This window comes from Halomonas sp. AOP13-D3-9, from assembly GCF_052379125.1.
Classification (GTDB): domain Bacteria; phylum Pseudomonadota; class Gammaproteobacteria; order Pseudomonadales; family Halomonadaceae; genus Vreelandella.
This window is the reverse complement of record NZ_JBQSYH010000025.1, coordinates 1-55,457: the sequence shown is the minus strand read 5'-3', so window position 1 is coordinate 55,457 and position 55,457 is coordinate 1. Positions and strand designations below refer to the sequence as shown.

Sequence of the window (55,457 nt, the reverse complement as noted above, 5' to 3'; positions counted from 1 at the left end):
ATTCTCTACGTTGGTTCAACAGAAGTGGAAGCTGGTAAGCACCGTGAGTATCAGGTGGTGGGGCAAGTATTCTTCGCTTCTTCTGAGCGCTTTACGGCCGCTTTCGATCTAAAGGAAAGCATTGATCAAGTGACGATTGATCTTTCCCGTGCACACTTTTGGGATGTTACTGCCGTACAGGCCCTTGATCGGATCGTGATTAAATTCCGCCGTGAAGGTACCGAAGTAGAGATGGTGGGCTTGAGTGAAGCCAGCGCGACGGTAGTGGATCGCTATGCGGTACACAACGACCCCGAAGCGGTTGAAAAGCTGATGGGCGGCCACTAACCAACGCAAGGAGTGCAACATGACAGATCAAGTCTTAGCCGCTATTGACGGCTCCCAGTTTTCTGAAGGCGTCTGCGATTATGCTGCCTGGGCAAGCTTGGCTATGGATGCACCGTTAACCTTTGTGCATGTGGTCGACAATCACTCTGAAGTGCCCGAAGAGCAAAATCTTTCCGGCAACCTGCGTTTCGGTGCCCGCGAACGGCTAATGAAAGAGCTTTCGGAACTCGACGGGCAGCGCGCTAAGGTGAATCGCGAGCAGGGTAAGTTGATGCTGGAAGCGGCCAAAGCGCGAGCTTTGGAAGATGGAGTAAGCGCCCCCATTACCCGTCAGCTCAACGGTACCCTGGTTGAAACGCTAGCAGGGCTTGAAAAAGATATGCGTTTGCTGGTGGTGGGCAAGCGCGGAGAAACTGCTTATCAGGCCAGTGGCCATCTCGGCTCTAACCTTGAGCGGGTGGTGCGTGAACTGCACCGTCCTATCCTGATGGTGCCAAAGACCTTCAAGCGGCCTGAAAAGATCTTGATGGCCTTTGACGGCAGCAAAACCGCCCGGAAAGGGGTTGAGATGCTGGCCCGTTCACCGCTCTTTGCAGGCGCCGAGTGCCATGTGCTGATCGTGGGAGCGGAAACGGCTGAACGCCGCTCTGAGCTTGAGTGGGCGTTGAGCACATTGCGTGAAGCGGGCCATCAAGCCGAAGGTGCTATTCGTGCAGGCGAGGTTGATGAAGCCCTACAAGCCTACGAAAAAGAGCACAGCATTGACCTGCTGGTAATGGGCGCCTACGGGCACTCGCGTATTCGCCACTTATTGGTAGGTAGCACGACAACAACAATGCTTCGCGGTAGCCGCATACCGGTACTGATTCTGCGCTAAGGCTCAATAAGCGGTAACGCATAACCGTCTAGCTCGCATTGCGATTTATTTCCCGCAGCCGGCCCTCGTTTCTTGAGCGCGCCGGCTTTTTATTGCCTTAAGGGGCTAAAAAATTATTTATCAAATAATGCTAATATTGCAATGCGCTTCTATGCTGATAGATAGGTTGTGACCTATTCACTCACTGGAATAGCGAGAGGAGCCTGTTGTGAACATGCCCATGTTGGAAAAATCGCCTCTTGGCTTCGATGAAGCCTCCCCCTCCCACCGTTTTGTCGCCGAACTGCTGGCCCAAGCCGATATCAGGCTTGATGGTCATCGCTCTTGGGATATTCAGTTGAATGCGCCAGGCGTTATTGATAGCGCCCTTGCGCGAGGCAATCTGGGGTTTGGCGAAAGCTACATGAAAGGGGAGTGGGATGCTGAACGGCTGGACGAACTGTTTTACCGCTTAATGCGTGCTCGGCTAGGGCAGCGTATCAAGCCCACTCAATTAGCCTATCACTCGCTGCGTTCGCGCCTGCTGAATCGTCAGACGGCCAAGCGCGCCTGGGAAGTGGGCGAAAAGCATTACGATCTAGGTAATGACTTCTATGCGGCGATGCTTGATCAGCGTATGACCTACACCTGCGGCTACTGGAAAAATGCCCAAACCCTTGATCAAGCCCAGGAGGCAAAACTCGATCTGGTCTGCCGCAAATTGCAATTAAAGCCTGGCATGCGGGTGCTGGATATTGGCTGCGGCTGGGGCAGTTTTATGGCCTATGCCGCTGAGCATTATGGGGTGGAGTGCGTGGGCCTGACGATCTCCAAAGAGCAAGCGGAGTTTGGACAGCGGCTGATCAAAAAAGGGCTGCCGGTTGAATTCCGGTTAAAGGATTACCGTGATGAAACCGAGCAGTTTGACCGCATTGTCAGCATCGGCATGTTTGAGCATGTTGGCCATAAAAACTACCGCGAATATATGAATGTCGCCAACCGCTGCTTAAAGGATGACGGGCTTTTTTTGCTGCATACCATTGGCAAAAACATCGCCAATACGGTGACTGACCCGTGGATTGATAAGTATATTTTCCCCAACGGCGAGCTACCCGCCTTGGGGCAAATAACAGATGCCGCTGAAACGCTGTTTGTGATCGAGGATCTGCATAATTTTGGCGCCGATTACGACCGTACCCTAATGGCGTGGCACGACAACTTTGAGACGCACTGGCCGACCTTTGAAAGCCAATATGGCGAGCGTTTTTATCGCATGTGGCGCTACTACTTGCTGAGCTGCGCCGGTGCCTTTCGGGCCAGGGAAATCCATCTTTGGCAACTGGTGATGAGTAAGCAGGGAGTGCTGGGAGGATACACCCGGGTTAGTTAAGTTTTTGCTCTGGTATTAGCTTACTAGGCACCCAACGTAAGAACGCCACCATGCCAAATAGCTCTACCAGTGATTGAAAAACCACGACCACCACGGCTGCCTGCCAGGCGCTAGGTAGCGTCAAGGCGATGGGGAGCATCACAAAAGAGTTACGCGTGCCAAAGCTAAACGCTAGCGTTCTAGCGCTTTCGGTTGGCAGTTGAAATAACTTGCCCAACCCCTTACCCAGCAGTGCCGCGAAGATTAAAAAAACAATAAAAATCAACACCACCTGAACCAACACCTGGCTAAGGCCAAACACTGTGTTGACCTGGGACGCGGCAATCATAAATACCACCAAGGCCAGTAGGGGAACCGGCAGTAATCCCAGGTAATGCACGCTTCGCTTTACCGCTTTGTGGCGCTGGGCGGCGTACTCGGTCAGCCAGGCGAGCGCTAAAGGGGTCAGAATAAGCCCTGCAAAAGCACTCAGCAGCTCGCTGGAGAGAGTCAGCCCAAACCACTCACTGCCCAAGAACAGCCACAAATAAACCGGTAGCGCGATCATCTGCACCAGCAGCAGGAGCGGGGTGGCGGCAATCGCTTGAGCGGTATCCCCCTTACCTAAATGCGTAAAAGTGATAAACCAATCAGTACAGGGCACCAGCAGTACCATTAACACACCTGCCAGCACGGCAGGGGAAAGCGGTAGCCACACAACGATAAGGATTAAAAAGGCCGGAATGGCAATAAAGTTACCGACCATAAGGGCTGCCATAAAGCGCGTGTCTTTAAAGCTACTGGCAATACGCAGTAGGGGGATCTGGGTGAAGGTGGCGTACAGTAACAGGCCGAGCAGCGGCCATAGCAGTTGTTCCAGCGGCTCTGACAGCGCTGGCAGCCATACACCCAGCCCTAGCCCCAGGCAGATAAATGCCAGATAGATCCAAGACTGTTGCTGTTCTAACCGATCGCGCATGAACGATCCTGTATTGGGTGGTTAGGATGGTTGATGAGCAAGCGCGATACGCTCGCCGACGATGGCTGCCAACAGCCATAGCGGCAAGCTGACGATGATATATGTCAGCGCCATGCCTATCTGGCCTTGCTCTAGAAAGTGCATGGTTTCTAAGCTAAACAGCGAAAAGGTGGTAAAGCCGCCGCAAAGCCCGGCCACCCAGAAGGGCTGCCAACGAGCCATGTGGCTGTGAGGGCTACGGCTAATCTTTGCCGCCAGCCAGCCAATCAAGCAAGAGCCCAGCACGTTAACGGCCAGCGTTCCCCAGGGGAAGGCTCCCCCAAGCGTTGCGAACGCGCCAAGCGAAACGCCGTAACGCAATACGCTGCCAAGTCCACTGCCCAGTCCTACGGCTAAATAGGCTTTCCAGGCGTTCATAGAGAACCCCCAGCGACGAGCCAGCCCAGTACGACCATGGCTAAACCGAGTAGTAGAGTGGCACCCATATTGAGCGCCGCCCGCAGCGCTTGGCCGCTTTGCCATAGCTCAATGGTTTGCAGACTAAAGGAAGAAACCGTGGTGTAACCCCCCAGCAGCCCGGCCACCATAAATAGCCAAAAAAGCGAGGGTTGCTCGCTGGGTATGCCCTGACTGCCCAATAAACAGCCTGCGATAAAAGCACCGCTGGCGTTAACCGCCAGTGTTCCCCAGGGAAAGGCTTTACCCAGCCAGCGCGCCATCAGGTTAGAAATTCCAAATCGACCCATGCCACCCAGTGCGCCGCCCAGCGCCACTAGCAGTACGCTTACTAAGCCATGCCCCATGCCCGCCTCCTCCTTGGGTCACTTAATAATAGGTCACTCAATGAATAGGCTGCTAAGTGTAGCACGCACGTTTTATAGCGTCAGAACAGCATGAAAGAACGTTTTAGGGTGTTGCAGGTCAATGAGTTCGTGTAGAAAAGGAACAGAATAACAATAAGGTTGATGCACCCGCTCAAGGAGAAGTAACCCATGTCAGATCGCGTGTTGGCAGCTATCGATAGTTCTCAGTTTTCAGAAGGTGTGTGTGATTACGCAGCATGGGCTGCCAAAGCACTGCATGCCCCGCTCAGTTTTATACATACCGTGGATAACCATGCCCAGATAGCCGAACCCGATTTAACCGGTAATCTAGGCCTGGGTACCCGCGAACACCTGCTGGAAAAACTCTCAGGGATTGAAGAGCAGCATGCCAAAGTTTCCCGTGAGCGCGGTCGATTGCTATTAGACGCCGCCAAGGAACGCGCGACCAACGCCGGTATTGCCGACCCGCAGTGTTTGCAGCGCAACGGCACTCTGGTGGAAACCCTGGTCGAGAACGAAAAAGACGTAAGGCTTTTAGTGGTGGGCAAGCGTGGTGAGACAGCGCACCAAGCCAGCGGTCATTTAGGCTCCAACCTTGAGCGCGTGGTGCGGGAAATGCACCGGCCGATTCTTATGGTGCCGAAACAGTTTACTCAGCCGCATAATGTGATGATGGCGTTCGACGGCAGTAACACTGCGCGTAAAGGCGTTGAAATGCTGGCCAAAAGCCCCCTGTTTGAGGGCGCCACCTGTCACGTGGTAATTGTCGGTGCGGAAACCGCTGAAAACCGTTCGCAGCTAACCTGGGCGCTGGAAACCCTGCGTGAAGCGGGGCACACCGCGGAAGGAGCGATACGCGCGGGCGAGGTGGAAGAGACGCTGAGGACCTATAAGCAAGAGCATGATATAGACATGCTGGTGATGGGCGCCTATGGCCACTCGCGCATTCGCCACCTGTTAGTTGGCAGTACCACCACCACGATGTTGCGTAAAGCGCAGTTGCCGGTCTTGATTCTGCGCTGATAGTGAATGCCGCCATTTCACCCCATGCTTAGCGACACGGCGCCACTAAGCATGGGTACGTTATAGCGTTCGTTAGAGTGCCAGTGCAGCAGCTTGGGATTGAGTTTCTTGACCGGTTGTCTTAGCCGCGAGATTGATACCCGACAGCAGGGCTTTCAGCGATGCACTTACGGTGTCGCTGTCCTCGGCCACTGCGCAGAGCCGCTGGCCATCGATATTGAGCTGCACAAAGGCGATGGCATTGGCTTCACTGCTGGCACCCAGGGAGTGCTCGCTGTAATCGATAATCCCCACGCTGCTTCCAGAGTGGCGCTGCCACGCATCGGTGAACGCGGACATGGCGCCGTTACCTTTACCTGAAAGACGCAGCGTTTCATCGCCCTGTTGCAGCGTGACCTCAATGCCTTCCTGCTGACCTTTGGAGAGTTGGTAATCGATAAGCGTTAGCGGCGCTTCCTGGGTGAAATTATCGAACATCACCTGGCGAATCATTCCGCTGGAGAGTTCGCTGGCGCGTTTTTCGCTCTCTTGCTGCACGTAAGGCGCCAAGGCCAGCATCATCCAGCGCGGCAGGTTTATACCGTAATCCCGCTCAAGCAGGAAGGCCATGCCGCCTTTGCCGGACTGGCTATTGACCCGAATCACCGCCTGGTAGTCGCGGCCGATATCGTGGGGGTCGATAGGCAGATAAGCCACCTGCCACGGCTCGTCGGGCTGTTGATGCTTGAGGGATTTGCGAATCGCGTCCTGGTGGCTGCCTGAGAAAGCGGTATAGACCATCTCGCCCACCCAGGGATGGCGCGGATGCATGGCGATACCGGTGCACTCATTGACCACTTGAATAATTTCATCCGGGTTGGAGAGATCCAACTGCGGATCGATGCCCTGGCTGTAGAGATTCATTGCCAGGGTGACGATATCCATATTGCCGGTGCGCTCGCCGTTGCCCAGCAGGGTGCCTTCCACCCGCTCGGCGCCGGCCAGCAGGGCGAGCTCCGCAGAGGCCACCGCGCCACCGCGGTCGTTATGGGTATGCACCGAGATAATCACGCTGTCGCGACGGCTGATGTGCTGGCAGAAGTACTCAATCTGGTCGGCGTGATGGTGCGGCCCAGCCACTTCCACCGTGGTGGGCAGGTTGAGAATGCACTTGTTATCCGGCGTTGGCTGCCAGACATCCATCACCGCTTCGCAGATTTCCAGTGAGAAATCGATCTCGGTGCTGGAGAAACTTTCCGGGGTGTACTCGAAACACCACTCAATATCGGGGTATTGGTCGGCATAGGTTTTGACCCAGGTGGCGCCCTGCACCGCGATATCGATAATACCAGCGCGATCCATCTCAAACACCCGCTCGCGCTGAATGGTCGAGGTAGAGTTATACAGGTGAACAATGGCGCGCTTGGCGCCGACCAGTGAGGCAAAGGTCTTTTCGATCAGATGTTCGCGGCACTGCACCAGTACCGCAATGGTGACATCCTCGGGGATCTGATCCTCTTCGATCAGCCAGCGCACAAAGTCGTAATCGGGCTGGCTGGCCGAAGGGAAACCCACCATGACTTCTTTAATGCCCACTTTAACGATCTGCTGCCAGAAGCGCTGCTTCTGCTCAACGGTCATCGGCTCAAGCAGCGCCTGATTGCCGTCGCGTAGGTCTTCGCTCACCCAGATCGGGGCGTGATCCAGATCACGATCCGGCCATTGGCGATTGAAGGCAGGCACGCGGGGCGCAGGACGATATTTGCGATGATCGAAAGCAGGCATGGCGGTGTTCCTAAAGTAGTGGTCGTCACAGTGTTATCGATAGCGGCTGCTTGTGGCGGCCATGCTAAGTGATTCGCTGCTTTTGGCAACTTGTATAGTGTAAAGGGTTTGCAGCGCTAGGTTCTTGCGAAGATAGGGGATGTTAGATGATAATTGGCAGGAAGTTTCTTTAATATTTTATTTTCTGGCAGGAGCTGCCTTTTATGTCGGTGTCGCCACTGGTGTTGGATCGTTTTGATCGCCATATCCTGGATATTGTCCAGCAGGAAGGACGTATCAGTAACCAGGAGTTAGCCGATCGCATAGGGCTTTCGCCTTCGCCCTGTTTGCGCCGGGTGCGTGCCCTGGAAGAGCACGGCCTAATACTGGGCTACCGTGCGGAGGTCGATTCCCGCCAACTGGGCTATCAGTTAATGGCGCTACTGCATATTTCCATGGATCAGCATACGCCGGAGCGCTTCGATAATTTTGAGCGCCATATTCGTGAGATACCTAATGTCATCGAGTGTCTGATCATTACCGGTCAGGCGGCGGATTTTCAGCTTAAGATCCTGGTTCGCGATATGGATGACTATCAGCATCTGCTACTGCATGTGATTAATCGCATCGAGGGGGTAACGGGCGCGCATACCAGCTTTGTACTGCGGCGGGTGTTTGAACACCGCCCGGTGCCGACTGATCGGCTTTGATACAGAAGGCATGGTCAAGGGTAGGCCAGGCGGTTTAGACTGCTTTTTTTCAATCTGTTAGGAGTTTTCCCTATGACCATTCAGCGTCACGATACAAAAGCTCGCATGAGCCGTGCGGTGACTCACCAGGGGGTGGCCTATCTGTGCGGTCAGGTGACTGGCCCCGAGGCCCGCGAGGGCGATATCACCGCCCAAACGGAAAGCATGCTGGCGCGGGTGGATGCGCTACTGAAAGAGATTGGTTCAAGCCGTGAGCAGCTGCTTAGCGCGACTATTTACCTGAAAGAGGGCAGCGACTTTGCCGCCATGAACGAGGTGTGGGATGCCTGGGTACCCGCAGGCTACGCACCGGCGCGCACCTGCGTCTGCGCACCGCTGCCTGCCGATGAACTCAAAGTGGAAATTACCGTGACCGCCGCGGTGAGCTAACGGCTTTCTATGCACTCCTCACCATTTACCATTCACCCCTCACGATTTCCCATTCACTTAACGGGCTTTTCCACCGGAAAGCGGGTATCGCGCAGGCTGTCTTTGATTTTCTTGAGGTGGGGTAAGAAGTCTTCGCCGCGCCTCAAGGTCACCCCGGTAGCCAGCGCATCAATCAGCGTTAACTGAATCACTCGCGAGGTCATCGGCATGTAGTGGTCGGTATCTTCGGGGGTGGCGACATCCAGCGTGGCGGTGCACTCGTTGGCCACCGGCGAGTTGGGCGCGGTGATACCGAGTACCACTGCCCCGGCTTCTCGCGCCAGGCGGGCGATATCCACCAACTCACGGGTGCGTCCGGTGTAGGAGATAATCACCACCACATCCCCTGTGTGACAAGCGGCGGCGACCATGCGCTGCATCAGCACATCAATATAGGCCATCACGGGTAGGTTGAAGCGGAAGAACTTGTGCTGGGCATCCTGGGCCACCGCGCCCGAGGCGCCCAAGCCAAAAATGTGGATCTGCTTGGCCTGGGTGAGGTAGTCGACCATGCGTTCGACGGCGCCCATATCGATTTCGCGCTGGGCTTGATCGAGGGCGGCGATGGTGGCGCCAAAAATTTTGTGGGTGTACTGAGTGGCAGAGTCGCCGGGCTCCACCGCGCGGGTCACGTAGGGCGTACCACCGGCTAAGCTCTGGGCCAGTTTGATCTTGAAATCAGGGTAGCCTTTGGCGCCAAAGTTGCGGCAGAAACGGTTAACCGTGGGTTCGCTGACGCTTGCCGCCTGGGCCAGGCTAGCGATGCTTAGACTGGTGGCGACCGTTGGGTCTTCAAGAATTACATTGGCGACTTTACGCTCAGAGCGGTTGAGTTCTTCTAAACGTTCGCGTAAGCGGTCAAGTAAGTCATGAGCCATTAACGGTCTCCGTATGGGAAATTAGAGGTGTGGAGCAAAGCGGTTGCCATTCGCTACACCACGTCACAAATGCTTCGGCAGGCAGCGGGCGGGCGTAGAAGTACCCTTGCGCGGCTTCACAGCCGATAGAGCTTAAATAGGCTGCCTGGCCAGAGGTCTCGATGCCTTCCGCCACCACATCGCAGCCCACGCTATGGGCAAGCTGGGTAATGGTATGTGCCAGTTGACGGTCAATCGCGCTGGTTTCCAAGTCCATCACAAAGGCACGATCTATCTTAAGCGTCGAGAAGGGCAGCGTTTTAATATACGCCAGCGACGATTGGCCGGTGCCAAAGTCGTCAATGGCCACGGCGATATTCATGTCGGCCAATTGGGCGAGCTGCTGACGAGCGTGATTCATATCGCTCATCAGCCCCGATTCAGTCACTTCAAGGGCCAGGAAGCGCTCGGGGATTTGCCGCTGTTCAAGCCGAGCAAGCAGCTGTTGGGCAAAGTCTTTGCGGGACAGCTGGCGAGCGGCCACATTCACCGCAATATGAAAATCGTCATTGAGCACTCCTTGTGCCCGCCAGGTGCTGATATAGCGCATGGCTTCATCCAGCACCCAGTCGCCTATGCAGAGAATATCACCACTGGCCTCTGCCAGCGGAATAAATTCACCTGGAGAGATGAGGCCGAACTCCGGGTGCTGCCAACGTAGCAGCGCTTCCGCGCCGAGAATCTTATGGTCAGCCAGGGAGAGCTTGGGCTGAAAGGCGAGCGACATCTCGCCACGCTCGGTGGCGCCGCGGATCGCCTGCTGAAGTTGCAGCCGATGCCGCTGCTTGGTCTCAAGCGCCGGTGTGTAGTACTGAACCTTGAGCGATTCCTGAGGTGGCAGTGCTAGGGCCGCCATATGTACCAAGCGTTCTGTCTCAAAGTCGCCTGCTTCGGCGCTAATGCCGATACGGGCACTAAGGGGAAGCAGCAACTCCTCCAGCGCCTGATCCTGTTCGAAGCACTCGAGCAGTTGCTCGGCCAAGTGCAGCAACTTGGTTGGGGTTGCCGTAGGGGTAATGACCAGCAGCTCGCTCCCTCCCCATATCCCGAGCAGGCACTCAGCGTCGAGCTGTTGGCGCAGCCGTTGGCTAATCAAACACAGCAGTTGATCGGCAACCCGGTAGCCGTGCAAGCGCACCACATCATCGAGTTTATCAATCGCGATAAACAGTAGCCCCGTGCCGGAAGCTTTAAGGGCCGCCTTACGCAACGCCTGGTCTAATCCACGCCGGTTAGGCAACTGGGTAATAGGGTCGGTGCGTGACTGGCGATCTAACTCTTGGGTGCGTTTGGCGACCATCTGTTCGAGGGTATCGGCCTGCTTATCGCGCACCTGGTAGCGGTGTTCAATGTTTAAGGTATTGCGTATGCGTTGCAATACTTCATCTTGCTTAAACGGTTTGGTGATGAAATCGCGTACGCCCATACTCAGAGCCCGATGGCGGGTCACGTCATCAATTTGCGCCGTCAGCACGATAATCGGCGGCATCTGCTCGGCAAAATGTGCACTGAGCTCTTCAATCACTGCGTAGCCGTCTAGGTGCGGCATACGTATATCCAGCAGCAGTAGATCAGGCAACTGCTGTTGGCAGTGAGCAAGCACCTGTCGCGGGTCGTTGATGCCGTGAACGTTCTCGAAACCATACTCATCAAGAAGATCGAACATGAGCTCGATGTTAACCGTGCTGTCATCCACAATTAGCAGGTGTTTTTCAGTTAGGCTCATGCTTCCTTCCCTGACGCAGTCTGAATAAACTGGGTAATGGTGGCTTCTAGTTTATCAAGTTCAAGCGGTTTGGTGAGGTAGGCGTTGAAGCCTGCTTCCAAACCGCGCTTGATGTCGCCCGGCAGAGCGTTGGCCGATAGGGCCACCACTGGTAAGGCTTGCAGCTGTGGATCGCGGCGCATCGCTTCCAATGCCTGATAGCCGTTCATACCCGGTAGGTGGACATCCATTAGCACCAGAGCAGGCGAGCAGTGGCGCATAATTTCCAGGCCAATTTCAGCGCTGGGCGCAATTTGCAGCGTTATTTCGTCCAAATCTTCAATGATGTCTTCCATCAAGCGCTGATTGGCAGGGTTGTCTTCAATATAGAGCAGCGTAAAGGCGTTGCTGGGCTGGGCATGAACCGCACTGGGCGTTGGGGAATCTTCGGCAATCGCGTCTGCGTCAGTAGTGGGTAACGTAAACCAGAAGGTGGCGCCCTGACCGGGTTGGCTGTCTACCCCCATTTCGCCCTCCATACGTTCCACCAGCTCGCGGGTAATTGCCAGGCCAATACCGGAGCCTTCGATGCTGCCACCTTCTGCATCAAGGCGGTTAAAGGGTTCGAATAGCTCGTGTTGGCGTTCAGGGGCAATGCCAGGGCCGGTGTCGGTTACGCTGATGCGCACATAGTCGACTAAATGCGCCACGGTAATATTGATCGATCCGTTGACACTGTTGTACTTGATTGCATTGGAGAGCAGGTTTAACAGTATCTGTTTGGTGCGTGTGTAGTCGGCATTGACCTGCCAACGATCATTCGGTGGGGTATAGCGGAACTGAATGCCCGCCGCCTCGGCGGTGGATTCCAGGGTAGAGCAGGCGTCATTAAACACATTGGCGAGAATAATCGGCTCGATGGAGAGCGTCATATGACCCGCTTCGATCTTGGCCAAATCCAGTACTTCGTTAATCAGACTGAGCAGGTGCTGGCCACTCCGTTCGATTTGAGAAACCTGGCGGTGCTGCTTTTCGCCCAGCGGTTCGCGGCGGCTATTAGCCAAAATCTGGGAGAAACCAATAATCGCATTGAGCGGGGTGCGTAGCTCGTGGCTCATCGATGAGAGAAATTCACTTTTTGCCCGGCTGGCGGTTTCCGCCTGGTCGCGGGCTGCGGCCAGATCCCCCATGACCTGTTCGCGTTCGGCCATTTGGCTGTAAAGATTGATCAATAGCGAGCAGGTATCGGTAAACGGCTGTAGCCAATCCAGCAGCGCCTGATTGAGCGACTGCGTGCTGTTGGCAATGGCGTACATACCAATTAGCTGCTCGCCGCTGAAGATGGGCACACCCAAATAGTTATGCAACGGCGGATGCCCAGGAGGAAAACCACCGCGTTTTACATGGCTATCAAAATCGTTCGTCAGGATGACCTCGCCAAACGCGAACACACGACCCAACAGTGATTTGGGATTGGTTAGGGTCATGTCGCCGCTACGCAGTTGCTCCATCAGATAACGAGACTCCTCGCTCCAGGACAAATCAGTAATGGCATGAATTTTGAGCGCGTTGGTGGTGTTGGTAGGCAGCACTTCGCCAATCAGCGCGTAGTCGCTATCGGTCAGATCGCGCAGCGCCTCCATGAGAAATATCCACAGCCGCTTTCCCGACATCAGCGCTTGATAGTCGGTAATACCTTGATGAAGTACTTTGAGCAGTTGCTGCTCTTTTTGCATCCTGCTAGCGGTCTGGGTGAGTTCCAGCTGCAGCTTGTGTTGGCGAAGCAGCTCTTCAACCTGACTCGCTAAACTGCCGAGGAGCTTTAAATCCCGCTCGCTGAACTGGCGCGGTTGGTGGTCAATAATGCACAGGGTGCCGACTGCCATGCCTTGTAGGGGCCGTATGGGAAAGCCCGCATAAAACCTGATGCGCGGCGAATCTGTGACCAGTGGGTTGTCTGCAAAGCGCTCGTCCTTATGGGTGTCTTCAACCACAAGCGGTGCGTCATGGGCGATGGCGTGGGCACAGAATGAGACCGCACGCTCGGTCTCACACACCTCTAGTCCTTGGTGCGATTTAAACCACTGGCGCTCTTGATCAATTAATGACACCAAGGCGATAGGCACATCGAACAGATCGCGGGCCAGTTGCGTCAAGCTCTCAAAAGCCGAGTCGTGAGGCGTATCGAGCACCTCTAGAGCATGCAAGGCCGCCAGGCGCTGTGTTTCATTATGAGGAGTGTCTGGGGCGTGCATGGCCATTCCAAAGCTGAGAATTAATAAAACATTCTATAAGGTCGTTAGACTAATAGGTAATTACATATCGGACATTAATCTACAAGCTTTAGCCAAGACCTATAAGTTTTATTAGCCAGCGTCGGTAAGGTGGATACAGCATGCGGCTAGCCGAGCGTTTAGCTTGATAGAAGATGCCACGCAAATGGCTAAAACGTTCAAAGCCATGACGGCCATGGTAGGCACCTATGCCGCTTTCGCCGACGCCGCCAAAGGGCAATGAAGGCACTGCGTGGTGGAGCAGCGTAGCATTAAATACCAGCGCGCCAGAGCGAGTCGTTTGCAGCAACTGCTGCTGTAAGCCCTTTTCATGTGTGAAGGCATACAGCGCTAGGGGGTGGGGACGGGCATTCACATAGCGTATTGCCGCCGCCATATCGCTAACGCCAATGACCGGTAGGCAGCGGCCAAAAATCTCTTCCCGCATCATCTGAAGCCCCTGGTGGGGGTCGATAATCAGCGCCGGGGCATGAGGGCCGTGATCGATGATTCTACAGCCGTGGTCTTGGGCTTCTTGTAACATGGCATCGAGCCGCTGCTGGTGAGCAGCATTAATCGCATGGGTAGCCGCATGATCATTGGGGCGCTGCTGTTGAATAGCCTCGCTCAACGCTTTCACCAGGGTGCTAAGATGGCGGCTCTCAACCAGCACGTAGTCGGGGGCGATGCAGGTTTGCCCGCCGTTCATGCCTTTGCCAAAAATAATATCCGCAGCCGCTTTATCAATATCCGCACCGCCCGCCACAATAGCGGGTGACTTACCGCCTAGCTCCAGTGTCACCGGGGTTAAATTTATCGCCGCCGCCTGGGCTATCTGGCGGCCCACCGCCGTCGAACCAGTGAATACCAAGTGGTCGAACGGCAGCTCGCTAAAACGACGTGCCACGTCTATACCGCCTTCCACTACCGTGAACTCTTCGGAGGTGAAGTATTGCGGTACCAGCCGTTGCAGTAGGGCGCTGGTGGCGGGAGAGTGCTCGCTAGGTTTGAGCATTACCACATTGCCCGCTGCAAAGGCATCCACGACCGGCATTAGCGCCAGGCTCCAGGGATAATTCCACGGTGACAACACCCCGACAACGCCCAGCGGCTGTGGCGCGATGCGAGCACGGGCAGGCATCAAACGCCAAGGCATACTGACCGACCAAGGGCGCATCCAGCGCCATAGATGCAGCCTGGCGTGGCGAATAGCATGGAGCAGCGCGCTGATTTCAGCCATGCGTATTTCCACGTCGCTGCGCTGACCAAAATCCGTTTGAATCGCGCGGATAATCTCAAGCTGATGATGCTTGGTCATACGTGCTAGGCGGGCCAGTCGGTCACGACGCACCGTTAGCGTCGGGTAGGGCATTTGATCGGCCGCTTGGCGCTGCGTTTGAAAGTCACTCGTTAGATCGCGCGTCATGGCCTCTCCTTATGTGCCGTTCCCGGCGTGGCATTAACGTTAAGTACGGCAGTTCAATCGCCGCATCTGCTTTCGTTGGCAGAGCCCTTGATTTAGCCCGTTGATCTAGTCAGTGGGTATAGATGATGAGTGTAAACGGTTTATATAAACAGTTAGTGTAAAGTGGTCTTTTAGCCTCTATACGCTCGGGAAGGTGCTATGCCGTTATCCCCACCAACGATCACCATTCTACCCACCATTGAGGCCGTTACGGCAAGCCAGTGGGATTCACTGGTAGATGACGATCAGCCATTTTTGCGTCACGCGTTTTTACACGCCCTGGAGGCCAGCGGTTCGGTCAGCGAGGCTACGGGCTGGGAGCCCTGCCACCTGAGTGTATGGCAAGACGAGCAGTTGGTCGCGGCCTTGCCCATGTACCGCAAGCATCACTCTTACGGTGAGTATGTATTCGATTGGGGCTGGGCGGAAGCGCTGGAGCGCGCCGGGGGACGCTACTACCCAAAAGCCCTCAGCGCAGTGCCGTTCACGCCGGTGCCAGGCGCGCGCACGTTAATCGCCAAGCACGCCGATGCCAGTGCCGTCCGTACGTTGCTGGCCGAGGCATGGCGCGAGCAGTGTGAAAGCCTTGAACTCTCAAGCTGGCACCTGCTGTTTGCCGACGAGGCAGATGTCACTGCCTGGCAGGCACAGTGCCCGGAGTTGATCAGCCGCGAAGGTGTACAGTTTCAGTGGCGTGATCGCGGCTTCGGTGACTTTGAGGGCTTTTTAGCTAGCTTAACCTCGAAACGGCGCAAAATGATCAAGCGCGAGCGACGTTTGGTCGCCGAGCAAGGCTTGAAGGTTGCCTTTGTAGAGGGCGACGCGATTACGCCAGCGGATGTGGCGCATTTCTATCGCTGCTATGCGATTACCTACCATGAGCGTGGTCGTCCACCTTATTTAAACCATGACTTTTTTGAACGCCTGCGCCAAACCATGCCCGAGGCGCTGGTGTTGGTGCAGGCCTATGTGGAAGATCGCCCGGTGGCGGCGGCGCTCTATTTTCGGGGCACTAAGTCACTTTACGGACGTTACTGGGGAAGCGAAGTGGTGGCTGATTGCCTGCATTTTGAGGCGTGTTACTACCAGGGCATTGAGTACTGCTTACAGCGTGGCTTAACGCTATTTGATCCAGGCACCCAGGGCGAGCACAAGCTGGTACGCGGCTTTGCGCCCCAGCGGGTGCGTTCGCTGCACTATATTAGCCACCCTGGGCTTGCCGCCGGTGTCGCCCAGTTTTGTCATCAAGAGGGGCAGCATGTCAGCGCCTACCGTGAGGCGGCCCATCAAGCGTTGCCCTTTAAATAGTCATTTAAGCTGCCATTTAAATGAGGCACGGCTCGCTGGTGTTGCGCCTTGATGGCATAATGCGCGCCAATCAGCGTGTCTGTTTGATAAAACTGCTGTGTTAAAACGTGATTTTTACCTGCAGCCTAATCGAGAGTGGGTAAGAGATAGGTTGTAATAGATAGGTTATCGGAGAGCAGCGATGCGCAAATGGTTAGTGATAACGTTGCTCGCGGTGCTAGCGCTGTTTCAGTATCAATTATGGCTAGGCAACGGCGGCTGGCGCGATTTACAGCACGTGGAGCAACGGGTGGCAGTGCAAGAGGCGGCCAATGTGCCCATGCGCGAGCGCAATGCGCGGCTGGCGGCCGAAGTGACGGATTTAAAAACCGGTTTAGACGCGATTGAAGAGCGAGCGCGTAGCGATATGGGCATGGTACGCACCGACGAACAGTTTTTCTGGGTGCCGGGGGTAGCGATCCAAAATGAGCTCATTGGTATTAATGCCGGTCTGGTCGCTCCCCAGGAGCCGCCGCAGTGAGTCAAACCTGGTTGATTGTGCCTGCGGCGGGTCAAGGCCGCCGTATGAAGGCCGACAAGCCCAAGCAGTACTTGATCTTGTCCGACGAGCAGCCGGTGTTGGCGCATACCTTGGCACGCCTTCATAGCGCCTTTCCAACTGCTCGCTTGGTGCTCTGTTTAGACGCCGCTGACCACTGGTTTTCACCGCACTGGGTGCCGTTCGCCCAGTGGCAGCGGGTGCCGGGGGGCAGTGAACGAATGGACAGCGTATTAAATGCCCTGCACGCCATGGCGGCTGAAGATGATGACGTAGTGATGGTCCACGATGTGGCCCGCCCCTGTATTACCGTGGATGACCTTCAGGCGCTTTATCACGCTGTGGCGACACACCCTGCGGGCGCGCTCTTGGCGATGCCGGTAGCCGATACCATGAAGCGTGCCGATGACCAATACCTGAGCGTGCGAACCGAACCCCGGGATGGCTTGTGGCACGCGCTAACGCCCCAAGGCTTTCGCTATGCGCTGCTGCGACGAGCCTTGGAAACCGCTCGCCAGCAGCAAACGCTGGTGACCGATGAAGCCTCGGCGGTTGAAGCCTTGGGTGAGTCTCCTCAGCTGGTAAGCGGGCGTCGCGACAACCTGAAAATTACCCACCCGGACGACTTGGCGCTGGCAGCTGCCATTATGGCGGCGCAAGCCGCTAACACGCCTGACGGGTTTTAATCATTAGGAGCTCTTAGTAATGCGTATCGGCCACGGATTCGATGTACACCGCTTCGGCCCCGGCGATCATTTAATGATTGGTGGCGTTAAGCTGCCGTTTGAACACGGCTTTGTCGCCCACTCCGACGGCGATGTGCTGCTCCACGCGATTAGCGATGCGCTGTTGGGTGCCTGTGCGCTGGGCGATATTGGCCGCCACTTTCCCGATACCGACCCAGCGTGGGCAGGGGTCGACAGCCGTGAACTACTGCGCCATGTGGTTACGCTTGTGCAACAACAGGGCTATGGGGTGGTCAATATCGACACCACTTTGATGGCCCAAGCGCCTAAAATGGCGCCGCACATCGAGGCTATGCGGGAAGTCATTGCCGCCGACCTAGGCGTTACGCTGGGTCAAGTCAACGTTAAAGCCACCACCACCGAACGGCTAGGTTTCACCGGGCGCGGTGAAGGCATCGCTGCTGAGGCGGTGGTGCTTCTTAACCGTGCTGAGGCGCTTAATGATTAATATGCCTGAGTGGCAGCGCTGCTTGGATGCTCAGTTCGGCCCGCCTAAACCGGGCCAGTATCGTGCCCAGCCGGAAGATTTTTGGGTCGACGAGCAGCTTGATTTCACCCCCGAAGCACACGGGGAGCATCTGTGGCTGCGAGTTGAAAAGCGTAATCAAACCACGTTAGATGTGGTTAAGACTTTAAGTCGGCTTTGCGGTGTGACGCCCCGTGATATTGGTTACTCTGGCATGAAAGACCGTATAGCTGTCACGCGTCAGTGGCTGAGCGTGCATTTGCCCGGCCGTGACGCACCGCCTGAACTTGAGCAGTCGCTTACTGCACTGGGCATCACAGTGGTTGAACAGGCGCGCCACCCGCGTAAGCTCAAACGTGGCGTTCACCGTACGAATCGGTTTGTTTTACGCTTGAGCGGAGAGGCCATTGAGGGCGACGATTTTATCGCCCGCTGGGAGACACTTTGCCAGCAGGGCGTGCCCAACTATTTTGGCCCCCAGCGCTTTGGCCCGGAGGGGCGTAATCTTCAGCGTGCCGAGGCATTACTTAACCGAGGTTGGCGCAAACGCGACGATCGCCAGGGTATGATGCTCTCTACGGCACGCAGTTTTTTGTTTAACGAACTGCTTAGCGCGCGAATCGCGGATGGCACCTGGGCGCAGCCGCTGGCAGGCGATACGTTGATGCTGGACGGCACGCAAAGCGTGTTTCGTATCGACGCCACCGATCCGACGCTTCAGGGCCGCGCCGCTGAGCTGGATGTTCACCCCACCGGGGTGCTTTGGGGCGTTGGCGAGTCCGAGCAAGGCGACGCTGCTGGCTACACAGCACGTTTGTTGCAGCACTACCCCGAGCTATGCAGCGGTTTAGAGCGCAGCGGGGTAAAGCAGGCGCGCCGTGCACTGCGTATGCGGCTGCTGGAACCTCAGCTTGCTTGGGAACCTGGCGCCGTTCGGCTTGCGTTTGCGCTGCCGCGGGGGAGTTTTGCCACCGCCGTGCTGGGTGAGCTGTTATTCGCGCGCTGATGTTAGTGAACCGGCAGCGGTGGGCTGACTCAGCCGTCAGTGCCTGGATAACTAATCAGGCTTAGTGGTTAGTAAAAGTGATGGATATGAGTCGTCACGTTACGCGCTTATGATCAAGGAGACCCGCCATGCGGCGACTACTGCTTTCCAATGATGATGGTGTGCACGCGCCAGGACTGCGTGCGCTGCACGATGCGTTGTTGGCTCATGCCAATATTCGCGTAGTGGCGCCTGACCGAGACCGTAGCGGTGCCAGCAACTCGCTCACTCTGTCACGGCCGCTCTCGCTGACAGCGTTGGATAACGGCTTTTATAGCGTCGATGGCACGCCCGCAGACTGCGTTTATTTGGGTGTGCACGGGGTGTGGGATGAAAAGCCCGATTTAGTCATCTCAGGTATCAATCATGGCAGTAACCTGGGGGACGATGTGCTCTATTCAGGCACCGTCGCAGCGGCAATGGAGGGGCGCAATTTGGGCATGACCGCGATTGCCATGTCGCTATGCGGTGAGCGCCATTTCGCCACCGCCGCCAGGGTGGCCGCCACCTTGATCGGCGCCGCGGATCAGCTCTCGCTACCGCCGCGAACGCTGCTGAATGTCAATGTGCCCGACGTACCCTGGGAGGAGATTAAAGGCGTTAAAGTGACGCGCTTAGGCTATCGAGGACCGGCAGAGAAACCGTTAGCGGTTAAAGACCCGCGGGGGCGTACGCGCTACTGGATTGCACCGGTGGCGGCCAATGCTGATGACGGCGATGATACCGATTTTGCTGCTGTCGAGGCGGGCTATGTGTCGATTACTCCCCTACAAACAGACCTGACGCGGCACCCCGCGCTTAACGATGTGCAGGAATGGTTGGATGTTTTTGCCTGATATCTCTCCAGGAGAGCTGCGTGGTCGCGGTATGACCTCCCAGCGCACCCGTGACCGTATGGTCGAACGCCTCATGCAACAGGGTATTAGCGACGCCCGGGTGCTGGAGGTGATGACCAGCGAACCGCGTCATCTGTTTGTGGATGAAGCGCTGGCTCATCGTGCTTATGAAGATACCGCGCTACCGATTGGCTTTAGCCAAACGCTGTCGCAGCCGTTCATTGTGGCGCGGATGACGGAGCTTGTGCTGCGTGCTGAGCCGCGAAGAGTTCTGGAGCTGGGCACAGGGTCCGGCTATCAGACATTGATACTGTCGCGGTTGGTAGAAGAGCTCTACTCCATTGAGCGCATTGGTGCGTTACACGAGCGTGCGGCGCAGCGCTTAAGACGGTTAGCAGCGCCCGCCACGCTGGCGGTGGCGGACGGCGGCTATGGTTGGCCTGAGGTCGCGCCGTTTGACGTTATTTTACTCACCGCCTGTGCTCAGACATTGCCCACAGCGCTACTTGAGCAGTTGAGCCACGACGGGGTGCTGATCGCCCCGTTGGAAGAGCCCGACGGCAGCCAGTGGCTTACCCAGGTAAAGCGCATCGGCGGTGCTTATGAAAAACGTCGGCTTGAACCCGTGCGTTTTGTACCCTTACTACAAGGAGTAGTGGATTGAAGCGGCAACCCTTAGGACTTTTTTTACGCGGCGCAGGGATGGGCGCCGCCGACGCGGTGCCTGGCGTGTCGGGAGGAACGATTGCGTTTATTAGCGGTATTTATGAAGAGCTGATTAACACCATCAAACAGTTTGGCCCCAGTGCCATTGGCGTATGGCGCCGCGGTGGCTGGCGGGCCTTAAGCAAGCATTTAAATCTCGCCTTTCTAGTGCCGCTATTGGCGGGGGTCGCGGTTAGTCTGTTTAGCGTGGCACACTTGGCGCTCTGGTTGATGGAAGCGCATCCACTGCTGCTGGATGGGTTCTTTTTTGGCCTGGTAGCTGCCTCTGCCCTGGTGGTGGGGCAGGCGAGTAACGGCTGGAAACTATGGTATTTATTGCCGCTACTGGTGGGGGTAATGCTGGCCCAGGCGTTGCCCGGCATGATGCCGCTGGTGTTATTAATGGGTAATGAAGCACTGGTAATAATGGTGGCAGGCTGTATTGCCATTAGCGCCATGCTGCTACCGGGCGTGTCAGGCAGCTTTCTATTGCTGACCATGGGACTCTACGGCACCATCATGGGGGCAATTCGCAGTTTGGATCTGGGCATCATTGTGCTGTTTGGCATGGGCTGCATAGTCGGCTTAGCGCTGTTCTCACGGCTGTTGTCCTGGCTGTTACGGCGTCACCACACCTCAACCATGCAACTGCTACTGGGGTTTATTGTCGGTTCGCTACCGGTTCTCTGGCCATGGCGCGAACTGTTACGCTACCAAATCGGGCCAGAAGGGCAAATGATTCCTCTGGAGCACCGCTATTTATTGCCCGCTGACTATGCCGTATTGACCGGTGCTTCGGCACAAGTGGCCGGTGTTGTCGCGCTAATGGCCGTGGGCGCTCTGATTGTCGTGTTGCTCAACCGACACGCGGATCGTCGGCCAATCGATACCCAGCTTGGCGCTGAAAAGGAGTAGGTTTGTATGTGTAAAGGTTATCTTCCTAAAGTATTGATGATGTCGGCGCTGGCACTCTCAATCGCTGGCTGTGCCAGTCAGCAGGGCAGCCCCCAGGTGCGCGATTTAAGTCAGGCTCGCCAGGCGGTGGAAAACTCGCCCCAATATACGGTCAAAGCCGGCGATACCCTGTATGGCATTGCGTGGCAGCACAATTTGGATTATCGCCAATTGGCGGCAATCAATAACATTGAGCCGCCTTACCAAATTCGACCAGGGCAAACCATTGCTCTGCGCGAAGGCGCCTCGTCGGCGTCAACTGCCAGTAACCAGCCCGCGAAGAATACCTCAAGCGGCGCCGTAGCGACCGGGTTGAGCCCCCAGACGGCTTCAGTGGCAAGTGACGACCAGGAGTTGGATTGGCTACTGCCCGATGAGTCGGCAATTGAGCGTAATCGGCGCCTCACTGCTGAACGCAATGCGGCAGAGCAGGCGGCTGATGAGCCCTCTTCAACACCTGAACCTGAAGTGGTTGCGGCGGCTGATCCAGCGCCTGAGCCCGCTCAGCAGCCGGCACCTCAGCCGTCATCAGAGCCCGAACAGGCGCCCGAGCCGGAACCTGAACCCCAGCCTGAACCTGAACCCCAGCCCGAAGCTGCACCTGCCACGCAAAGTGCCAGTGTGGATCGCTCTTCGCGGACCTATACGCCCGCTGAAACCATTGCCTGGCAGTGGCCTGCCGATGGTAACGTCGTTGGCGCCTTTGGTCAGGGCGATAGCATCACCGCCGGGATTGATATCGCCGGGGAAAAGGGGCAACCTGTTAAAGCGGCAGGCCCCGGCATCGTGGTATATGCGGGCAGTGGCGTAAGGGGCTACGGCAACCTCATCCTGCTTAAGCACAACGATCAATTCCTGAGTGCGTATGCCCATAACGACAGCTTACGGGTCAGTGAAAATGATGTGGTCGAGGCCGGAGAGGTGATAGCCACAATGGGGGATAGCGATGCAGAAAACGTCAGATTACACTTTGAGGTTCGCCGTGATGGGCAACCGCAAGATCCCATTGACTTTCTGCCTTCCCGCTAATGCACTCAGCAAAAGAGTGAGCCGTCAGCGTATAACCTGGACGTTGCCCGAATCGCTGTATTCGAGCGTCATATAACAATCCATAACAATATGGTGTGCGTCCTGAACGCACCCCTTTGATTTTTAAATGGCGGGTAGGCGACAAACGAGGGGTAAGGCCATGAGTATGTTGGAGAAAGATCTACAGGAGGTTGACCTGGATGCTGCTGAGGAGGCGCTTGATGATACCGATGACGAGGTCACGGTAGAAGAAGACGCTTTCGAGAAAGCACTAGGGCGTGAGGATCGTCAATCGACCCAAAGCTTGGATGCGACGCAAATCTACCTCAACGAAATCGGCTTTTCGCCACTGTTAACGCCAGAAGAGGAAGTTTATTACGGCCGCCTGGCACGTAAGGGCGACCCTTTGGGCCGCTCGAGAATGATTGAATCCAACTTGCGGCTGGTGGTAAAGATTGCCCGCCGCTACCTAAACCGCGGCTTAACGCTGCTGGATTTGATCGAAGAGGGCAATTTGGGCTTGATCCGCGCGGTAGAGAAGTTTGACCCCGAGCGGGGCTTCCGTTTCTCGACCTATGCCACTTGGTGGATTCGTCAGACCATCGAACGGGCGCTGATGAACCAAACACGAACGATCCGGCTGCCCATTCATGTGGTCAAAGAGCTTAATATTTATCTGCGTGCGGCGCGGGAATTAACCCAGAAGTTTGACCACGAAGCCACCGCCGAAGAGATTGCCGATCATCTCGACAAACCGGTCGAAGTGGTCAAGAAAATGCTCGGCCTTAATGAGCGTGTGTCGTCGGTCGACTACCCCATGGGGGGCGAGAGCGATAAGCCGCTGATCGATACCCTGGCGGACGATGAAGTGCAGGGCCCTGAAGCGCGCCTGGTGGATGGTGACGTCAAACAGCATGTGGATCTTTGGCTGGACGAGCTGAGCGAAAAGCAGCGCGAAGTGGTGGTGCGCCGCTTTGGCTTGCGTGGCCATGAATCGGCTACTCTTGAAGAAGTGGGCGCCGAAATCGGTTTAACCCGCGAGCGGGTGCGCCAGATCCAAGTCGAAGCGCTCAAGAAACTACGCCGTTCGCTGGAAAAGCAGGGCCTGTCTCTGGAAGCTCTGTTTGAGACCTAATACATAAGCGAGACCACGCATGCGCCCCCTTGTGGCCGATATTGATCTGGACGCGCTGCGTCACAACTATCAATTGGCGTGCAGCTGCGCGCCCCAAAGCCGCTCAGTGGCGGTGATTAAAGCCGATGGGTATGGGCATGGTGCGCTGGCTTGCGCCCAGGCGCTGGCAAGCCAAGCGCCGGCGTTTGCCGTCGCCTGCATTGAAGAAGCCCTTACCCTGCGTGAGGGCGGCATTACCCAACCCATTATCCTGCTGGAAGGCATCTTCAGCGCTGATGAAATATCGCTGGTGGATACCCACGGCTTTTGGATCGCGGTACACAGTCAGTGGCAGGTCGATGCCCTGCTAGCCGCTTCACCTAATAAGCCAATTCCCGTCTGGTTGAAAGTTGACTCCGGCATGCACCGCTTGGGCTTCGCCATCGACGAGGCCGATGCCATCTGGCGTCAGCTTAGTGATTCACCGAATGTGGCCTCGCTCCACCTTATGAGTCACTTTGCCAGCGCCGACTCCCAAGACAACCGCTACTTCAATCAACAAATGTCTCGGCTGCAGGGGCTTGCCAGTGAGCTAGAGGCGCCGCTGTGCTTGGCCAACTCACCGGCCACCCTGGCGTGGCCAGTGGCCCACGGCGACTGGAACCGACCTGGGGTCATGCTCTACGGCAGCGACCCTTTGGAAGTGGCCAATGACATCACCCAGCAGTTGCAGCCGGTGATGACCCTGCGCTCGGAAATTATTGCCCTGCGCGAGCTGGATGAGGGCGAACCCGTGGGCTATAGCGGCCGTTGGCGGGCGCCGCGACGTTCACGCATTGCCGTGGTCGCCTGCGGTTATGGCGATGGCTATGACCGCCATGCCCGCGATGGCACGCCGGTATTGGTCAACGGCCAGCGCTGCGCGCTTGCCGGTAAAGTCTCCATGGATATGCTCACCGTTGATGTAACGGACGTCCCTGATGCCGCGATTGGCAGCGACGTCGTACTGTGGGGCAGAGCCAGCAACGGCGAAGTGCTGTCGGTGGATGAAGTAGCCCGTTACTGCGATACCATCAGCTATACGCTGCTCACAGGGGTACTGCCTCGGGCGCCGCGGCGTTATCATGGGCGCTCTGTTTAAACGGTTGTTTCCATGTCGAAATCACGTTACCCGCGCTCCTTCGCCCACCCGCGATACTGGCCCACATGGCTGTCTATTGGTGCTATGTATATCGCTGCCTGGCTACCCTGGCGATTGAAAATGGCCATTGGCAAAGGCCTTGGTTTAATTGCTTGGCGTTTTGCAAAACGGCGTCGGCATATTACCGAAACCAACATAGCGCTCTGTTTCCCTGAAAAAAGCACTGAACAGCAGTGGCAACTGGTCAGAGAAACCTTTATTGCCAATGGCATCGGCCTGATTGAAACCGCTACCGGCTGGTGTCGCGATGGCGAAAGCCTGCGTCACCGGGTCGCTTACATCGGCGAAGAGCACATGGCCCGCGCCGAGGCTCAGGGTAAAGGCGTGATCATTGTGGGCGTTCACTTCTCCTCTCTCGATTTAGGGGGCGCGCTTCACGCGCTGTTTTTCTCTGCCGATGCGGTCTATCGCCCGCATAATAACCCGCTGTTTGAGCGCTTTATGACCCGAGCCCGTGGGCGCAATTTTGGTGTCGCCATTGACCGTTATGATCTGCGCGGCGCGGTGCGTCAGCTTAAGATGGGGCGCATGGTGTGGTACTCCCCAGATCAGGATTTTGGTCGTGATGTGAGTGTGTTTGCACCGCTGTTTGGCCAGCAGGCAGCCTCTATTCGTTTGACGGCCAAACTGGCGCGTATGACCGGCGCACTGGTGGTGCCAATGATGTTTCACCGCAACCCGGATAACGCGACTTATACGATTGAAAGCCTGCCCGCCCTGGAAGGCTTTCCCAGTGGCGATGAAGTGGCCGATGCCACGCGGATCAACCAGTTTATTGAGTTGGCCATTCGCAAGCACCCCGAGCAGTACCTCTGGCTGCATCGGCGTTTTAAAACCCGCCCCGAAGGTGAGCCCAGCGTTTATTAATCTCACTGTTGTTAGCCATAAAAAAAGCCAGCGTTAGCTGGCTTTTTGGCATTTCTGGGCGGCGCTTACTCCAGGTTGCGGGAGTAGAAAATTTCCAGCATCTCTTTACGCAGCCGGCCCTCAATGTCGCGGGCTTCTTCAAAGGTAATGTCGCGACGCGATGTGCCGAATAGGTAGTTATCCAGCGCGAAGTCTTTGAGCAGCATTTTGGTGTGGAACATGTTTTCCTGATACACGTTAACGTCCATCATTTGATACGCATGCTTGGTGTCTTCAGCAAGGTAGTCTTGGATGGAGGTAATGCCGTGATCAATAAACAGTTTTTTGCCATCCACATCGCGGGTAAAGCCGCGCACCCGGTAATCCATGGTAACAATGTCGGAGTCGAAACTGTGGATCAAGTAGTTCAGTGCCTTTAACGGGCTGATATGACCACAAGTGGAGACATCGATATCCAGACGGAAGGTGCTGATGCCGTTGTCAGGGTGCGATTCAGGATAGCTGTGCACGGTGACGTGGCTTTTGTCCAGGTGTCCAACCACCGTCTCAGGCAGCGGTCCGGGGCCCGGCTTCACTTGTTCGGGTGCCGCCTCGTCAAGCTCATGTTCGGCAATCAATATCGTCACGCTGGCGCCATGGGGCTCGTAGTCCTGGCGGGCGATATTAAGCACATGGGCGCCGATAATGTTGGTGACGTCTTTAAGAATCTGCGTTAAACGTTCGGCGTTGTAGAGCTCATCGATATAGTCGATGTAAGCCGCCGTCTGCTCTTCGGTTTTGGCATAACAGATGTCGTAAATGTTAAAGCTTAACGAGCTGGTCAGGTTGTTAAACCCGTGGAGTCGGAGATTGTCGGTCACGTCCGAACCTCGTCAATAATCTCAAAGGAATGGGTGATCTTAACGCCGCCGTTAACGAGCATGATCGATGCACTACAGTACTTTTCAGCGGAGAGTTCAACCGCGCGGGCAACCTGCTTCTCTTTCAGCGCGCGTCCGGTTACCACGAAATGGACGTGGATCTTGGTAAAGACAGCGGGCACCTCATCGGCGCGTTCGGCGTCTAGCTCAGCGACGCAGTCGGTCACATCGGCACGCGCTTTATCCAGAATATTCAAGATATCAAACGCGGTGCAGCTGCCCATGCCCATTAATAGCATTTCCATTGGGCGAGGCCCTGTGTTGCGGCCGCCGTGGTCGGGCGGGCCGTCGATCACAACGCTGTGCCCGCTACCGGATTCCGCCACGAATTGGCGGCCTTCTGTCCATTTTACCCGTGCTTTCACGCTGCTCTCCTCATCTAGGCGACGAAAGGTAAGTCGCGCAGCATAACATTTCTTGGCCTGCGCGCCTCTCCTCAGCGCCGCTGTTGAACATTGTTAATGTTCGGCATGTGCCAGCCACCTTGAACAATGGCTGGTTTACCCACCACGCTGGGATTGTATAGATACACCCAGGCAAGGCCAAAACAGGTGGTTATCTGCTGGCGGTCATATTCGCCCAGGGTCGGGGCATCAACGCGGTAGTCCTCTAACCGGTCTAGCTGGGCCAAGTGGTCAATGTTGATCCGATAGACCTCAAGGGTGACTCCTTTTGACGGCTGCCATTTGGCACCGGGGTAGGGGCCAATATCGTAGAGCGTGAGCGCTGAGGCAACGTCGCTCCCTAGCAGTGTGGCACCATTCAGCCAGTGGGCATTGTTGCAGCCTTGTTTCAGCGTGCCGTAGACCGCTACCAGTGGCGTGTCAGCGATTGCCTCACTTAAATAGCGCGGATGCATAGACTACCTCCCTTTGCCCTGTAGCTGGCTTTCCAGCGTGGCCAGGCGTTCAGGGGTGCCCACATCGACCCAGAGGCCAGTGTAACGTTCCCCGCTTACCCGTTGGTTAGCAATGGCAGCTCGGAGCAGTGGCGCCAGTGCAAAGGCGCCCTGGGGCTGACCGGCTAGCAGGGCGGGGTGAATCACACCGATGCCTGAATAGGTTAAGCGCTCAGCGCTGGTTTGGTTAACGCGCCCATCCTCGAGGCCAAAATCCCCATTCGCGTGGTGTGGCGGGTTTGCCACCAGCACCAAGTGCGCCAGATAGTCGCCTTGCAACGCGTGTTTGCCGGGAAACGCTGTGCACCAAACATCACCGTTGACGAGCAGAAACGGCGCATCGCCCAGCAGTGGCAGCGCTTGCTGAATACCGCCGCCGGTTTCCAGCGGCGCTGTTTCCCGGCTCCAGTGAATCCGTAGCCCGTAGGCCTCTCCGTCGCCGAGTGCTGCGATAATCTGCTCTGCACGGTAGCTAACGTTGATGACCACTTCATGAATACCCGCCTCACGAAGACGCTCAAGATGGTGCACAATCAGCGGCTTGCCCGCCACGGGCAGCAGCGGCTTGGGGCAGTGGTCGGTGAGCGGGCGCATCCGCTTGCCCAGACCCGCGGCTAAAATCATCGCTTTCATGACGGTATTTTCGCTAGTCGTTGCATAATGGCAGGCCGTAAGGTGAGTTTAACCCACTCCGCGAACTCCGCCTGTTCGGTCAGGAACGACAGACTATCTTCCAGATGATCCAGAAAGTGCGGTAAGCGCTCCAGATAGCCACTTTTTTGATCGCGCAGGGTTAAACGGCAGAAAATTCCCAACACTTTTAGTGTACGTTGGGCGGCCATGGCGTGGCACTGGGATAGAAAAGTGGCAAAATCCACACTGCTGGAAAGTCGGCCGTCGTTACGGGCCTGGCGATAAAAAGTATCGACAAAGTCGGCAAACTGCTCGCTGCTAAAGCGGCAGTAGCGCCCCCGTAGCAGCGAGATTAAATCGTAGCTAAGCGGGCCCGCCACCGCGTCCTGAAAGTCGATCATAAACAGCCGCTGGTCGTGCATCATCAGGTTCATGGCATCAAAATCACGGTGCACAGTCACTACCGGCTGCGCTAAAGCGTGCTGGATTAGCTGCTCGCGAACGGCGTGCCAGCTTTCCGGCGGCGGCAGCCTTAACCAGGCACTAAGACACCACTCGGGAAACAGGTCGAGCTCGCGGCCCAGCAGTGCCGTATCATAAACCGGCAGTGAGTCGGGGCCTACGCGGTTTTGCAGCTCGGCGATCAGCGTGAGAGCCTGTACATGGTAGGTCTGTGTGGTCGCGTCGTCGCTAAATAAACGCTGCAGTGGCGTATTGCCCAAGTCTTCAAGCAGCAGAAAGCCGTCCGCCAGGTTAGCAGCGTGCACCTTGGGGACCGGCAGTCCGGCGCTGCGCCAGCGCTGGGCGATGGTCACAAATGGCTGGGAGTCCTCTTGCTCAGGCGGGGCATCCATAACCACCTGGGTGGTGCCGTCGGGTAGCGTAAGGCGAAAATAGCGCCGAAAACTTGCATCGCCCACGGCAGATGAAAGTGAAATATCGGCCTGGGATAGGCCATTTTGTTGGGCAGCCCACAGGGTGAGGGCGTTAATCCGATATGAGGACATGCAAGCTCCTTGCTGGTCGGGCATCATGCGGGCTGTATAATACCGATTCTGGATGCCAAGGATAACGAACATGGGCAAGCGATTTTCGCGCACCTTGCCGGTTGCGCATACGCTGATGGGCAGTTTGCTTGCTGGCGCCTCGTTTACGGCGGTGGCTCAGGGTCAAACCATGTCCGCTGAAGCGTTGGATTGGCAACCCTGGGGGGAAGAGGAAGCGGCTAACCAGTTGTGCCGTGGGCGCTACGTCATGCCCAACTACCGCTTGCCAGCGGCAGATAACCCGGAAACGCTCTCGCTAGAGGCCAGCGACGTCGATTATGCCGCCGACGGCGAGGCGTTGTTACGTGGTGATGTAGTGCTGCGCCGCGGCAATGAAGAAGTGGAAGCCGAGCGTGTGTTTTTACCTGCTGACCGCCAGCAGGTCGATGCAGAGGGTAATATCGCCATCCGTGATGGTCGCGCTTTAGTGCGTGGCGAGCAGGCGATGCTGAGGCTAAACGAAGACCGCGCCACCCTGGGCAATAGTCACTATGTGCTCTACGAGCAGCATCTGCGTGGTCAGGCCAGTCAGCTAGAGCAGACCGGGGAAAATGAGTACCGCCTGCAAGACGCAAGCTTTACCACCTGCGACCCGGGCGCCAATAGCTGGCAGCTGGTCAGCAGTGATATTCGCTTGAATCAGGCCGAAGGGTTTGGCACCGCGCGGCATGCCCGCTTGGAGGTGAAAGATGTGCCGGTATTTTACTGGCCTTGGCTACGCTTTCCCATCGACGATCGCCGCCACACGGGGCTGCTGTCCCCGTCGATTGGTTTTTCAACGGACGGTTTCGACTACGCCCAACCGTTTTATTGGAATATCGCCGCTAACCACGATGCGACGATCACACCGCGCTGGATGAGTGATCGCGGGCTGCTAATGAACGGTGAGTACCGCTACCTGTTTGAGGAGAGCGCAGGCATCGTTGAAGGCGGCTATTTAAATAGCGATAACGGCGGCTCTGGCGGCAATGAAAACCGCTTCGAGGGTGATGATCGCTGGTATGTAGATGCCCGTCATGCAGGACGGGTAAACGAGCGCAGTAATTACCGGCTGCGCTACGGGGCGGCCAGTGACGGGCGCTATTTCGATGACTTTGGTGGCGAGTTTGGCGACAGTGACCGCGTCAGCATGGAGCGGTTGGCCCAGGTTGATTACCGCGGCCAGCGTTGGCAGTTGGATGCCCGCGCCCAGGGTTTCCAACGCTTGGAAGACCCGCTGAGCGATAGCGATAAACCCTTCTATCAACTGCCGAGTCTGAGCGCGAATGCCAATTGGCAGTTCGACAACGGGCTATATACCCAGTGGCGATCGAACGCGACCTATTTTTGGCGCGATGTGGATGAGCGCCGCGTGCCAGAGCGTGAAGCGGCCACCGGTAGCCGTTTGCACCTATCGCCTGCGGTTGGTTGGCGTTTTGAACGGCCCTGGGGGCACCTTGAGCCGCGCACCGAGCTATGGAACACCGCCTATGAACTGGATTATGGCGAGCGCGACACCCAGCGTAGCGACTCACCCAGCCGCAGTGTTGCGTTGACCTCCATTGACAGCGGGCTCGTCTTTGAGCGTGAGCTCGCCCTGGGAGGGCGCGACTATCGGCAAACCTTGGAGCCGCGCTTGAACTACGCTTACGTGCCGCGTACCGATCAGAGCGAACTGCCTGACTTTGACAGCCGCGAGCGCGCTTTCTCCTGGGATCAGCTCTGGTCAGCCCAGCGCTTTTCCGGCACCGACCGGGTGGGCGATCTCAACCGGCTCTCATACGGGGTGCAGTCGCGGCTACTGGAAGATGCCTCCGGTCGTGACCGGCTCTCGTTCGGGGTAGGCCAGAGTGTTTACTTTGAGGATCGCCGCATCGATAGCGAAGGCGATGCTGATACGCTGCCGGATCGGCCAGAAGATAATGCCAGCGTCAATCCGGAAAGCCGCTACCAAGCCACTCGGGCTCGTTCGCCGTTGGTGTCACGTCTTGATTGGCAGATCAATGATCGCTGGAGCAGTGGAGCAGAATGGCTCTACGATGATCACCGTGAGCGTACCGAACGTTCAAGCATTGATGTCGGTTATCGGCACCCGGAAGGGCATGTAGTGAACCTTGGCTACCGTTGGGAGATCGAAGGGTTCGACCCAGGCGTATTGCCGGGCGACGATGGCTTCCGCGACTATAACCGCGAAGAGTGGGATCTCTCGTTTGCCTGGAAAGCCACGACCAACATTGATTTGATTGGCCGCTACCTGCACGATCAAGCCAATGAGCGCTCCCTGGAGCAGTTGGCAGGCGTGCAGTGGAACAACTGCTGCTATGGTCTGCAGTTGGTGTGGCGCGAATGGGTAGACGACAATGACACCGCCCCCATTGATGATGATTTTAATGATCGTGGGCTATTTTTGCGCTTCGTATTCCGTGGTCTAGGCGGCGTTGGTCAGGATGCGGATAGCTATTTTGAGCAGACCATTCCTGGCTATCGTCCGACTGCCCTGTAAATGACTTCCATCGAATGGCTAATGAAGCTAATGAAAGAGACGTTTGTTATGAAAATGAGAAAGCCCCTGCTAGGCCGTATGAAACAGCTCTCTGCTGGTAGCCTGCTCGCGTTGTGTGTAGGCGCAGGCCTTGCGCTGGCCCCGCTAGCCCTACAGGCGCAGAACTTCCAGTCCACCCAGCGCCAGGCGCTAGACAGCGTTGTTGCCGTGGTTAATAACGATGTGATCATGCGCAGCGAGCTAGATGATCGCATGGCGCAAGTCGAGCAGCAGGCACAAGCCCAGGGTGGTAATCTTCCGCCGCGCTCCCAGTTGGAGCGACAGGTGCTTGAGCGTATGGTGATGGAAGATATTCAACTGCAGATGGCCAAAGATGCCAATTTGAGCATCGATGACACCGAGCTAAACAGACAGGTTCGCTCAATCGCCGAATCCAATGGCATGACGCTGGATGAGTTTGCCGATGCCGTGGAAGCAGACGGTATGACGCTGGCCAGCGTGCGAGAAGATATTCGCCGCGAAATGCTGATGCGCCAGGTGCAGCAGCGCCAAATCAGTAACCGCGTATCGGTCAGTGACCGTGACGTTGAGCGCTTTCTAAACCAGCAGCCAAGCCAGTCCGGTGAGCAGAACTTTATCGAAGAGACCCGCGCCCGCCACGTGCTGATTACGCTGACCCCGAACCGTGATGAAAACCAAGCCCGGGCGCGAGCGGAAGAAGTTCGCCAGCAATTGATGCAAGGCGAAGATTTCGCCTCGGTGGCACGTGAGTATAGCGATGACAGTGGCACGGCCCTCAACGGCGGCGAACTGGGCTGGGTTCGTCCAGGGCAGACCGTTCCCGCCTTTGAAGAAGCGATGCGTGAACTGGACGTTAACCAGGTATCCCAGCCGGTACGCTCTCAGTTTGGCTACCACGTGATTGAGGTAGAGGAGCGTCGTCGTCAAAACGTTACCCAAGAGAGCCAGCGTGAGCAGGTGCGTCAAGCGATCTTCCAGCGTCGCGCGAACGAAGAGTTAGAGACCTGGCAACAAGAGATTCGCTCCCAAGCCTTTGTTGATATTCGACTCTAATGGTAGTGGGCACTTTATCTTCCGATAGCGAGCTGCCGGTAGTGGTGACCACCGGCGAGCCGGCGGGCATTGGCCCCGAGCTAATGCTGTTGCTAGTGGTCCAGGGGATCCTCCCCGCGGGTACCGTAGCGATTGGCGACCCGGATATGCTGCGCCAGCGCGCAGCCGCGCTTAAGTTAAACGTTACGGTGATTGAGTGTTTGCTAGGCGAGTGTCCATACGGCACCAACGTGCTGCCGGTTTGGCCGGTGGCGCTCCATGCGCCTGCTGTGCCAGGGGTTCTTGATTCGGCCAACGCTGACTATGTATTGGCTACCCTGGCGTTGGCTGTGGATGCTTGCCAAAGGGGCTTGGCGGCGGCCATGGTCACGGCACCGCTGCACAAAGGCGTAATTATCGAGGGTGGCTATCCAGACTTTACCGGCCACACCGAGTGGCTGCGCGATGCCTGTGGCGTCGATGAGGTGGTCATGATGCTGGCCACCGACGCGGCACTGCATGCCAGCTCCCCAGGCTGGCAGGGCAGCGGAGATTTACGTGTGGCACTGGTGACCACCCACTTGCCGCTGCGCAATGTTGCCGACGCTATCACCTTTGAGCGGGTAACCCGTATCAGCCGTCTGCTGGCGGCCGATTTGCAGCGCCAGTTTGGGATTGCCCAGCCACGCATTGCGGTGTGCGGCTTAAACCCTCACGCTGGAGAGGATGGCCACCTGGGGCGCGAGGAGCTGGATGTTATTATCCCCGCCCTTGATGCGCTGCGTGCGGAGGGGATGGATATCCTTGGCCCCTTGCCTGCCGATACGCTGTTTACCCCCAGGCACCTGGCCGGTGTCGATGCAGTGCTGGCGATGTATCATGACCAGGGCTTGGCGGTGTTAAAATACGCAGGCTTTGGCCAGGCCGCTAACATTACCCTGGGCTTGCCATGGGTACGCACTTCGGTCGACCATGGCACCGCGCTGGATCTGGCTGGCAAAGGCGTGGCAGATCCCGGCAGCCTAAACGTCGCTATCACCCTTGCGCGCCGTCTAGCCGCGCAGCGGCTGTCTGTAAAATCCCCCGATTGAATCCGCACTCCAAGGAACACCGTTTGATGTCTACTGTGCCCCAACACCGCGCTCGTAAACGCTTTGGTCAGAACTTTTTACGCGACCTCGGCATTATTTCGCGGATCGTTCGCGCCGTTGGTCCGCGCTCAACCGATCGCCTGGTCGAAATCGGCCCAGGCCAGGGAGCGCTGACTGAGCCGCTGCTGGAAGCCGCAGGGCATTTAGAAGTGATTGAGCTGGATCGTGACCTAATCCCGGGCCTGCGAGTGCAGTTTTTTAACTACCCTGACTTTATTATCCATGAAGGCGATGCGCTGAAGTTTGATTTTGCCGCGCTTAAGGGCGACGGGCCTGCGCTACGCGTGGTGGGTAACTTGCCCTATAACATCTCCACACCGCTGATCATTCATCTGCTGGCGGCAGGAAGTGCCATAGAAGATATGCACTTTATGCTGCAAAAAGAGGTAGTTGAACGCTTAGCGGCAGAGCCGGGCGGCGCTGACTGGGGGCGCCTCTCGGTGATGGCCCAATACTATTGTCAGGTCGAACAGCTGTTTATTGTGCCACCGGAAGCCTTCGTGCCACGCCCCAAAGTCGACTCGGCTATCGTGCGGCTAACCCCCCATGAAACGCTGCCCCATACCGCGGATGATCCAGCGCTGCTGTTTGAACTGGTCAAGTTCGCCTTTGGCCAGCGGCGCAAAACGCTGCGCAATAATTTTAAAGGGCGGGTGAGTGCCGCTACCCTGGAAGACTTGGGCATTGATCCCATTCGCCGTCCGCAAACCTTGACCGTAGCGGAGTACGTGGCCATTGCCAACCGTGTTGCCGCCGACGGGCAAGCAAGCGGTGAGCGGGGCAGCCAATCGTGAGTGATCTAGCGATCAAAGTAAGCGTTGTGCCGGGCTACCGTGCCGATGAGTCGAACGATGGCGAGTCACGCTACGTGTTCAGCTATACCGTGACCGTGCACAATCAAAGCCCCCACAGCGTTCAGCTTATGGCGCGCTACTGGAAAATCACCCAGGGCGGAGGCGAGTACCAAGAAGTGCGCGGCAAAGGCGTCGTCGGCCAGCAGCCACTGATCGGTCCTGGCCAAAGCTTTCGCTACACCAGCCGGGCGATTCTCCAGACCCCGGTGGGCGTTATGGAAGGCGCCTATACGCTGTTAGACACCTCCACCCAGCGTGTTTTTGAGGTGGCGATTACGCCATTTAGATTGGCCGTACCGCTCCAACTCCACTAGGCGCTCCGCGTTAGTTCACTCTCTAGATGGTCGCAAAGCCGCAGAGCCAACTGCACTAGCGTCAACGTGGGGTTGGCGTGCCCCGCGCTGGCAAACACGCTGGAGCCCGCCACGTAAAAGTTATCCTGGGCAAATAGGCGGCAGTCGGCGTTAACGATACCTTCCGCGGCATTTAGGCTCATGCGCGTGCCACCCATATGGTGACGCCCTGCCAGTTCGCCATCGGTGGGCAGTTCCACAGGCGTAGCGGCTAGCCAGTCGGCAAGTTGCAGCCTTCCTACCTCGTGATCGCGAAGATACTCTCCCAGCAGCAACATGCTCTCGCGAATGGTGCGGCGATCTAACTCAGATTGCCGCCATACCAAGCGGCTCCTGGGTACCCCCAGTTTATCCAGCTCATCGCTTAGCTCAATACGGTTTTCATAGCGCGGTTCCTGCTCCCAGGCGGCTCTTAGCACTGCGCCGTGGATGACCCGGCCTTGAGCCTGCCAGACTCGCAGTCGGCCAGCCAGCGTGGGCGCCTGATCAGCGAGCTCGTCAATCAGCTCCTGGGTGGCTTCAGCGTTCATGCGGTGCAAACGCAGCCCACAATTAAGTATTTGCCGTGTGTTGATGGCGTCAGCGGTAGGGGAGAGGAAAACATTGTACTCGTCGTCCAAGCCCAGGGCGGCGGGCTCAAATAGCAGCGCCTTGCCCACCGTGGCGTGGGGGTGCTCCATCCAGTAGCGCCCTAAGGTGTTAGCTTGGGGGATTAGCTGGCCATTTAGTTGCTGGTTGCACCACAGCAGCAGGCGCGAGTTTTCGATGCCGCCGCAGGCGAGTACAAAGTAGCGCGCCTGAACACTTCGAACGTCGCCTTGGTAGTTTTTAAAAGTCGCACCAGTGACCTTGCCAGCCTGGGTTTCCAATGCCACCAAGTTGGCTGTTAGGCAGCACTCCAGAGTGACCGAATCGCTCAGCGTTGCGGCATACTTCTCTTTCATGCGGGTGGGGTGACCCAGCGAAAAATAGATGCGCTTTAACCCTGCCTCAGGGATCAAATGATCGGCTGGCGTGGGCTCCAGACCAAGCATGTTAACGGCCGCGCTGTAGTAAGGAGCTAGCGCATTGCGGCCTATTGGCCAGGCGGTTTCGCTGGCGGCGGCTTTGGCATTGAAGTCGTAGCGATCCAAGGGGCGACAAATACCGCCCCAGTGGTTGGTCGACCCACCCAAATGTCGCAGCCGAGCGCCATACAGAGGAATATAGGGGTCGCCGACGACGTCGCCTTGGTAGCACTCTTGGGAGCGTTCGCTATAGTCCGCATCGCCACCTTCACAGAGCAGTACGCGATGCCCCCTATCCGCCAGGGTAACAGCCATGGAAATGCCGGCCGCACCCGCGCCGATAATGCAGACATCCCAGGCGTCGCTGTGTTCGCTGATATCCTCAAAGGCGATATACATCAGCGGTCACTGCTGTTCAGTAGCCAGCCATTAACCGTCACCGCAACGTATGGCGGGGCAAGCTTGGGAGCAGCGGCACGTGCGGCAGGAAGAAGCGCTGTGCCGGGAAGTATGAGGGCACCCAGGCCCGCCAGCGTTGCCGCCCGCAGCAGCCCGCGTCGAGAATGATCCATTGTCATAGGCGTATCGTTTTCCCTAACAGTTATTACCAGGTGGCTAAGTATCGAATGGCTTAAGAACGTCAAAGCGTACTTTTTATAGTGATCCAGGTTAACCCTTTTCACCAGTGCTAATCATTAATATACACCGCCCACAACAGGCAGAGGGTATCGGTGAAGTGGTAGTATTAGTCCACTTATTTTATGAAGAAGGCCTTGCGCATGAGCACCTATGCGATCGGCGATCTGCACGGCTGTCACGCCGAATTTGTAGCCCTGCTTGAAAAGCTCAGCTTCAACCCCGCGCGGGATACGCTATGGCTAGTGGGCGATTTGATTAATCGTGGGCCAGGGTCGTTAGCGTGCCTGCGCGAAGTGCGCGCGCTGGGTGGCGCCGCCCGCAGCGTATTGGGCAACCATGATTTCCATTTGCTGGTGGTGGCCCGTGGCGGCGGCAAGCTGAAAAAAAACGATACCCTGAGCGGTATTCTTGATGCCCCTGACCGCGAAGCGCTGCTGGATTGGCTGCAGAGCCAGCCGCTTAGCGTGTTTGAAAACGGTACGCTGATGACCCACGCGGGGCTGCTTCCCCAGTGGAGCATTCCCCAGACTGAGGCGCTTGGGCGGGAAGTGCAGACGGCGCTTGCCAGCGAAACATCCGGTGAGTTTTTAACCCAGCTATTTGGCAACCAGCCGGATGTCTGGCGCGACGATCTAGACGGCATGGATCGCCTGCGCCTGACGGTCAATGTACTGACCCGGATGCGCTTTATTGATGCCCAGGGGCGTTTGGAGTTTGCCGCCAAAGAGGGGCTTGATAGCGCCCCGGAGAGCTTTTTGCCCTGGTTTCAATATCCACGGAGCGATGACACCCGGCTGCTCTTCGGCCACTGGGCGGCGCTAGAGGGGCATACTCCTCGGGCGCAGGTGCCCGTTGAGGCGCTGGATACGGGCTGCGTTTGGGGCGGTCGCTTAACCGCACTCAATCTGGATAGCGGCGAGCGAACCAGCGTGCCCAGTCAACAGGGAAGATAAAATCTGAATGGAAAAAAAACATACTCAGCAACGTGCTGATTCCCGCTTGGCGGGCCTAAACGTCTATCGGGTCGGCGGTGCCGTGCGCGATGCGCTGCTGGGCTGGCCGGTTTACGACAATGACTGGGTCGTTGTGGGCGCCACACCAGCCGACATGCGCAAGCGCGGCTTTAAACCGGTGGGGCGCGACTTTCCGGTCTTTCTGCATCCGGATACGGCCGAGGAATACGCCCTGGCACGCACCGAGCGCAAGTCTGGCCATGGCTATGCGGGGTTTGAAGTACACGCCAGCCCCGATGTCAGCCTGGAAGAGGATCTGCTGCGGCGTGATTTAACCATTAACGCCATTGCCCAGAGCCCCGAGGGTGAATTAACCGACCCGTTTAATGGTCAAGGCGATATCGAACAGCGCGTGCTTCGGCATATTTCCGCAGCGTTTAGCGAAGACCCGCTGCGGGTACTGCGTACCGCGCGCTTTTTGGCCCGCTATGCAGCGTTGGGCTTTACCATTGCCCCTGAAACCCTGGCGCTGATGCGTCAAGTGAGTCACAGCGGTGAACTTGAGCATCTGGCCGCCGAGCGGGTCTGGGTTGAAACGGAGAAAGCGCTAGGCGAGCCGAGTCCAGAGGTCTACTTCACCACCCTTGAGCGCTGCGACGCTCTCACCGTTTGGTGGCCAGAATTGCTGGGCGAGGCGCTCATAAAGGGCTTGGCAGCGTTAGCTCAGGCGCCTGTCAGCAGCTCGCTGGCAGTGGCTCACTGGCGCTATGCGCAGTTGGTGTCGCCGTTAACGGCTGAGCAGCGCGAGGCTTTGGCAGCGCGACTCAAGCTGCCCAACGCCGTTGCTCAGCTTGCTCGCCATACCGCGCTTACGCATGCATTGCTTGCCGCCACACTAGATGGCCCTAACGTGCTGCGCTGGCTGGAGCGTTTGGATGGCTGGCGTAAGCCCGAGCAGGTCGAGGCGCAGCTAGCGCTAGTCAAGGTGCTGGCGCCTGAGCAGGTTGGGCAACTCGCAAGCGCCTGGCAGGCTGCCCGGGAGGTTAGCCCTCAGGCGTTAATAGCCGAGGGGTATCAAGGGGCCGCGTTGGGAGAAGCCTTGCGTGAGCGGCGCGGGCAGGCGGTGACGACTGCGCTAGCGTATTAGTTACCGGCGTGCCGCCGCAAGAAGGGGCTGTTGGTCGGCTTGGGAGATCCAGCGGCCACGCCAACTAAAATCGACGGCCCATAGGCGCTGGCTGCCTAGTTCGAAGGCGTTCCATAGCGCGGCATAAGGGGTGCCGCAGCGGGGATGGCGCTGTTCAGGCAATAGCTCTGCAAGCGGTTGCAAAACAAACGCATTATGGGTGATTTCGCCGCGCGGCAGGGCAACATCGTCAACAGTGCCACAAAGACTGCCCACGGTGAGCAAGTCGATATCCAGCGCACGAGGGCTGAATTTAGCAATATCGGGCAGGCGGCCATGCTCAATTTCCAACTGCTTACCCCACGCCTGAAGCTCGCCGGGCGTCCAAGCGCTGTGAAACGCCACTACCAGGTTGTAAAAATTGCGACTGTCGGCGAAACCGACCGGCTCGCTTTCAAACACCCGAGAGATTTGTAGGGGGCCGAAGGTATCGGCAAGCGCATCAAGGCAGCAGCGAATATGCCGGGTGGGGTGGATGTTGCTGCCTAAACTGACCGTCACCAGGTTCATGCGTTGGTCTCCTGGGCCGCCTCCGGCAGGCAGCCGCGGGTAATTTCCAGGCCGACGCTGGCGGCGTTGGGGACTGCCCCCGGTTTACGCACCGTTAAGCGCAGCCAGGTGATCGGAAAATCCGTCCGCAGGCACTCAGCGAGCCGTTCGGCAAAGGTCTCGACCAGGGCGAATTGATGGGCGTCGGCAAACTGCTGAATGCGCTGGCAGATAGCGGCGTAATCCAGGGTGAGGTGTAATTCGTCGGTGGCTGCCGCCGAGCGAATATCGGTCGCCAGCACCAAGTCTAGGCTTAGCGACTGTTGAATCGAGCGCTCCCAATCGTAGACACCAATGACGGTGTCGACGCTTAACGCTTCAATAAAAATACGATCCATCCAGCTTCCCCCTACGGTAACAAGCGGGCGATTGTACGTTAGGATGGGGTTTAACGACAGTCAGCCGGGTTATCGAGATGGCCTATAAAGCGAGCATACAGCCATGGGTTGGATAGTGGTGGGGTATTTTAGCGGCAGTTGGCTGGCAGCGCTGAGCGTTTGTCGACTGGCTGGCGTGGGTGACCCTCGTCACCATGGCTCGTTTAACCCTGGCTTTTCCAACGTGCTGCGCCTCTATGGCCCCCGCTTAGCGGCAGCGACACTGCTATTAGACGCCTTAAAAGCGATGCCCGCCGTACTCGGCGCAAAGTTGACCAGTTGTCCGGTATGGCTGCAGGGACTGGTCGGGTTGGCGGTATTGCTAGGTCACAGCTTTCCACTATGGCATGGCTTTCGCGGCGGAAAGGCGGTCGCCAGTGCCTTTGGTGTGCTGCTGGTGTTGGTGCCTTATGTGGCGCTACTAAGCGCGGTTGTTTGGTCGCTGTTGGCGTGGCGACTTAAAACGGCGGCGCTGGCCTCGCTGTTGAGTGCCTTAGTGGCGCCGCTAGCTTGTATCTGGTTAGCCCCGGAGTATGTCATGGTGGTGGGTGGCTTTAGCCTGCTGGTACTGGCCCGCCATGGGCTTAACATTCGCCGACTGCGAAGCGGCGAGGAACCGCCGTTTCGCGGTTCTTAGCGTGAGGCTGGCGGTGTCAACTGATCCAGCGGCCAGCGGGGCGTCGCCTGCATCATGCCGGGAATATCACACTCGCCCGCGGCTAGGCGTTGAGCGCCTACGTAGGCAATCATGGCGCCATTGTCGGTGCAGAAACGCCCGCGTGGGTAGTAGGCACGGGCCTGCCGTTTTTCACACTCAATTTGCAGCCGTTCGCGCAGGCGATGATTGGCGCTCACTCCTCCCGCGACCACTAAGCGCTTCAAGCCGGTTTGATCCAACGCTCGACGGCACTTGATCACCAGCGTATCGACTACCGCCTCTTCAAAGGCGCGGGCAACGTCGGCGCGGGCCTGATCGTCGAGTTGATAGGCGGTTTCCAATTGGCGAATAGCCGTCATGGTGTGGGTTTTTAAGCCCGAGAAACTGAAATCAAGCCCTGGGCGGTCGGTCATGGGGCGCGGGAAACGAAAGCGCTTGGGGTCGCCCTGTTCTGCTAACTTGGCGACCTGGGGGCCGCCTGGGTAGGCCAGCCCAAGCATCTTGGCGGCTTTGTCAAAGGCTTCCCCTGCGGCATCGTCCACCGATTCGCCGAGCAACTGATAGCGGCCCAGCCCCTGAACTTCGACGAGCTGGGTATGGCCGCCGGATACCAGCAGCGCCACAAAGGGGAACTCGGGGGGCTCATCTTCCAGCATCGGTGCCAGCAGGTGACCTTCCATATGGTGTACGCCGAGCACCGGGATGTTTAGGGCGCGGGCCATGCCGTGAGCGGTGCTGGCACCCACCATTAATGCGCCGACCAAACCCGGCCCAGCGGTGTAAGTGATGCCATCCAGGTCGCGGCGCGTCAGTTTGGCGTCGCTGAGCACCTGCTCAATCAGCGGCAGCAGTTTGCGGGTGTGATCGCGAGAGGCGAGTTCGGGCACCACGCCGCCAAACTCCGCGTGCATGGCGATTTGGCTATATAGCGCGTCGGCAAGCAGCCCCTGGCCGCCAGTTAGCGAGGTGTCGTAAAGCGCGACACCCGTTTCGTCGCAGGATGTTTCAATGCCCAGAACACGCATAAAGAGGGACTCTCAAAGGCTATTCAAAAGATGTAAAAGTGAAAATCATAAGGGCAGTAGTCTAACATTGTCGCAGCAGGTCAGCGTAAGCATTTGCAATGATGGCCAACGGCGACTAAACTACTGTGCGCTGTAAAACTGGGTCGTACACCGCGTTGCTAGTCGCAATATGAATCGCGATATCGCAGTGTACGTACTATCCGAACTCAAGACTCCTTAAGGTAGGTGAGTGCTTAATGCCTTCTGTAAAAGTACGTGATAACGAGCCGTTTGACGTCGCCCTGCGTCGCTTCAAGCGTTCTTGCGAAAAAGCCGGTGTTCTTTCTGAAGTACGCCGCCGCGAGCACTATGAGAAGCCGACTGCTGAGCGCAAGCGCAAAGCGGCAGCTGCCGTAAAACGCCACGCTAAGAAAGTGCAGCGTGAGCAAAAGCGTTTCGAACGGCTCTATTGATCCGTACCCGAGGGGGCCGGAGCAGTTAGCTGGTCGTCTCAAGAGGGATGCCAAGCGGCCGCCACTAGGTGGCCGTTTGTTTTTGACTATTGTTTTTAAAGCCGTTGTTTTTAAAGCCATCGTTTTTCAAAGCGATCGTTCAAGACCGTCGCTGTTTAAGGTGATCGGGCAATGGGTCTGATGACGTTAAGCAGGGTTGTTAAGAGCGGTTTTTAAAACAGACTCGAAAGTTAGCGCTTTGCGCGAGGATGCCCGTAGTTCATGGCAGGCCAAATTCCACAGCGTTTCATTGATGACCTGTTAGGCCGCGTTGATGTGGTCGAGGTGGTTGGTGAGCGTGTGCAGCTTAAAAAGGCTGGCCGCAACTACTCTGGGCTATGTCCCTTCCATCAAGAGAAAACCCCATCGTTTACCGTCAGTGCTGATAAGCAGTTTTATCACTGCTTTGGCTGCGGAGCTAATGGTAATGCACTACGCTTCTTGATGGAGTACGACAAACTGCCGTTTCCTGAGGCGGTAGAGCAGCTAGCCGGGCGCTTGGGGATTGAGGTGCCGCGTGAGGGCGCTGATGACCCGCGTGCTCAGCAGCGTGAAAAGAAACGTAAAGAGGGCGTTAACCTGCTCGAACTCGCCGCCAGTTTTTATCGCGAGCGATTGAAGATGCAGGAAGGGCAGTCTGCCCAACGCTATCTGTTGGGTCGTGGCCTCTCGGACGACGTGATCAAGACCTATGGTATTGGCTATGCCCCGGCAGGCTGGGAGGCGCTTAAACAGCACCTTAGCGAGCGCGGTATCGGTGAACCGGTTCAGGTGGAGTATGGCCTGCTGATTCACCGCGAAGATACCGGACGTACCTATGACCGCTTTCGTGATCGGGTCATGTTCCCGATTCGCGATCTGCGCGGCCGCACGATTGCTTTCGGTGGTCGAGTGATGGGTGATGATCAGCCCAAATACCTTAACTCGCCGGAAACGCCCGTGTTCCATAAAGGTCGTGAGCTATACGGCTTGTATGAGGCGCGCCAAGCCTCGAGCAAGCTTGAGCAGTTGGTTATGGTCGAAGGCTATATGGATGTGGTGGCGCTGGCGCAATACGGTATTCATAACGCCGTGGCGACGCTGGGTACCGCCACCACGGAAGATCATTTGACCCGCCTATTTCGACTGGTGAGTCGCGTGGTGTTCTGTTTTGACGGTGACCGTGCGGGAAGACAGGCGGCCAGCCGGGCGCTGGAAACCGCGCTGCCACAAATGATTGATGGCCGTGAAGCGCGCTTTCTGTTTCTGCCCGAAGGTGATGACCCGGACACCCTGGTGCGCCGTGAAGGCACCCAGGCATTTCAGGATCGTGTGACTTGTGCCATGCCGCTGTCGGAGTTTCTATTTGAGCAGGCAGCCCAAGGGCGCGACTTGAATACAGTGGAAGGGCGTGAGCGATTTGCCAGTCAGGTGCTTGAAGCATTGAACAAAGTGCCTGAAGGCATGCTCAAATCGTTACTGCTGGAATCATTGGCAAAGCGAAGTGGGCTGGCACAAGAGCAGTTGAAAGTGCTGCTCGAAAAGCGTGTCCTGGCGTCGCGGCGATCCGTCGCCCAAGTTGATGCTTCGCAGGCGCAGGCAGAGCAGTTGGAGCCCGATTCGGCCTCATCCGCGCCCGGCGCTGTTTTGGCCGCGCCAGCCCGCTCATCGCGCTCACGTTCCCAGGCGCTCTCCCCGGTTGGGCGTATAGTGCAGCTGTTACTGCATGAGCCCAATCTGGTGGCCACGCTGCCTGATCATTTGGAGTGGTTGCCGGAAGATGACGATGCGCCGCTGTGCCGCGAGCTGATCGAATTGCTCAAGGCGGGGCGCTACCGCAGCCCACAAGTGGTATTGGCGCATTTTCAGGGCAGCCAGCAGGGGCAGGCCTTAGCGGTTTTCGCCAAGCGCGAGCTGTTGATTCCCAAAGCAGATCGGGAAGAAGAGCTGAAGGGCTTGGTGGAGCACTTGCAGTACGTTCAGCGCCAGCGTTCTCCCCAAGAGGAGTACGCGGCGTTGCTGGCGCAGGAGCGCGCCGGGCAAAAGTTAGATAAGGAGCAGCGCCGACGTTTGGCAAGCCTGGTAATGGAGCTTGCCCAGCGCCAATGAGGCGGTGTCTTGGGCGATGGGGGTTGAATTCCTAGCGTTTCAGCACCAGATATAGGGTCAGCCACCGAGCGCTGGCCTAACCGAACAAACTAACACACCTGAATTACCGCGCAAATACGTCATGCTGGAAAATTTCCTGCTATTTACGCTATACTGTACGGCTTGTTGAGTTTAATCGATTCAGCGCACCAGGTGTTTCATTCTTCTTCGTCGAGATAGGGTTTCTATGGCTGGAAATGCGCAGCAGCAGTCGCGTCTGAAGGAGTTGATCGCTCGAGGCAAGGAACAGGGTTACCTGACCTATGCCGAGGTCAACGACCATCTACCTGAGGATATCGCCGACCCGGATCAAGTGGAAGACATCATTGGCATGATCAACGACATGGGTATAAGTGTCGCTGAAGAAGCCCCTGATGAAGACACTTTGATGATGTCGGATCAATCCACGGACGAGTCCGCTGCGGAAGAGGCCGTAGCGGCTCTTGCCGCCGTGGAAAGCGATGTAGGCCGCACCACTGACCCGGTACGTATGTATATGCGTGAAATGGGCACGGTTGAGCTTCTGACCCGTGAAGGCGAGATTGAAATCGCCAAGCGGATCGAAGAGGGCACCCGTGAAGTGATGTCGTCTCTGGCCTATTTGCCGGGTGCCGTCGCGTCCATTCTTGACGCCTACGACGCTACTCAGGATGAAGAAGCGCCAGGGCGTCTTTCGGATCTGTTTTCTGGTTTCATCGATCCCGATGAGGGGATTCCCGGTGTTGCCGAGGCAGAAGTACCCGAACCGGAGCCAGAGCCCGAAGTTGGAGAGGACGTTGAAGGCGACGGCGACGATGAGGATGAAGACGCCACGGCCAGCGAAGGTGGCCCGGATCCAGAAGAGGCGCGTGCGCGTTTTGAGCAAATTCGCGAGCAGAACGCCTTAGTCGAAGCGGCGTTTGCCAAGCATGGCCGTGGCAGTGCCGAGCTCAAAGCGGAGCAGGCCCGTTTAGCTGTGCTCTTCTCGCCGATCAAGCTGGTGCCCAAACACTTTGAGCGCTTAGTTGGTCAGGTGCGTATCAGCGTTGAGCAGGTGCGCGCCCAAGAAAAAGCGGTCATGCAGCTGTGCGTCAAGAAAGCCAAGGTGCCGCGTAAAACGTTTATCAAGTCGTTCCCAGGCAATGAGTCACGTAAAACCTGGTTGGATGACTTCCAGGCAGCGCAGAGCAAATACGCTGACCGTCTTGAGCCGTTACGCGCTGATATTGCCCGTGCCCAGCGTAAGATCGCCTTTGAAGAGGACATGGTGCAACTCTCGGTTGCCGATCTTAAAGAGGTCAATCGTAAGCTCTCGATTGGTGAGGCAAAAGCTCGCCGCGCCAAGAAAGAGATGGTTGAGGCCAACCTGCGTCTGGTTATCTCGATCGCCAAGAAGTACACCAACCGCGGTTTGCAGTTCTTGGATTTGATCCAGGAAGGCAACATTGGTCTGATGAAAGCGGTCGATAAGTTCGAATATCGCCGGGGTTATAAGTTCTCGACTTATGCCACATGGTGGATTCGGCAGGCAATAACCCGCTCGATTGCTGACCAGGCGCGCACCATTCGTATTCCGGTACATATGATTGAGACGATCAACAAGCTCAATCGCGTATCGCGCCAGATGCTGCAGGAAATGGGCCGTGAGCCGACGCCGGAAGAACTCGGTGAGCGTTTGGAAATGCCGGAAGATAAAGTACGCAAGGTGCTCAAAATCGCCAAAGAGCCGATCTCCATGGAGACGCCGATTGGTGACGATGATGACTCACACTTGGGCGACTTTATCGAAGATGGCACAATGCTGCTGCCCATCGATATGGCCACCGGTGAAGGTCTTATCGAAGCGACCCGTAACGTGTTAGGCGGCTTGACCGCCCGCGAAGCGAAAGTGCTGCGCATGCGCTTCGGTATTGATATGAATACCGACCATACGCTGGAAGAAGTAGGCAAGCAGTTTGACGTAACGCGCGAGCGAATCCGTCAGATTGAAGCCAAAGCGCTGCGTAAGCTGCGCCACCCCAGCCGCTCTGAGCCGCTGCGTTCGTTCCTCGACGAGTAAATGTCGTAAGCAGTGAATAGTGATTGGTAAATAGAAAGTAAAAAGCCCGCCGTTTTTTGAACGGCGGGCTTTTTGTTGGGGTGATCGAGGCGGTTGTTGAGATCGTTACTGCGCTTAAGTGGCTATCTGCCGGGCTCGATAAATGCGTCGGGCAAGTAACAGTAATTCCAGTGTAGCGATCAAAATTAGGCTGTAACCGAGTAGTTCAACCACTTCTTCTGCGACGCTTTTAAAGGTTCCCGAGTAGCTGTCTTCTAGAATGGCTTGCCAAAATTCTTGCCGCCCGTAAAGGCGCGAGAAAATGTAGGTAGTCAAAACACCAGCCGTAAACAAACCAAAAGCAAGCGTATTACTGTAGTAGGTAAACTCTTCAAGGAATTGATGACGCTGCTTAACCACCCAATAAAGCGTGGGGAGAATAATCAGTGCAACAAGCACCTTCCAGGTGTTATGCGCGACATAGTTATCTAAAAAGTGATCTTGCTCACGCACCAGTGAGGCGGCCAAAAACGCCAGTAGTAGCAGGGTGAGGGTGGGCCAGACTCTCAGTACTTGACGAATATAAATCAGCATTGCACAGCAGGTGGCAAGCACTAAGGTTTGAGTAAGCTCGGTAAAGCCCAGCTCAGAAAACCTTACCTCAGGTAGATAGAGTGCTTCCAGGTAAGCGCCTTGCGCAATCGCACCGATAAACAGCACGTACAGCACTGCACGCACTAAGATGATTTGAAACCCTATTGGCCAGGGAGGGGGAGAAGACATACCAACATCCTTTGTGGGTAAGTAGCATCGCAATTTGTAGGCACAAACATGCATGGGTGAATGTTCATTATATCGTCACACTTGTGTGTTGGCACGCCCATATTGCGGTAAATCGCTCGACGTTTGGTCGTCACCCCTGCAAAGTATCTAATAGACAGGCAATAACTACGTTTCGAGGCTTAATTGGCATGGCAATTAGTGTGTTTGATCTTTTTCGTATCGGCATCGGACCTTCCAGTTCCCACACAGTGGGCCCAATGCGCGCCGCCCGCGACTTTGCCCTTGCGCTTGGCGATAGCCGCGTCAGCCAGGTGGTAGTTCGACTGCATGGTTCGCTGGCTGCCACTGGCGTGGGGCACGGGACGGATCAGGCGGTGATCATGGGGTTGATGGGCGAAGCGCCAGAAAGTATCGACCCAGACACGATTGCAGCGCGGTTAAAACAACTGGAGGAGGGTGATCTGCTGTTATTAGCTAATGGTCAGCAGATCGCCTTTGACGCTTCAAACGACGTACAGTGGGATGAGACCTGCCTGCCGTTTCACCCTAATGCCATGGTGCTGAGCGCCTATTGTGATGACGCGCTGGTAGCGACCAATACGTTTTACTCCCTTGGCGGCGGCTTCTATGTCGACCAAGCCAAGGCGGATCTTGGGGAAGTAGGCGAAGACAGCACTCAGTTGACGTACCCTTTCAATACCGCTGCCGAGCTGCTTGCCCTGTGTAAGCAGCATCAGTTGCGCATTAGCCAACTGATGCTTGAAAACGAGAAGGCTTGGCGGAGCGAGTCGGTCATTCGAGAAGAGCTGCTGACCATTTGGCACGCCATGAGCGATAGCATTGAGAATGGCCTACGTGCGACAGGCCATTTGCCCGGTGGCTTGAATGTACGTCGGCGTGCGCAACTGCTCCATCAACAGTTGCTCCATCCACCGGAAAATCAGCGCTTGATCGTGTCGAGCTTTACCGTGATGGATTGGGTCAATGTGTTTGCGCTGGCAGTGAATGAAGAGAACGCCGCAGGTCGGCGCATGGTCACCGCGCCAACCAATGGCGCGGCGGGCATTGTGCCCGCTGTGTTGGCGTACTACTTGAAGTTTGAGCCCGACGCGAGCGAGGCCGATGTGGTCGATTTTCTACTTACCGCTGGGGCGGTCGGTATTTTATGCAAGAAGAACGCCTCTATTTCCGGCGCAGAAGTAGGCTGTCAGGGCGAAGTGGGCTCTGCTTGCGCGATGGCAGCCGCTGGGCTAGCCGAAGTGCTGGGTGGCACGCCGGGGCAGGTGGAAAACGCGGCTGAGATCGGCTTGGAGCATAACCTGGGCTTAACATGCGACCCGGTGGGCGGGCTTGTTCAAGTGCCTTGCATCGAGCGTAATGCGATCGCTTCCGTTAAAGCGATCAATGCAGCGCGTATGGCACTGCACGGCGATGGGGAACACTTTATATCGCTGGATAAAGTGATTCGCACCATGCGCGATACGGGCCGTGATATGCAGGATAAATACAAAGAAACATCCAAGGGCGGGCTCGCCGTCAATGCCATCGAGTGCTAGTCCAAAGGGTTAATGGGTAGCAGGGTGTCTATATTAGCCACCAGGTAGTCGACCAGTTGGCGGATTTTGGGTGAAAGATGGCGGTGGCGAGGGTAGACCGCCCAAACGGCGGTATCGTGGTGTTGAAAAGGCTCAAGTACGGCTACCAGCTCACCGCTGGCCAAGTAGGGAGCCACATAATAATCAGGCAACTGCGCTAAGCCCAACCCTTTGCGTGCGGCGTCTAACAGCGCTGGGCCGGAATTGCTGGTCCAGCACCCCTCGACGCGCACTTCGCGGCGTTGGCCGTTCACTTCAAATAGCCAGTTAGGTCGAGAGCCAATCAGGCAGCGGTGTTGACTAAGTTCGGCCAAGGTATGGGGTCGCGGCGCTTGGCGAAAGTAGCTTTGCGAGCCGACGATATACTCACGGCGGTCGCATAGACGCCTGGCGATCAGGCTGGAATCCTTTAACACCCCCATGCGAATGGCAATATCGTAACCCTCTTCAATCAATTCAACCGGTCGATTAGTGAAGTGCATGTGAACGTCCAACTGAGGATGTAAACATTGAAAGTCATTCACCAGTGGGGCGATAAAGCGCTCGCCAAAGGTCGTGGCCGAGGTCAGTTTAAGTAGCCCGCTAGGCTTGGCCTGGAGTTCGCTAAGTGCCTGCTCGGCATCCCGCAGCCCATCAAACAGATGGCGACAGTGCTCCACGTAGGTAGTCCCCGCGTCGGTTAAACGAATTTGACGGGTGGTGCGATATAGCAATTGAACACCTAGCTGATTTTCGAGCTGGCTAACCAAGCGGCTAATATGCGAGGTCGATACCTTTAGGTGGCGGGCCGCAGCAGAAAACGTGCCTAACCGCACTACCTCGACAAACGCTTCGATCCGGCTCCAGTGCTGCATGCTAACTCCCTGGGTCAATAGCAATTGTTGCTGTGTGGCAATAATCTTATGAGTGTATCCCGCTTTATCTACTGCGCCTAGCTGACCTACACTGCTAACATCGTTAGCGTATCAATGGAGCGTATAGCTTATGTCTAAATCTTTATCCCTGTGGTCGCGTGGTGCGCTGGCCGTTGCTATTAGTGCCGGTTGGGCAGCTAGCGCCCAGGCAGAGCTACCTACGCAACAGCAGGAGCAGGCGCCAGGCTGGTTTCGTATGATGGTCGGCGATTACGAGGTGACCGCTCTATACGATGGCCACACAGCCATTGATACATCGTTGCTGAAAGGCATGGAGCAAGAAGAAATTCTCCGCCATCTGGACGCACTATTTATTGATGCGGAAAGCGGCATGCAAACGGCGGTCAATGCTTTTCTTATTCACACCGGTGAGAACCTAGTATTGGTCGATGCCGGTTCAGCTGCCTGCTTTGGCCCATCATTGGGGCAAGTGGAGAGCAATCTGCGCGCATCGGGCTACTCGCCCGAGGATGTTGACACTGTACTGATGACCCATTTGCACCCTGATCACGTGTGTGGGCTAGCCAATGACGATGGTGAAGCGGTCTACCCCAACGCTGAGCTGCGTGCCAGCCAAGCCGATGCCGATTTTTGGCTGGATGAGGAGCGTGCAGCCGAGGCTCCTGAAGCTAATCAGCCCTTCTTTACCATGGCCCAAGAGGCGGTAGCGCCTTATCAGGAAGCGGATCGCTTCACCCCTTTCATTGCCGGTGATGAAGTGCTGATGGGTATCGTCGCACAAGACACTCACGGTCATACTGTTGGTCACTCAAGCTTTATGCTCAATAGCGATGATGACGCTATGCTGGTATGGGGTGACGTGGTGCACAGCTACGGCGTTCAATTTGCCGACCCCACTGTGGCCATTGAGTTTGACTCTGACCCTGAACAGGCCATTCGCACGCGAGAAGAAGTCCTCGAAAGTGCGGTTGAAGATAAGCATTGGATAGCCGGTGCCCATATGCCATTTCCTGGTATTGGTCATATCGTAGAAGATGACGAAGGCTATCGCTGGCTGCCGATTGAGTTTGGCCCGGTGGCAACTGACGAGTAACGCCTCGGTTACTATGTTTGAAGTAATGAATATCTAGGAGTCAAAATGAAGTCACGCGCAGCTGTTGCATTGGAAGCGGGCAAGCCGCTTGAACTGGTTGAGATTGATGTCGAAGGCCCGAAAGCCGGGGAAGTGCTGGTAAAAATGGCCGCGACAAGTGTTTGCCATACCGATGCTTACACGCTTTCTGGTGCTGATCCGGAAGGTAATTTTCCTGCCGTCTTGGGTCACGAAGGGGCAGGCGTTGTTCAGGAAGTAGGCGAGGGCGTTACCAGTCTTAAGCCGGGCGACCATGTCATTCCGCTCTACACCGCTGAGTGCGGTAAGTGTAAATTCTGTTTGTCGGGTAAAACCAACCTGTGCGGCAGCGTGCGCGCTACCCAAGGCAAAGGGGTTATGCCTGACGGTACCTCGCGTTTTTCACTAGACGGCAAGATGCTGCATCACTACATGGGCACCTCCACGTTCAGTGAATACACGGTGCTGCCCGAAGTCTCCCTGGCGGTGGTGTCCAAAGAAGCCCCCATGGATAAAATTTGCCTGCTGGGCTGTGGCGTAACCACCGGCATTGGCGCGGTGCTCAATACCGCCAAAGTAGAGCCGGGTGCTACGGTGGCGGTGTTTGGTCTGGGCGCGATCGGTTTAGCCGTTATCCAAGGCGCGGTGATGGCTAAAGCAGGGCGTATCATTGCTATCGATGTCAACGAAGATAAATTCGCGTTGGCCAAGCAGTTTGGTGCCACCGATTTTGTGAACCCGAAAGAGTACTCAGACCCGATCCAGCAGGTGATCGTCGACCTGACCGATGGCGGTGTCGACTACTCCTTTGAGTGTATTGGCAACGTCAATGTGATGCGCTCGGCGCTGGAGTGTTGCCACAAAGGCTGGGGTGAGTCGATCGTGATCGGTGTCGCCGGGGCCGGTGAAGAGATCTCCACACGGCCGTTCCAGCTGGTTACTGGGCGGGTCTGGAAAGGCTCCGCATTTGGTGGCGTAAAAGGGCGCAGCGAACTGCCGGGCTACGTTGATCGTTATATGAACGGTGAGATCAATATCGACGATTTTATTACCCACGATATGCCGTTTGAGAAGATCAATGAAGCGTTTGATTTACTGCATGCGGGTAAGAGCATTCGTACCGTGCTGCATTACTGAGTATCATTACCGAGATTGATAGCTAGCATGTTTAAAACGCGGTGGGGAGACCTGCCGCGTTTGCTGCATTTAAAGGAACCTGCCCATGAGCATGAGTGAAACTTTAGAACTGGTGTCTGCTAACCGTAGCTTCGGTGGCTGGCATAAGCGCTACCGCCACTACTCCCGTGCGCTGGACTGCGACATGGTCTTCGCCGTTTACTTGCCGCCCCAGGCGGAAAACGAGCGTGTGCCACTGCTTTGGTGGCTCTCTGGGCTGACCTGTAATGATGAAAATTTCATGCAGAAAGCCGGTGCGCATCGTATTGCCGCTGAGCTGGGTGTGGCGATCGTGTGCCCCGATACCAGCCCACGAGGAACCGATCTGCCCGGCGAGCACGAAAGCTACGATTTAGGGTCTGGGGCCGGGTTTTACGTCAACGCCACTGAGTCACCTTGGAAGTCCCACTATCGCATGTACGATTACGTGATTGAGGAGCTGCCTTCCGTGGTGCGTCAGCACTTTCCAGTCAATGGTCGCGAATCTATTAGCGGACACTCGATGGGTGGGCACGGTGCACTGATCTTGGCACTGCGTCATCCAGGGCGTTTTCGCTCGGTATCAGCCTTTTCACCGGTGGTTAATCCGATCAATTGCCCCTGGGGCCAGCAAGCCTTTACGGCTTATCTGGGTGAAGATCAGTCACGTTGGCGCCAATATGACGCCTGTGAACTGGTTGCCAATGGGGCATCACGTCAGCGACTGTTTATTGACCAGGGTGAAGCGGATCAGTTTCTTGAAGAGCAGCTCCAGCCAGAGCGTTTAGAAGCCGTTTGTGAAGAGCACGATCATCCATTAACACTGCGGCGTCAGCCGGGCTACGATCACAGTTACTTCTTCATTGCCTCGTTCATTGAGGATCATCTGCGCTATCATGCAGATCACCTCATGAAGCGTTAAGGATAACGGGATGCTCAATCGCTCGCTGCGCCGCTTTATGCGTCTGCTTTGGCGGATTGTTTGGCGCGGCGTGTTAGCGTTTGTGCTGCTGTCAGTCGCGCTGGTACTACTGTTTCGCGTCGTTCCACCACCGGGGTCGATGGTGATGGTCGAGCGTAAAATACAGAGCTGGATCAACAGTGAGCCGATTCGTATACAGCGCGAGTGGCGAGGTTGGGATTCGCTCTCTGTAAATGCCAAACTGGCAGTGATTGCCTCAGAGGATCAGCGCTTTCCGCATCACAGCGGGTTTGATCTTGTCGAATTGCGCCGCGCGTGGCAGGCCAGCCAAGATGGTGGGCGGCTGCGGGGTGCCAGCACCTTGACTCAGCAAACGGCTAAAAACGTTTTTCTGTGGACAGGCCGCAGCTGGACGCGGAAGGGGCTGGAGGCGTGGTTTACGCTGCTGATCGAGGTGCTCTGGAGCAAGCAGCGCATTTTGGAAGTCTATCTTAACGTCGCCGAGTGGGATCGTGGCGTGTTTGGCTTAGAGGCCGCAGCTCAGCACTACTTTGGCGCCTCTTCAAGCTCGCTGACTGAGCGCCAGGCAAGCCTTCTTGCGGCTATTTTACCCAGCCCGCTAACGCGCAGTGCCTCCCGGCCCGATGCCCAGGTTGAGCGACGAAGCCAGTGGATTCGCCAGCAGATGCGTAACTTAGGTGGGGCGGATTACTTGCAGCATCTATAGCTGTTTTTAGCCCCGTTAGTCATATTTGGCGTCATCAATCTCCGCCAGTGCTTCCAAGTTTGGGTAAGAGAAGTAATAGCCCTGCTGCCTAGGAATACCCAGTGCCAGCAGGCAGCGCGACTCATCGCGGGTTTCAACGCCTTCGGCAATCAACTGTGTTCCCAATGTTTTTGCCAGCGCTACCAGGCTACGCAGTATGGCTTGACGGCGCTTATTGCTATCGCACTCCATCACCAGGTCGCGATCAATTTTTAGCGTATCTGGGCGCAGGTCAGTGAGTAGATCAAGGTTGGCATAGCCGTTACCAAAGTCATCCAGTGAGGTGGTAAAGCCCATTTCACGATAACTCTCAATAATAGTGCGCATATGCAGGCGGTCATTGACGCGCTCGGTTTCGGTAATTTCGAAATTGAGGCGCTCGGTGGGCCAGCCTACACGGTTTGCCGTTTCAAGCGTCGCTTGAATACAGGCTTCCGGTTCGTAGACTGCATTGGGTAGAAAATTAATCGAGAGCCGTTCCTGCATTCCCAGTTCGCTGGCAAGCTCTATCGCTTTAATGCGGCAGGCCTGATCAAAGCGGTAGAGTAAATCATCAGTGACCTGCTCAAGAATTGAAAATGCGGATTCTCCATTGGGGCCGCGAACTAAGGCCTCGTAATAGATAATTTTCCGCTGACTAACGTCAACAATCGGTTGAAACGCCATTGTAAATGCAAAAGGCACCGGCGAATCGCACCGGTTACAGTGCCCTTTCACCCTGGCACAGTGGTGTTGTGCTGACATGTTTATCCAAGCCCTTGAATAAAATTATCGTTATCTCGCCTTATTGGCGGGTTTGCGAATAACCATCACCACTCCGGTGATGGCAACGAACATTCCCACAAGCCCCAGCAGGGGGAGACGTTCGTCAAATAGCCACCACGCTTGAAGCGCGGTGACGGGCGGCACAAGATAAAAAAGACTCGCTACCCGCGAAGCTTCCCCCTTTTTAATCAAGGCCATAAGTAACAGAATAGCGGCAATCGAGAGAATCAACACGAGCCAGGCGAGTGTTAGTACAAAGGTGCTGCTCCACTCCACCTGCCGGGTCTCAAATAGCAGTGCCCCGCCCCCCAGCAGAGCCGCTGCCGCCAAGTACTGAATAACCGCTCCGGAAAGCAGTGGCATGCTGGTGCAGTATCTTTTCTGATACAGCGTACCTAAGGAGATGCCGATCAACGCAGCGGTGACACACAGTAGAGCGCTAACCCCGAAGCCATCAAACAGCGATTCACCAATCTCAAGCTTACTGCCCAGCACTAAACTGATGCCTATAAGGCCAAGCCCTAGTCCCAGCCATTGGCGCCAAGAGAGCTGCTCGCCTAATAAAGGCCCGGCGAAGGCGGCGGTCAGCAGAGGCTGGAGACCCACCAGTAATGCCGCTAAACCGGCGGGCATACCCAGGTAAATGCCGTAGAAAACGCCACCTAAGTAAGCGCCGTGGACTAGAAAACCTGATACGGCGATGTGTGTCCATAACCTAGGTGATGAAGGCCAAGGGATACGCATCACTACGACCAGTGGTATCAGCAGCAGTAGCGTGAGAACAAAGCGAATAAACAAAAACGTAAAGGGTTCTGCGTAAGGCAGGCCGAACTTGGCACCGATAAAGCCGGTACTCCAAAGCAGCACAAAAAGCACTGGCATGGCGGTCAAACCTACCGAGGGCAGATCATTGGCACGTAACTTGTTGAAAAAGCTTGGCATGTTATTTCCGTAGTAGAGTGTTTTAGCTATATTTTTGATACATAAAGTTCTTTTTGTTACTAGTTTTTACATAATAAATTGAACCTGCTTGAAACGGGCGCGTCACAGTGGGCACATACATAACGCAATATTGAGGTTCCTTACTATGCAACGTTTAACTGCTCTGTTCTCTGCTGCCCTACTCGCGACTGGCTTGATGACGGCTACTGCCCACGCCCAGGAAGAGCAAGGTGCTGCACAAGATCCAATGGCGACCCAGCAAGCACCCGCCCAGGATTTTTCTGACGACCAGCTCCAGCAGTTTGCCGATGCTTCTCAAGAGATTGCGGTTATTTCCCAGGAATATACCCAGCGTCTGCAGGAAGCAGAAGATGAAGCAGCACAGCAGGAAGTGCGCACCGAAGCCAATGACCGCATGATCGAAGTGGTCGAAGACAGCGGCCTAGATGTTGATACCTTCAATGCTATTGGTCAATCTATTCAGCAAGATCCAGAAATGATGCAGCGCGTTCAGGAAATGGCTAGCCAATCGTAAGCCTTGCTGTTGATATCGGCTGATAGCGCTTTTTATGTAGCTAGCTTATTAAATTAACTAGTCACATTATTATCAGCTTGGCTTCGGCCATCAAAACCCGGTGCATACTGCACCGGGTTTT

Annotated in this window: 57 protein-coding genes (1 of these 57 running past the window's edge); 35 read left to right on the top strand and 22 right to left on the bottom strand. The window is 56.4% G+C overall.

From position 1 onward, the window contains the following. The 3 genes from ACT3UM_RS22180 to cfa form a co-directional block, all read left to right on the top strand. Positions 1-327, top strand: partial view of a SulP family inorganic anion transporter gene (locus ACT3UM_RS22180; protein ID WP_498902220.1) — the 3' portion only. It extends 1,164 nt beyond the left edge of the window; only the last 327 of its 1,491 coding nucleotides appear in the window; its start codon lies beyond the left edge, outside the window; it ends in the stop codon at positions 325-327. A gap of 19 nt (positions 328-346) precedes the next feature. Continuing rightward, positions 347-1,204, top strand: a complete 858-nt coding sequence (locus tag ACT3UM_RS22175; protein WP_498902219.1) for a universal stress protein — start codon at positions 347-349, stop codon at positions 1,202-1,204. 214 nt (positions 1,205-1,418) lie between these two features. Continuing rightward, positions 1,419-2,573, top strand: a complete 1,155-nt coding sequence (cfa, locus tag ACT3UM_RS22170) for a cyclopropane fatty acyl phospholipid synthase (protein WP_498902231.1) — start codon at positions 1,419-1,421, stop codon at positions 2,571-2,573. Here the strand turns inward: cfa and ACT3UM_RS22165 are convergent. The 3 genes from ACT3UM_RS22165 to crcB are packed head-to-tail and all read right to left on the bottom strand — an operon-like array spanning position 2,566 to position 4,334. Beyond that, on the bottom strand, positions 2,566-3,531 hold the full coding sequence (locus ACT3UM_RS22165; RefSeq protein ID WP_498902218.1) for an arsenic resistance protein: 966 nt from the start codon (positions 3,529-3,531) through the stop codon (positions 2,566-2,568). The two genes, cfa and ACT3UM_RS22165, sit on opposite strands and share 8 nt — an antisense overlap. A 21-nt stretch (positions 3,532-3,552) precedes the next feature. Further along, positions 3,553-3,948, bottom strand: coding sequence for a fluoride efflux transporter FluC (locus ACT3UM_RS22160; RefSeq protein WP_498902217.1), 396 nt, complete (start codon positions 3,946-3,948; stop codon positions 3,553-3,555). Next, positions 3,945-4,334 (bottom strand): fluoride efflux transporter CrcB, encoded by a 390-nt coding sequence (gene crcB, locus ACT3UM_RS22155; protein WP_498902216.1) that lies wholly within the window; start codon positions 4,332-4,334, stop codon positions 3,945-3,947. Before crcB ends, ACT3UM_RS22160 begins: the two co-directional genes overlap by 4 nt. 189 nt (positions 4,335-4,523) lie before the next feature. Between crcB and ACT3UM_RS22150 the strand changes: the two genes are divergently transcribed. Further along, positions 4,524-5,378, top strand: coding sequence for a universal stress protein (locus ACT3UM_RS22150; protein WP_498902215.1), 855 nt, complete (start codon positions 4,524-4,526; stop codon positions 5,376-5,378). A 72-nt stretch (positions 5,379-5,450) separates the two neighbouring features. On the opposite strand, the gene ACT3UM_RS22145 is transcribed toward ACT3UM_RS22150, so the two are convergent. After that, positions 5,451-7,142, bottom strand: coding sequence for a 2-isopropylmalate synthase (locus ACT3UM_RS22145; protein WP_498902214.1), 1,692 nt, complete (start codon positions 7,140-7,142; stop codon positions 5,451-5,453). 203 nt (positions 7,143-7,345) lie between these two features. Between ACT3UM_RS22145 and ACT3UM_RS22140 the strand changes: the two genes are divergently transcribed. Further along, complete coding sequence (locus ACT3UM_RS22140; protein WP_498902213.1) at positions 7,346-7,831, top strand: Lrp/AsnC family transcriptional regulator; 486 nt, start codon at positions 7,346-7,348, stop codon at positions 7,829-7,831. Between the two features lie 72 nt (positions 7,832-7,903). Next, the gene (locus ACT3UM_RS22135; RefSeq protein WP_498902212.1) at positions 7,904-8,260 is read left to right on the top strand and encodes a RidA family protein; all 357 of its coding nucleotides are present in this window, start codon (positions 7,904-7,906) and stop codon (positions 8,258-8,260) included. Positions 8,261-8,313: 53 nt separating this feature from the next. Here the strand turns inward: ACT3UM_RS22135 and ACT3UM_RS22130 are convergent, their stop codons facing one another. The 4 genes from ACT3UM_RS22130 to ACT3UM_RS22115 form a co-directional block, all read right to left on the bottom strand. Continuing rightward, a complete protein-coding gene (locus tag ACT3UM_RS22130; protein ID WP_498902211.1) occupies positions 8,314-9,177 on the bottom strand; it encodes a MurR/RpiR family transcriptional regulator in 864 nt (287 codons plus the stop codon). Then, positions 9,167-10,942: a putative bifunctional diguanylate cyclase/phosphodiesterase gene (locus ACT3UM_RS22125; RefSeq protein ID WP_498902210.1), complete on the bottom strand. Its 1,776-nt coding sequence runs from the start codon at positions 10,940-10,942 to the stop codon at positions 9,167-9,169. Before ACT3UM_RS22125 ends, ACT3UM_RS22130 begins: the two co-directional genes overlap by 11 nt. Next, positions 10,939-13,176, bottom strand: coding sequence for an ATP-binding protein (locus tag ACT3UM_RS22120; protein WP_498902209.1), 2,238 nt, complete (start codon positions 13,174-13,176; stop codon positions 10,939-10,941). Before ACT3UM_RS22120 ends, ACT3UM_RS22125 begins: the two co-directional genes overlap by 4 nt. Before the next feature lie 88 nt (positions 13,177-13,264). Then, positions 13,265-14,620: an aldehyde dehydrogenase family protein gene (locus ACT3UM_RS22115; protein ID WP_498902208.1), complete on the bottom strand. Its 1,356-nt coding sequence runs from the start codon at positions 14,618-14,620 to the stop codon at positions 13,265-13,267. Between the two features lie 198 nt (positions 14,621-14,818). Here ACT3UM_RS22115 and ACT3UM_RS22110 point away from each other — a divergent pair, with 198 nt between their 5' ends. The 12 genes from ACT3UM_RS22110 (at position 14,819) to lpxL (ending at position 25,468) form a co-directional block, all read left to right on the top strand. Further along, positions 14,819-15,967 (top strand): GNAT family N-acetyltransferase, encoded by a 1,149-nt coding sequence (locus tag ACT3UM_RS22110; protein WP_498902207.1) that lies wholly within the window; start codon positions 14,819-14,821, stop codon positions 15,965-15,967. Positions 15,968-16,148: 181 nt separating this feature from the next. Further along, positions 16,149-16,487 carry a cell division protein FtsB gene (ftsB, locus tag ACT3UM_RS22105; RefSeq protein ID WP_498902206.1) on the top strand — a complete coding sequence of 113 codons (339 nt, stop codon included), beginning with the start codon at positions 16,149-16,151 and terminating at the stop codon, positions 16,485-16,487. Beyond that, entirely contained in the window at positions 16,484-17,191 is a 708-nt protein-coding gene (gene ispD / locus ACT3UM_RS22100) for a 2-C-methyl-D-erythritol 4-phosphate cytidylyltransferase (RefSeq protein WP_498902205.1), read from the top strand. Before ftsB ends, ispD begins: the two co-directional genes overlap by 4 nt. A 19-nt stretch (positions 17,192-17,210) precedes the next feature. After that, positions 17,211-17,699, top strand: coding sequence for a 2-C-methyl-D-erythritol 2,4-cyclodiphosphate synthase (gene ispF / locus ACT3UM_RS22095; RefSeq protein ID WP_498902204.1), 489 nt, complete (start codon positions 17,211-17,213; stop codon positions 17,697-17,699). Further along, positions 17,692-18,723, top strand: coding sequence for a tRNA pseudouridine(13) synthase TruD (gene truD / locus ACT3UM_RS22090; protein ID WP_498902203.1), 1,032 nt, complete (start codon positions 17,692-17,694; stop codon positions 18,721-18,723). The genes ispF and truD overlap by 8 nt, the downstream gene beginning before the upstream one ends. Positions 18,724-18,851: 128 nt before the next feature. Next, positions 18,852-19,598 carry a 5'/3'-nucleotidase SurE gene (surE, locus tag ACT3UM_RS22085; protein WP_498902202.1) on the top strand — a complete coding sequence of 249 codons (747 nt, stop codon included), beginning with the start codon at positions 18,852-18,854 and terminating at the stop codon, positions 19,596-19,598. Then, complete coding sequence (locus tag ACT3UM_RS22080) at positions 19,585-20,262, top strand: protein-L-isoaspartate(D-aspartate) O-methyltransferase (protein ID WP_498902201.1); 678 nt, start codon at positions 19,585-19,587, stop codon at positions 20,260-20,262. Before surE ends, ACT3UM_RS22080 begins: the two co-directional genes overlap by 14 nt. Next, positions 20,259-21,218, top strand: coding sequence for a DUF368 domain-containing protein (locus ACT3UM_RS22075; protein ID WP_498902200.1), 960 nt, complete (start codon positions 20,259-20,261; stop codon positions 21,216-21,218). The genes ACT3UM_RS22080 and ACT3UM_RS22075 overlap by 4 nt, the downstream gene beginning before the upstream one ends. Before the next feature lie 6 nt (positions 21,219-21,224). Next, a complete protein-coding gene (locus ACT3UM_RS22070) occupies positions 21,225-22,286 on the top strand; it encodes a peptidoglycan DD-metalloendopeptidase family protein (RefSeq protein WP_498902199.1) in 1,062 nt (353 codons plus the stop codon). Between the two features lie 160 nt (positions 22,287-22,446). Further along, on the top strand, positions 22,447-23,421 hold the full coding sequence (rpoS, locus tag ACT3UM_RS22065) for an RNA polymerase sigma factor RpoS (RefSeq protein WP_035585117.1): 975 nt from the start codon (positions 22,447-22,449) through the stop codon (positions 23,419-23,421). A 19-nt stretch (positions 23,422-23,440) separates the two neighbouring features. Beyond that, positions 23,441-24,541, top strand: a complete 1,101-nt coding sequence (gene alr / locus ACT3UM_RS22060; protein WP_498902198.1) for an alanine racemase — start codon at positions 23,441-23,443, stop codon at positions 24,539-24,541. Between the two features lie 12 nt (positions 24,542-24,553). Beyond that, positions 24,554-25,468 carry an LpxL/LpxP family Kdo(2)-lipid IV(A) lauroyl/palmitoleoyl acyltransferase gene (lpxL, locus tag ACT3UM_RS22055; protein ID WP_498902197.1) on the top strand — a complete coding sequence of 305 codons (915 nt, stop codon included), beginning with the start codon at positions 24,554-24,556 and terminating at the stop codon, positions 25,466-25,468. A 65-nt stretch (positions 25,469-25,533) separates the two neighbouring features. Here the strand turns inward: lpxL and speD are convergent, their stop codons facing one another. The 5 genes from speD to ACT3UM_RS22030 form a co-directional block, all read right to left on the bottom strand. Beyond that, on the bottom strand, positions 25,534-26,328 hold the full coding sequence (gene speD / locus ACT3UM_RS22050; protein ID WP_035585110.1) for an adenosylmethionine decarboxylase: 795 nt from the start codon (positions 26,326-26,328) through the stop codon (positions 25,534-25,536). After that, on the bottom strand, positions 26,325-26,753 hold the full coding sequence (locus ACT3UM_RS22045; protein WP_064234336.1) for an OsmC family protein: 429 nt from the start codon (positions 26,751-26,753) through the stop codon (positions 26,325-26,327). Before ACT3UM_RS22045 ends, speD begins: the two co-directional genes overlap by 4 nt. A 71-nt stretch (positions 26,754-26,824) precedes the next feature. After that, positions 26,825-27,247, bottom strand: coding sequence for a gamma-glutamylcyclotransferase family protein (locus ACT3UM_RS22040; protein ID WP_498902196.1), 423 nt, complete (start codon positions 27,245-27,247; stop codon positions 26,825-26,827). A gap of 3 nt (positions 27,248-27,250) precedes the next feature. Next, positions 27,251-27,919, bottom strand: a complete 669-nt coding sequence (murU, locus tag ACT3UM_RS22035; protein ID WP_498902195.1) for an N-acetylmuramate alpha-1-phosphate uridylyltransferase MurU — start codon at positions 27,917-27,919, stop codon at positions 27,251-27,253. Beyond that, entirely contained in the window at positions 27,916-28,926 is a 1,011-nt protein-coding gene (locus tag ACT3UM_RS22030; protein ID WP_498902194.1) for an aminoglycoside phosphotransferase family protein, read from the bottom strand. Before ACT3UM_RS22030 ends, murU begins: the two co-directional genes overlap by 4 nt. Before the next feature lie 70 nt (positions 28,927-28,996). Here ACT3UM_RS22030 and ACT3UM_RS22025 point away from each other — a divergent pair, with 70 nt between their 5' ends. The 5 genes from ACT3UM_RS22025 to apaG are packed head-to-tail and all read left to right on the top strand — an operon-like array spanning position 28,997 to position 34,819. After that, positions 28,997-31,447: an LPS-assembly protein LptD gene (locus ACT3UM_RS22025; protein WP_498902193.1), complete on the top strand. Its 2,451-nt coding sequence runs from the start codon at positions 28,997-28,999 to the stop codon at positions 31,445-31,447. A 48-nt stretch (positions 31,448-31,495) separates the two neighbouring features. Then, positions 31,496-32,521 (top strand): peptidylprolyl isomerase, encoded by a 1,026-nt coding sequence (locus ACT3UM_RS22020; RefSeq protein ID WP_498902192.1) that lies wholly within the window; start codon positions 31,496-31,498, stop codon positions 32,519-32,521. Beyond that, positions 32,521-33,591, top strand: a complete 1,071-nt coding sequence (gene pdxA, locus ACT3UM_RS22015) for a 4-hydroxythreonine-4-phosphate dehydrogenase PdxA (protein WP_498902191.1) — start codon at positions 32,521-32,523, stop codon at positions 33,589-33,591. Before ACT3UM_RS22020 ends, pdxA begins: the two co-directional genes overlap by 1 nt. 26 nt (positions 33,592-33,617) lie before the next feature. Next, entirely contained in the window at positions 33,618-34,445 is an 828-nt protein-coding gene (gene rsmA / locus ACT3UM_RS22010; protein WP_498902190.1) for a 16S rRNA (adenine(1518)-N(6)/adenine(1519)-N(6))-dimethyltransferase RsmA, read from the top strand. Next, complete coding sequence (gene apaG / locus ACT3UM_RS22005) at positions 34,442-34,819, top strand: Co2+/Mg2+ efflux facilitator ApaG/CorD (protein ID WP_498902189.1); 378 nt, start codon at positions 34,442-34,444, stop codon at positions 34,817-34,819. Before rsmA ends, apaG begins: the two co-directional genes overlap by 4 nt. Here the strand turns inward: apaG and ACT3UM_RS22000 are convergent. After that, positions 34,816-36,264, bottom strand: coding sequence for a GMC oxidoreductase (locus ACT3UM_RS22000; RefSeq protein ID WP_498902188.1), 1,449 nt, complete (start codon positions 36,262-36,264; stop codon positions 34,816-34,818). The genes apaG and ACT3UM_RS22000 overlap by 4 nt on opposite strands. After that, positions 36,264-36,443 (bottom strand): hypothetical protein, encoded by a 180-nt coding sequence (locus ACT3UM_RS21995; protein ID WP_498902187.1) that lies wholly within the window; start codon positions 36,441-36,443, stop codon positions 36,264-36,266. The genes ACT3UM_RS22000 and ACT3UM_RS21995 overlap by 1 nt, the downstream gene beginning before the upstream one ends. A gap of 201 nt (positions 36,444-36,644) precedes the next feature. Between ACT3UM_RS21995 and ACT3UM_RS21990 the strand changes: the two genes are divergently transcribed. Next, positions 36,645-37,457 (top strand): symmetrical bis(5'-nucleosyl)-tetraphosphatase, encoded by an 813-nt coding sequence (locus tag ACT3UM_RS21990; protein ID WP_498902186.1) that lies wholly within the window; start codon positions 36,645-36,647, stop codon positions 37,455-37,457. A gap of 7 nt (positions 37,458-37,464) precedes the next feature. Next, entirely contained in the window at positions 37,465-38,604 is a 1,140-nt protein-coding gene (locus ACT3UM_RS21985) for a tRNA nucleotidyltransferase/poly(A) polymerase-related protein (protein ID WP_498902185.1), read from the top strand. Here the strand turns inward: ACT3UM_RS21985 and folK are convergent, their stop codons facing one another. Both folK and folB read right to left on the bottom strand, forming a co-directional pair. Next, entirely contained in the window at positions 38,605-39,153 is a 549-nt protein-coding gene (gene folK / locus ACT3UM_RS21980; protein ID WP_498902184.1) for a 2-amino-4-hydroxy-6-hydroxymethyldihydropteridine diphosphokinase, read from the bottom strand. Continuing rightward, positions 39,150-39,530 carry a dihydroneopterin aldolase gene (folB, locus tag ACT3UM_RS21975; RefSeq protein ID WP_498902183.1) on the bottom strand — a complete coding sequence of 127 codons (381 nt, stop codon included), beginning with the start codon at positions 39,528-39,530 and terminating at the stop codon, positions 39,150-39,152. Before folB ends, folK begins: the two co-directional genes overlap by 4 nt. Positions 39,531-39,633: 103 nt before the next feature. On the opposite strand from folB, the gene plsY reads away from it, so the two are divergent. Continuing rightward, the gene (plsY, locus tag ACT3UM_RS21970) at positions 39,634-40,206 is read left to right on the top strand and encodes a glycerol-3-phosphate 1-O-acyltransferase PlsY (RefSeq protein ID WP_498902182.1); all 573 of its coding nucleotides are present in this window, start codon (positions 39,634-39,636) and stop codon (positions 40,204-40,206) included. Here plsY and tsaD read toward each other — a convergent pair. Then, positions 40,203-41,252 carry a tRNA (adenosine(37)-N6)-threonylcarbamoyltransferase complex transferase subunit TsaD gene (gene tsaD / locus ACT3UM_RS21965; RefSeq protein WP_498902181.1) on the bottom strand — a complete coding sequence of 350 codons (1,050 nt, stop codon included), beginning with the start codon at positions 41,250-41,252 and terminating at the stop codon, positions 40,203-40,205. The genes plsY and tsaD overlap by 4 nt on opposite strands. A 236-nt stretch (positions 41,253-41,488) precedes the next feature. Between tsaD and rpsU the strand changes: the two genes are divergently transcribed. The 3 genes from rpsU to rpoD all read left to right on the top strand — a co-directional run bounded on the left by rpsU (position 41,489) and on the right by rpoD (position 45,908). Next, positions 41,489-41,704: a 30S ribosomal protein S21 gene (gene rpsU / locus ACT3UM_RS21960; RefSeq protein ID WP_008956349.1), complete on the top strand. Its 216-nt coding sequence runs from the start codon at positions 41,489-41,491 to the stop codon at positions 41,702-41,704. A gap of 261 nt (positions 41,705-41,965) precedes the next feature. Beyond that, positions 41,966-43,831, top strand: a complete 1,866-nt coding sequence (dnaG, locus tag ACT3UM_RS21955; protein ID WP_498902180.1) for a DNA primase — start codon at positions 41,966-41,968, stop codon at positions 43,829-43,831. A gap of 226 nt (positions 43,832-44,057) precedes the next feature. Beyond that, positions 44,058-45,908: an RNA polymerase sigma factor RpoD gene (rpoD, locus tag ACT3UM_RS21950; RefSeq protein WP_498902179.1), complete on the top strand. Its 1,851-nt coding sequence runs from the start codon at positions 44,058-44,060 to the stop codon at positions 45,906-45,908. A gap of 114 nt (positions 45,909-46,022) precedes the next feature. On the opposite strand, the gene ACT3UM_RS21945 is transcribed toward rpoD, so the two are convergent. Next, the gene (locus ACT3UM_RS21945) at positions 46,023-46,670 is read right to left on the bottom strand and encodes a hypothetical protein (protein WP_498902178.1); all 648 of its coding nucleotides are present in this window, start codon (positions 46,668-46,670) and stop codon (positions 46,023-46,025) included. A 188-nt stretch (positions 46,671-46,858) separates the two neighbouring features. Here ACT3UM_RS21945 and ACT3UM_RS21940 point away from each other — a divergent pair, with 188 nt between their 5' ends. After that, positions 46,859-48,226 carry an L-serine ammonia-lyase gene (locus ACT3UM_RS21940; protein ID WP_498902177.1) on the top strand — a complete coding sequence of 456 codons (1,368 nt, stop codon included), beginning with the start codon at positions 46,859-46,861 and terminating at the stop codon, positions 48,224-48,226. On the opposite strand, the gene ACT3UM_RS21935 is transcribed toward ACT3UM_RS21940, so the two are convergent. Continuing rightward, on the bottom strand, positions 48,223-49,119 hold the full coding sequence (locus ACT3UM_RS21935) for a LysR family transcriptional regulator (protein WP_498902176.1): 897 nt from the start codon (positions 49,117-49,119) through the stop codon (positions 48,223-48,225). The genes ACT3UM_RS21940 and ACT3UM_RS21935 overlap by 4 nt on opposite strands. Before the next feature lie 130 nt (positions 49,120-49,249). Between ACT3UM_RS21935 and ACT3UM_RS21930 the strand changes: the two genes are divergently transcribed. The 4 genes from ACT3UM_RS21930 (at position 49,250) to mtgA (ending at position 53,055) form a co-directional block, all read left to right on the top strand. Continuing rightward, on the top strand, positions 49,250-50,233 hold the full coding sequence (locus tag ACT3UM_RS21930; RefSeq protein ID WP_498902175.1) for an MBL fold metallo-hydrolase: 984 nt from the start codon (positions 49,250-49,252) through the stop codon (positions 50,231-50,233). A 45-nt stretch (positions 50,234-50,278) separates the two neighbouring features. Then, on the top strand, positions 50,279-51,388 hold the full coding sequence (locus ACT3UM_RS21925; RefSeq protein ID WP_498902174.1) for an S-(hydroxymethyl)glutathione dehydrogenase/class III alcohol dehydrogenase: 1,110 nt from the start codon (positions 50,279-50,281) through the stop codon (positions 51,386-51,388). Positions 51,389-51,473: 85 nt separating this feature from the next. Next, on the top strand, positions 51,474-52,328 hold the full coding sequence (gene fghA, locus ACT3UM_RS21920; RefSeq protein WP_498902173.1) for an S-formylglutathione hydrolase: 855 nt from the start codon (positions 51,474-51,476) through the stop codon (positions 52,326-52,328). 10 nt (positions 52,329-52,338) lie between these two features. Continuing rightward, the gene (mtgA, locus tag ACT3UM_RS21915; RefSeq protein ID WP_498902172.1) at positions 52,339-53,055 is read left to right on the top strand and encodes a monofunctional biosynthetic peptidoglycan transglycosylase; all 717 of its coding nucleotides are present in this window, start codon (positions 52,339-52,341) and stop codon (positions 53,053-53,055) included. Positions 53,056-53,070: 15 nt separating this feature from the next. On the opposite strand, the gene ACT3UM_RS21910 is transcribed toward mtgA, so the two are convergent. Further along, complete coding sequence (locus tag ACT3UM_RS21910) at positions 53,071-53,838, bottom strand: EAL domain-containing protein (RefSeq protein WP_498902171.1); 768 nt, start codon at positions 53,836-53,838, stop codon at positions 53,071-53,073. Between the two features lie 30 nt (positions 53,839-53,868). Next, on the bottom strand, positions 53,869-54,801 hold the full coding sequence (locus tag ACT3UM_RS21905) for a DMT family transporter (protein WP_498902170.1): 933 nt from the start codon (positions 54,799-54,801) through the stop codon (positions 53,869-53,871). Positions 54,802-54,946: 145 nt separating this feature from the next. On the opposite strand from ACT3UM_RS21905, the gene ACT3UM_RS21900 reads away from it, so the two are divergent. Then, positions 54,947-55,336, top strand: coding sequence for a DUF4168 domain-containing protein (locus ACT3UM_RS21900; RefSeq protein ID WP_498902169.1), 390 nt, complete (start codon positions 54,947-54,949; stop codon positions 55,334-55,336). The last annotated feature ends 121 nt before the right edge of the window (positions 55,337-55,457 follow it).

Bases quoted from the DNA above. Each gene is read 5' to 3' on its own strand.
- ACT3UM_RS22000 (WP_498902188.1), bottom strand. From the start codon at position 36,264: ATGTATATCGCCTTTGAGGATATCAGCGAACACAGCGACGCCTGGGAT.
- dnaG (WP_498902180.1), top strand. From the start codon at position 41,966: ATGGCAGGCCAAATTCCACAGCGTTTCATTGATGACCTGTTAGGCCGC.
- ACT3UM_RS22120 (WP_498902209.1), bottom strand. From the start codon at position 13,176: ATGCACGCCCCAGACACTCCTCATAATGAAACACAGCGCCTGGCGGCC.
- ACT3UM_RS22025 (WP_498902193.1), top strand. From the start codon at position 28,997: ATGGGCAAGCGATTTTCGCGCACCTTGCCGGTTGCGCATACGCTGATG.
- pdxA (WP_498902191.1), top strand. From the start codon at position 32,521: ATGGTAGTGGGCACTTTATCTTCCGATAGCGAGCTGCCGGTAGTGGTG.
- ACT3UM_RS22030 (WP_498902194.1), bottom strand. From the start codon at position 28,926: ATGTCCTCATATCGGATTAACGCCCTCACCCTGTGGGCTGCCCAACAA.
- ACT3UM_RS21990 (WP_498902186.1), top strand. From the start codon at position 36,645: ATGAGCACCTATGCGATCGGCGATCTGCACGGCTGTCACGCCGAATTT.
- mtgA (WP_498902172.1), top strand. From the start codon at position 52,339: ATGCTCAATCGCTCGCTGCGCCGCTTTATGCGTCTGCTTTGGCGGATT.
- ACT3UM_RS22040 (WP_498902196.1), bottom strand. From the start codon at position 27,247: ATGCATCCGCGCTATTTAAGTGAGGCAATCGCTGACACGCCACTGGTA.
- ACT3UM_RS21935 (WP_498902176.1), bottom strand. From the start codon at position 49,119: ATGCAGCACTGGAGCCGGATCGAAGCGTTTGTCGAGGTAGTGCGGTTA.
- ACT3UM_RS22150 (WP_498902215.1), top strand. From the start codon at position 4,524: ATGTCAGATCGCGTGTTGGCAGCTATCGATAGTTCTCAGTTTTCAGAA.
- rsmA (WP_498902190.1), top strand. From the start codon at position 33,618: ATGTCTACTGTGCCCCAACACCGCGCTCGTAAACGCTTTGGTCAGAAC.
- ftsB (WP_498902206.1), top strand. From the start codon at position 16,149: ATGCGCAAATGGTTAGTGATAACGTTGCTCGCGGTGCTAGCGCTGTTT.
- surE (WP_498902202.1), top strand. From the start codon at position 18,852: ATGCGGCGACTACTGCTTTCCAATGATGATGGTGTGCACGCGCCAGGA.
- crcB (WP_498902216.1), bottom strand. From the start codon at position 4,334: ATGGGGCATGGCTTAGTAAGCGTACTGCTAGTGGCGCTGGGCGGCGCA.
- ACT3UM_RS21900 (WP_498902169.1), top strand. From the start codon at position 54,947: ATGCAACGTTTAACTGCTCTGTTCTCTGCTGCCCTACTCGCGACTGGC.
- truD (WP_498902203.1), top strand. From the start codon at position 17,692: ATGATTAATATGCCTGAGTGGCAGCGCTGCTTGGATGCTCAGTTCGGC.
- ACT3UM_RS21930 (WP_498902175.1), top strand. From the start codon at position 49,250: ATGTCTAAATCTTTATCCCTGTGGTCGCGTGGTGCGCTGGCCGTTGCT.
- ACT3UM_RS21910 (WP_498902171.1), bottom strand. From the start codon at position 53,838: ATGTCAGCACAACACCACTGTGCCAGGGTGAAAGGGCACTGTAACCGG.
- ACT3UM_RS21945 (WP_498902178.1), bottom strand. From the start codon at position 46,670: ATGTCTTCTCCCCCTCCCTGGCCAATAGGGTTTCAAATCATCTTAGTG.
- rpoS (WP_035585117.1), top strand. From the start codon at position 22,447: ATGAGTATGTTGGAGAAAGATCTACAGGAGGTTGACCTGGATGCTGCT.
- ACT3UM_RS22115 (WP_498902208.1), bottom strand. From the start codon at position 14,620: ATGACGCGCGATCTAACGAGTGACTTTCAAACGCAGCGCCAAGCGGCC.
- tsaD (WP_498902181.1), bottom strand. From the start codon at position 41,252: ATGCGTGTTCTGGGCATTGAAACATCCTGCGACGAAACGGGTGTCGCG.
- folK (WP_498902184.1), bottom strand. From the start codon at position 39,153: ATGAACCTGGTGACGGTCAGTTTAGGCAGCAACATCCACCCCACCCGG.
- ispF (WP_498902204.1), top strand. From the start codon at position 17,211: ATGCGTATCGGCCACGGATTCGATGTACACCGCTTCGGCCCCGGCGAT.
- ACT3UM_RS22140 (WP_498902213.1), top strand. From the start codon at position 7,346: ATGTCGGTGTCGCCACTGGTGTTGGATCGTTTTGATCGCCATATCCTG.
- folB (WP_498902183.1), bottom strand. From the start codon at position 39,530: ATGGATCGTATTTTTATTGAAGCGTTAAGCGTCGACACCGTCATTGGT.
- ACT3UM_RS22110 (WP_498902207.1), top strand. From the start codon at position 14,819: ATGCCGTTATCCCCACCAACGATCACCATTCTACCCACCATTGAGGCC.
- ACT3UM_RS22080 (WP_498902201.1), top strand. From the start codon at position 19,585: ATGTTTTTGCCTGATATCTCTCCAGGAGAGCTGCGTGGTCGCGGTATG.
- lpxL (WP_498902197.1), top strand. From the start codon at position 24,554: ATGTCGAAATCACGTTACCCGCGCTCCTTCGCCCACCCGCGATACTGG.
- ACT3UM_RS22125 (WP_498902210.1), bottom strand. From the start codon at position 10,942: ATGAGCCTAACTGAAAAACACCTGCTAATTGTGGATGACAGCACGGTT.
- ACT3UM_RS22070 (WP_498902199.1), top strand. From the start codon at position 21,225: ATGTGTAAAGGTTATCTTCCTAAAGTATTGATGATGTCGGCGCTGGCA.
- ACT3UM_RS22175 (WP_498902219.1), top strand. From the start codon at position 347: ATGACAGATCAAGTCTTAGCCGCTATTGACGGCTCCCAGTTTTCTGAA.
- alr (WP_498902198.1), top strand. From the start codon at position 23,441: ATGCGCCCCCTTGTGGCCGATATTGATCTGGACGCGCTGCGTCACAAC.
- rpoD (WP_498902179.1), top strand. From the start codon at position 44,058: ATGGCTGGAAATGCGCAGCAGCAGTCGCGTCTGAAGGAGTTGATCGCT.
- murU (WP_498902195.1), bottom strand. From the start codon at position 27,919: ATGAAAGCGATGATTTTAGCCGCGGGTCTGGGCAAGCGGATGCGCCCG.
- cfa (WP_498902231.1), top strand. From the start codon at position 1,419: ATGCCCATGTTGGAAAAATCGCCTCTTGGCTTCGATGAAGCCTCCCCC.
- ACT3UM_RS22145 (WP_498902214.1), bottom strand. From the start codon at position 7,142: ATGCCTGCTTTCGATCATCGCAAATATCGTCCTGCGCCCCGCGTGCCT.
- ACT3UM_RS22130 (WP_498902211.1), bottom strand. From the start codon at position 9,177: ATGGCTCATGACTTACTTGACCGCTTACGCGAACGTTTAGAAGAACTC.
- ACT3UM_RS22160 (WP_498902217.1), bottom strand. From the start codon at position 3,948: ATGAACGCCTGGAAAGCCTATTTAGCCGTAGGACTGGGCAGTGGACTT.
- ACT3UM_RS21940 (WP_498902177.1), top strand. From the start codon at position 46,859: ATGGCAATTAGTGTGTTTGATCTTTTTCGTATCGGCATCGGACCTTCC.
- ACT3UM_RS21985 (WP_498902185.1), top strand. From the start codon at position 37,465: ATGGAAAAAAAACATACTCAGCAACGTGCTGATTCCCGCTTGGCGGGC.
- rpsU (WP_008956349.1), top strand. From the start codon at position 41,489: ATGCCTTCTGTAAAAGTACGTGATAACGAGCCGTTTGACGTCGCCCTG.
- plsY (WP_498902182.1), top strand. From the start codon at position 39,634: ATGGGTTGGATAGTGGTGGGGTATTTTAGCGGCAGTTGGCTGGCAGCG.
- ACT3UM_RS22165 (WP_498902218.1), bottom strand. From the start codon at position 3,531: ATGCGCGATCGGTTAGAACAGCAACAGTCTTGGATCTATCTGGCATTT.
- ACT3UM_RS21905 (WP_498902170.1), bottom strand. From the start codon at position 54,801: ATGCCAAGCTTTTTCAACAAGTTACGTGCCAATGATCTGCCCTCGGTA.
- ACT3UM_RS21995 (WP_498902187.1), bottom strand. From the start codon at position 36,443: ATGACAATGGATCATTCTCGACGCGGGCTGCTGCGGGCGGCAACGCTG.
- ACT3UM_RS21925 (WP_498902174.1), top strand. From the start codon at position 50,279: ATGAAGTCACGCGCAGCTGTTGCATTGGAAGCGGGCAAGCCGCTTGAA.
- ACT3UM_RS22020 (WP_498902192.1), top strand. From the start codon at position 31,496: ATGAAAATGAGAAAGCCCCTGCTAGGCCGTATGAAACAGCTCTCTGCT.
- fghA (WP_498902173.1), top strand. From the start codon at position 51,474: ATGAGCATGAGTGAAACTTTAGAACTGGTGTCTGCTAACCGTAGCTTC.
- ACT3UM_RS22135 (WP_498902212.1), top strand. From the start codon at position 7,904: ATGACCATTCAGCGTCACGATACAAAAGCTCGCATGAGCCGTGCGGTG.